Origin of the sequence: Kineococcus xinjiangensis (assembly GCF_002934625.1) — a bacterium.
Taxonomy (GTDB): domain Bacteria; phylum Actinomycetota; class Actinomycetes; order Actinomycetales; family Kineococcaceae; genus Kineococcus_A; species Kineococcus_A xinjiangensis.
In genome coordinates, this window is record NZ_PTJD01000011.1 from 1 (window position 1) to 57,671 (window position 57,671).

44 protein-coding genes, 1 tRNA gene and 1 pseudogene are annotated in these 57,671 nt (G+C 75.5%); 12 read left to right on the forward strand and 34 right to left on the reverse strand.

Going from position 1 to position 57,671, the window contains the following annotated elements:
- The coding region (locus CLV92_RS14750) for a diguanylate cyclase domain-containing protein (protein WP_146099561.1) at positions 1-245 on the forward strand (245 nt) is incomplete at its 5' end.
- Between the two features lie 27 nt (positions 246-272).
- Here CLV92_RS14750 and tsaD read toward each other — a convergent pair.
- From tsaD to CLV92_RS22915, 3 genes are all read right to left on the reverse strand, one after another.
- Entirely contained in the window at positions 273-1,319 is a 1,047-nt protein-coding gene (tsaD, locus tag CLV92_RS14755) for a tRNA (adenosine(37)-N6)-threonylcarbamoyltransferase complex transferase subunit TsaD (protein WP_104433910.1), read from the reverse strand.
- A complete protein-coding gene (gene def / locus CLV92_RS14760; protein ID WP_104433912.1) occupies positions 1,316-1,915 on the reverse strand; it encodes a peptide deformylase in 600 nt (199 codons plus the stop codon). The genes tsaD and def overlap by 4 nt, the downstream gene beginning before the upstream one ends.
- A 75-nt stretch (positions 1,916-1,990) precedes the next feature.
- A complete protein-coding gene (locus CLV92_RS22915) occupies positions 1,991-2,554 on the reverse strand; it encodes a CAP domain-containing protein (RefSeq protein ID WP_211291152.1) in 564 nt (187 codons plus the stop codon).
- Between the two features lie 248 nt (positions 2,555-2,802).
- On the opposite strand from CLV92_RS22915, the gene CLV92_RS14770 reads away from it, so the two are divergent.
- Complete coding sequence (locus CLV92_RS14770) at positions 2,803-3,480, forward strand: permease (RefSeq protein ID WP_104433914.1); 678 nt, start codon at positions 2,803-2,805, stop codon at positions 3,478-3,480.
- Between the two features lie 204 nt (positions 3,481-3,684).
- On the opposite strand, the gene CLV92_RS14775 is transcribed toward CLV92_RS14770, so the two are convergent.
- The 6 genes from CLV92_RS14775 to CLV92_RS14800 form a co-directional block, all read right to left on the reverse strand.
- On the reverse strand, positions 3,685-4,458 hold the full coding sequence (locus CLV92_RS14775; protein WP_146099562.1) for a hypothetical protein: 774 nt from the start codon (positions 4,456-4,458) through the stop codon (positions 3,685-3,687).
- A gap of 92 nt (positions 4,459-4,550) precedes the next feature.
- Positions 4,551-6,494 (reverse strand): VanW family protein, encoded by a 1,944-nt coding sequence (locus tag CLV92_RS14780; protein WP_104433918.1) that lies wholly within the window; start codon positions 6,492-6,494, stop codon positions 4,551-4,553.
- Between the two features lie 220 nt (positions 6,495-6,714).
- Complete coding sequence (locus CLV92_RS14785) at positions 6,715-8,949, reverse strand: ATP-binding SpoIIE family protein phosphatase (RefSeq protein ID WP_158257260.1); 2,235 nt, start codon at positions 8,947-8,949, stop codon at positions 6,715-6,717.
- 107 nt (positions 8,950-9,056) lie between these two features.
- The gene (locus CLV92_RS14790) at positions 9,057-9,848 is read right to left on the reverse strand and encodes a carbon-nitrogen hydrolase family protein (protein ID WP_104433922.1); all 792 of its coding nucleotides are present in this window, start codon (positions 9,846-9,848) and stop codon (positions 9,057-9,059) included.
- A gap of 58 nt (positions 9,849-9,906) precedes the next feature.
- The gene (locus CLV92_RS14795) at positions 9,907-14,841 is read right to left on the reverse strand and encodes an Ig-like domain-containing protein (protein WP_158257261.1); all 4,935 of its coding nucleotides are present in this window, start codon (positions 14,839-14,841) and stop codon (positions 9,907-9,909) included.
- A 138-nt stretch (positions 14,842-14,979) separates the two neighbouring features.
- Positions 14,980-17,820: a cell wall-binding repeat-containing protein gene (locus CLV92_RS14800; protein ID WP_104433926.1), complete on the reverse strand. Its 2,841-nt coding sequence runs from the start codon at positions 17,818-17,820 to the stop codon at positions 14,980-14,982.
- A 177-nt stretch (positions 17,821-17,997) separates the two neighbouring features.
- Between CLV92_RS14800 and CLV92_RS14805 the strand changes: the two genes are divergently transcribed.
- Positions 17,998-19,224 carry a hypothetical protein gene (locus tag CLV92_RS14805; protein ID WP_104433927.1) on the forward strand — a complete coding sequence of 409 codons (1,227 nt, stop codon included), beginning with the start codon at positions 17,998-18,000 and terminating at the stop codon, positions 19,222-19,224.
- 108 nt (positions 19,225-19,332) lie between these two features.
- Here the strand turns inward: CLV92_RS14805 and CLV92_RS14810 are convergent, their stop codons facing one another.
- Together CLV92_RS14810 and CLV92_RS14815 are read right to left on the reverse strand one after the other, a co-directional pair.
- Positions 19,333-21,867, reverse strand: coding sequence for a cell wall-binding repeat-containing protein (locus CLV92_RS14810; protein ID WP_104433929.1), 2,535 nt, complete (start codon positions 21,865-21,867; stop codon positions 19,333-19,335).
- A gap of 281 nt (positions 21,868-22,148) precedes the next feature.
- Positions 22,149-25,061 carry a cell wall-binding repeat-containing protein gene (locus CLV92_RS14815; RefSeq protein ID WP_158257262.1) on the reverse strand — a complete coding sequence of 971 codons (2,913 nt, stop codon included), beginning with the start codon at positions 25,059-25,061 and terminating at the stop codon, positions 22,149-22,151.
- A 428-nt stretch (positions 25,062-25,489) separates the two neighbouring features.
- Between CLV92_RS14815 and CLV92_RS14820 the strand changes: the two genes are divergently transcribed.
- On the forward strand, positions 25,490-27,739 hold the full coding sequence (locus tag CLV92_RS14820; RefSeq protein ID WP_104433933.1) for a putative bifunctional diguanylate cyclase/phosphodiesterase: 2,250 nt from the start codon (positions 25,490-25,492) through the stop codon (positions 27,737-27,739).
- A gap of 122 nt (positions 27,740-27,861) precedes the next feature.
- On the opposite strand, the gene CLV92_RS14825 is transcribed toward CLV92_RS14820, so the two are convergent.
- A complete protein-coding gene (locus tag CLV92_RS14825) occupies positions 27,862-29,376 on the reverse strand; it encodes a GGDEF domain-containing protein (RefSeq protein ID WP_104433935.1) in 1,515 nt (504 codons plus the stop codon).
- 179 nt (positions 29,377-29,555) lie between these two features.
- Between CLV92_RS14825 and CLV92_RS14830 the strand changes: the two genes are divergently transcribed.
- Complete coding sequence (locus CLV92_RS14830; protein ID WP_104433937.1) at positions 29,556-30,362, forward strand: MBL fold metallo-hydrolase; 807 nt, start codon at positions 29,556-29,558, stop codon at positions 30,360-30,362.
- Positions 30,363-30,527: 165 nt separating this feature from the next.
- On the opposite strand, the gene CLV92_RS14835 is transcribed toward CLV92_RS14830, so the two are convergent.
- From CLV92_RS14835 to CLV92_RS14850, 4 genes are all read right to left on the reverse strand, one after another.
- The gene (locus CLV92_RS14835; protein ID WP_104433939.1) at positions 30,528-30,962 is read right to left on the reverse strand and encodes an ATP-binding protein; all 435 of its coding nucleotides are present in this window, start codon (positions 30,960-30,962) and stop codon (positions 30,528-30,530) included.
- A gap of 59 nt (positions 30,963-31,021) precedes the next feature.
- Positions 31,022-31,432, reverse strand: a complete 411-nt coding sequence (locus tag CLV92_RS14840; protein WP_104433941.1) for a hypothetical protein — start codon at positions 31,430-31,432, stop codon at positions 31,022-31,024.
- Between the two features lie 64 nt (positions 31,433-31,496).
- Positions 31,497-31,589: transfer RNA gene (locus CLV92_RS14845), tRNA-Ser, on the reverse strand.
- 96 nt (positions 31,590-31,685) lie between these two features.
- Positions 31,686-33,266 (reverse strand): methyl-accepting chemotaxis protein, encoded by a 1,581-nt coding sequence (locus tag CLV92_RS14850; RefSeq protein WP_104433943.1) that lies wholly within the window; start codon positions 33,264-33,266, stop codon positions 31,686-31,688.
- Positions 33,267-33,414: 148 nt separating this feature from the next.
- On the opposite strand from CLV92_RS14850, the gene CLV92_RS14855 reads away from it, so the two are divergent.
- Positions 33,415-34,137: a polyprenol monophosphomannose synthase gene (locus tag CLV92_RS14855; RefSeq protein WP_245886846.1), complete on the forward strand. Its 723-nt coding sequence runs from the start codon at positions 33,415-33,417 to the stop codon at positions 34,135-34,137.
- A 162-nt stretch (positions 34,138-34,299) separates the two neighbouring features.
- Positions 34,300-35,163, forward strand: coding sequence for an EAL domain-containing protein (locus CLV92_RS14860; RefSeq protein WP_158257263.1), 864 nt, complete (start codon positions 34,300-34,302; stop codon positions 35,161-35,163).
- 552 nt (positions 35,164-35,715) lie between these two features.
- Here CLV92_RS14860 and CLV92_RS23080 read toward each other — a convergent pair.
- The 13 genes and pseudogenes from CLV92_RS23080 to CLV92_RS14925 form a co-directional block, all read right to left on the reverse strand.
- Positions 35,716-36,072: pseudogene (locus tag CLV92_RS23080) on the reverse strand (response regulator); the annotation flags it as partial.
- A gap of 55 nt (positions 36,073-36,127) precedes the next feature.
- Complete coding sequence (locus tag CLV92_RS14870; RefSeq protein WP_104433949.1) at positions 36,128-36,595, reverse strand: chemotaxis protein CheX; 468 nt, start codon at positions 36,593-36,595, stop codon at positions 36,128-36,130.
- Positions 36,592-36,975: a response regulator gene (locus tag CLV92_RS14875; RefSeq protein ID WP_104433951.1), complete on the reverse strand. Its 384-nt coding sequence runs from the start codon at positions 36,973-36,975 to the stop codon at positions 36,592-36,594. Before CLV92_RS14875 ends, CLV92_RS14870 begins: the two co-directional genes overlap by 4 nt.
- A 2-nt stretch (positions 36,976-36,977) precedes the next feature.
- Positions 36,978-37,802, reverse strand: coding sequence for a CheR family methyltransferase (locus tag CLV92_RS14880; RefSeq protein ID WP_104433953.1), 825 nt, complete (start codon positions 37,800-37,802; stop codon positions 36,978-36,980).
- A 4-nt stretch (positions 37,803-37,806) separates the two neighbouring features.
- Positions 37,807-39,039, reverse strand: coding sequence for a protein-glutamate methylesterase/protein-glutamine glutaminase (locus tag CLV92_RS14885; RefSeq protein WP_104433955.1), 1,233 nt, complete (start codon positions 39,037-39,039; stop codon positions 37,807-37,809).
- A 197-nt stretch (positions 39,040-39,236) separates the two neighbouring features.
- Positions 39,237-39,617: a VOC family protein gene (locus CLV92_RS14890; RefSeq protein ID WP_170112763.1), complete on the reverse strand. Its 381-nt coding sequence runs from the start codon at positions 39,615-39,617 to the stop codon at positions 39,237-39,239.
- Between the two features lie 179 nt (positions 39,618-39,796).
- Positions 39,797-40,204, reverse strand: coding sequence for a YchJ family protein (locus CLV92_RS14895; protein ID WP_245886848.1), 408 nt, complete (start codon positions 40,202-40,204; stop codon positions 39,797-39,799).
- Positions 40,201-40,575 carry an STAS domain-containing protein gene (locus CLV92_RS14900; protein ID WP_158257264.1) on the reverse strand — a complete coding sequence of 125 codons (375 nt, stop codon included), beginning with the start codon at positions 40,573-40,575 and terminating at the stop codon, positions 40,201-40,203. Before CLV92_RS14900 ends, CLV92_RS14895 begins: the two co-directional genes overlap by 4 nt.
- An 8-nt stretch (positions 40,576-40,583) precedes the next feature.
- Positions 40,584-42,203: a SpoIIE family protein phosphatase gene (locus CLV92_RS14905; protein WP_104433957.1), complete on the reverse strand. Its 1,620-nt coding sequence runs from the start codon at positions 42,201-42,203 to the stop codon at positions 40,584-40,586.
- Entirely contained in the window at positions 42,200-43,045 is an 846-nt protein-coding gene (locus tag CLV92_RS14910) for an alpha/beta fold hydrolase (RefSeq protein ID WP_170112764.1), read from the reverse strand. The genes CLV92_RS14905 and CLV92_RS14910 overlap by 4 nt, the downstream gene beginning before the upstream one ends.
- 118 nt (positions 43,046-43,163) lie before the next feature.
- A complete protein-coding gene (locus CLV92_RS14915) occupies positions 43,164-45,392 on the reverse strand; it encodes an MMPL family transporter (protein WP_104433959.1) in 2,229 nt (742 codons plus the stop codon).
- 147 nt (positions 45,393-45,539) lie between these two features.
- A complete protein-coding gene (locus tag CLV92_RS14920; RefSeq protein WP_104433961.1) occupies positions 45,540-46,445 on the reverse strand; it encodes a substrate-binding periplasmic protein in 906 nt (301 codons plus the stop codon).
- A 5-nt stretch (positions 46,446-46,450) separates the two neighbouring features.
- Complete coding sequence (locus tag CLV92_RS14925) at positions 46,451-47,692, reverse strand: GGDEF domain-containing protein (protein WP_104433963.1); 1,242 nt, start codon at positions 47,690-47,692, stop codon at positions 46,451-46,453.
- A 158-nt stretch (positions 47,693-47,850) separates the two neighbouring features.
- On the opposite strand from CLV92_RS14925, the gene CLV92_RS21995 reads away from it, so the two are divergent.
- From CLV92_RS21995 to CLV92_RS14940, 3 genes are read left to right on the forward strand one after another with little or no spacing between them, the layout of a single operon-like run.
- On the forward strand, positions 47,851-49,197 hold the full coding sequence (locus CLV92_RS21995) for a sensor histidine kinase (protein WP_104433965.1): 1,347 nt from the start codon (positions 47,851-47,853) through the stop codon (positions 49,195-49,197).
- Positions 49,198-49,229: 32 nt separating this feature from the next.
- Entirely contained in the window at positions 49,230-49,910 is a 681-nt protein-coding gene (locus tag CLV92_RS14935; protein ID WP_104434135.1) for a response regulator, read from the forward strand.
- The gene (locus tag CLV92_RS14940) at positions 49,907-50,743 is read left to right on the forward strand and encodes a DUF4097 family beta strand repeat-containing protein (RefSeq protein ID WP_104433967.1); all 837 of its coding nucleotides are present in this window, start codon (positions 49,907-49,909) and stop codon (positions 50,741-50,743) included. Before CLV92_RS14935 ends, CLV92_RS14940 begins: the two co-directional genes overlap by 4 nt.
- 107 nt (positions 50,744-50,850) lie before the next feature.
- Here the strand turns inward: CLV92_RS14940 and CLV92_RS14945 are convergent, their stop codons facing one another.
- From CLV92_RS14945 to CLV92_RS14965, 5 genes are all read right to left on the reverse strand, one after another.
- The gene (locus CLV92_RS14945; RefSeq protein ID WP_104433969.1) at positions 50,851-51,267 is read right to left on the reverse strand and encodes a hypothetical protein; all 417 of its coding nucleotides are present in this window, start codon (positions 51,265-51,267) and stop codon (positions 50,851-50,853) included.
- A 65-nt stretch (positions 51,268-51,332) separates the two neighbouring features.
- Entirely contained in the window at positions 51,333-52,115 is a 783-nt protein-coding gene (locus tag CLV92_RS14950; RefSeq protein ID WP_158257265.1) for a carbon-nitrogen hydrolase family protein, read from the reverse strand.
- Positions 52,116-52,159: 44 nt separating this feature from the next.
- A complete protein-coding gene (locus CLV92_RS14955) occupies positions 52,160-53,020 on the reverse strand; it encodes a 5-oxoprolinase subunit C family protein (protein WP_104433973.1) in 861 nt (286 codons plus the stop codon).
- Positions 53,017-53,676 (reverse strand): 5-oxoprolinase subunit B family protein, encoded by a 660-nt coding sequence (locus CLV92_RS14960; RefSeq protein WP_104433975.1) that lies wholly within the window; start codon positions 53,674-53,676, stop codon positions 53,017-53,019. The genes CLV92_RS14955 and CLV92_RS14960 overlap by 4 nt, the downstream gene beginning before the upstream one ends.
- A gap of 100 nt (positions 53,677-53,776) precedes the next feature.
- The gene (locus CLV92_RS14965; protein ID WP_146099564.1) at positions 53,777-54,712 is read right to left on the reverse strand and encodes a hypothetical protein; all 936 of its coding nucleotides are present in this window, start codon (positions 54,710-54,712) and stop codon (positions 53,777-53,779) included.
- 309 nt (positions 54,713-55,021) lie between these two features.
- Between CLV92_RS14965 and CLV92_RS14970 the strand changes: the two genes are divergently transcribed.
- Both CLV92_RS14970 and CLV92_RS14975 read left to right on the forward strand, forming a co-directional pair.
- Positions 55,022-56,701, forward strand: coding sequence for a putative bifunctional diguanylate cyclase/phosphodiesterase (locus tag CLV92_RS14970; RefSeq protein WP_158257266.1), 1,680 nt, complete (start codon positions 55,022-55,024; stop codon positions 56,699-56,701).
- Positions 56,702-56,779: 78 nt separating this feature from the next.
- Positions 56,780-57,649 (forward strand): phosphatase PAP2 family protein, encoded by an 870-nt coding sequence (locus tag CLV92_RS14975; RefSeq protein WP_104433981.1) that lies wholly within the window; start codon positions 56,780-56,782, stop codon positions 57,647-57,649.
- The last annotated feature ends 22 nt before the right edge of the window (positions 57,650-57,671 follow it).

A 57,671-nucleotide genomic window follows, 5' to 3' on the forward strand; every position in this document is an offset into this window, starting at 1 on the left:
AGTTCGTGGTGCTGGTGCCCACCGGGGCCTCACCGGCCGTGCTGGACCGGATGACCGGGCGGATCCGCAAGGCCCTGGTGCCGGAGTTCACCGTCTCCGGCCACCGGGTCCGGGTCGGCATCAGCGCGGGCACCGCCCTGGGCGGACGCGGCACCACCGCCGACGAGCTGATGGGCACCGCGGACGAGCGGATGTACGCAGCCAAGCGCGCCGCCAGGACCGGTCAGGCGCCCGCCCACCGCTGACGGCCCGGTGGCCCGCCCGCGCGGGGTTCAGCGCCAGGGACCGGCCAGCAGCGCCCCCGTCAGCGGCGCCGACGGGTCAGCGGGGATGCGCAGCTCGGAGGCCGGGGCCCCGGCGCGGACGAGCAGGTCCCCCACCGCGGCGATCATCGCGCCGTTGTCGGTGCACAGCCGCATGGGCGGCACCCGCAGCTCGATGCCCGCCGCGGCGCAGCGCTCCTCCGCCAGCGCCCGCACCCGCGAGTTGGCCGCCACCCCGCCCACGACGAGCAGGGTGTCCACGCCGTGGTCGAGGCAGGCGGCGACGGCCTTGCGCGTCACGGTGTCGGCCACGGCCTCCTGGAACGAGGCGGCGACGTCGGCGACGGGCAGGTCCCCGCCGGCGCCCTGGCGCGCCTCCACCCAGCGCGCCACCGCCGTCTTCAGCCCGGAGAAGCTGAAGCCGTAGCGGGGGTCGGAGGGCCGGGTCAGCGGCCGGGGGAAGGCGATGGCGCGCGGGTCGCCGTCCCGGGCGGCGCGGTCGACGGACGGGCCGCCCGGGTAGGGCAGGCCGAGGATGCGCGCGACCTTGTCGAAGGCCTCCCCGGCGGCGTCGTCGGCGGTGTCGCCGAGGTGGACGATCGGGTCGCGGGCGAGGTCGCCGAGGAGCAGCAGGGACGTGTGGCCGCCGGAGACGACGAGCGCCACGCAGCGCGGCGGCAGCGGCCCGTGCTCGAGGACGTCCACGGCGGCGTGCCCGGCGAGGTGGTGCACGCCGTAGAGGGGGACGTCGAGGGCGAAGGCGAAGGCCTTGGCGGAGGCCAGGCCGACCTGCACGGCGGTGGACAGGCCGGGGCCGGCGGTGACGGCGACGGCGCCGACGTCGGAGAGGTCGAGGCTCGCGCGGGTCAGGGCCTCCCGCACGACGGGGAGCATGGCCTCCAGGTGGGCGCGGGCGGCGATCTCCGGCACGACCCCGCCGAAGCGGGCGTGCTCGCTCATGCTGGAGGACAGGGCGTCGCCGAGGAGGCGCCCCTCCGCGACGAGCCCGGCGCCCGTCTCGTCGCAGGAGGTCTCGATGCCCAGGACGACGGTCACGACCGGCTCCCCGCGTCGCGGCCGGCCCCGAGGTGCTCCCCGAGCCCGGCGGCGGTCAGGACGTCGGCGCGGGTGCGCGCGTCGAGGCGGTCGACGTAGACGAGGCCGTCGAGGTGGTCCACCTCGTGCTGCAGGCAGCGGGCGAGCAGGCCGGTGCCGACGATGCGCACGGGCCTGCCGTCGACGTCGGTGCCGGTGACCTCGGCGCGGGCGGGGCGGGCCAGCTCGGCGTACTCCCCGGGCACCGAGAGGCAGCCCTCGTCGTCGCGGTCGAGAGTGCGGCGCAGGCCGCGGGGCAGCTTCAGGACGGGGTTCACGATGTGGGCGACGACGTGCTCGCCGGTCTCGTCGGGGCAGTCGACGACGAAGACGCGGGCGTCGACGCCGATCTGGTTGGCGGCCAGGCCCACGCCCTCGGCGGCGGCCATGCTGGCGAACATGTCCTCGACCAGGGTGCGCAGCTCCTCGTCGAAGCTGGTCACCTCGGCGCAGCGGCGGTGCAGCACGGGGGTGCCGTAGGTGACGATCGGGTGGGCGGTGCCCTTGCGGGGCTGCTCCTGGGGGGCGGCCGGGGCGTCGGCGGGGTCGTCGCTCACGCAGCAGATCGTAGGCGGGGACCCCGCGACGACGCGGAGTCCCCGGACCTGGGGTGCGGCTGCGGGGTGCGGGCCTCAGCCGCGGGCGGCGAGGGCGAGCGTCCAGTAGGGCGCGGCGGGGTCGCCCGCCAGGCCGACGCCCGCGGAGTCGAGGCGGCAGTCGAGGAGGTTGCGGCGGTGGCCGGGGCTGTCCAGCCAGGCGCGGACGACGTCGTCGGCGGTGGCGTAGCCGGCGGCCGCGTTCTCCGCGCTGCGCACGGCGTGGAAGCCGGCGCGGTGGATGCGCTGCAGGGGGGTGCTGCCGTCGACGCCGGTGTGGGTGAGCACGCGCCGGGCGGCCATGTCGGCGCTGTGCCCGGCGGCGGCCGCGGCGAGGAGGGGGTCGGGCGCCAGGGCGGGGCACCCGGCGGCGGCGCGCCCGGCGTTGGCGAGCTGCACGACGCGCTCGGCGGCGAGCACCACGGGGTCCACGGGCGCGGCGGCTGCTGCGGCGGGGGCTGCGGCGGTGAGCACCTCGGGGGAGACGGCGCGGGCGTCACGGGCGAGGGGGGCGGCCGCGGCGGGCGAGGCGGCGAGGGCGGTGGCCACGGCGGTGAGCGCGGTGGCGGTGAGCGCGATGGTGGCGCGGCGGTCTATCACGGCGCGCAGCAAAGCACGGGCGCGTCCCTTCAACGATGGAAAGTGATCTTCACCACAGGAGCACAGTTCCGACCCGCGGTCTGCGCTACGGCACCGCTTCGCCTCCATGACGTTCCCGTGAACGTTCCCGTCGCGGGGCGGTTCCAGGGAGCGGGTGATCGACGACTGGAGCACGGTGGATGCAGGTGGGAACGCCTCACGACACGACACCGCGCCCCGGGCGCAGAGATCGCACAGAGGAGGAACTCATGACCGCACACGACTTCGACCGTCAGGGCACCGTCAGGGAGACGGAGGTGGTCGAGCCCGCGGGCGCCACCGCTGCGCCCGGCCCCGTCACGACGGTCCGCAGCGAGGACCGCTCGGCCCGCCCGATGCAGCTGTCCATGGGCGCCGAGCGCCGCGACCGGGTGCGCTGGGGCCCGATCTGGGCCGGCCTCATCGTCACCCTGTCCACCTTCCTGCTGCTCGAGGTGGCCTTCCTCGCCCTCGGGTGGCTGACCGTCGGCGGCACCAACGACACGACCGCCGGCTGGGTGAGCGGGCTCATCGGCCTGTTCTCCTTCTTCCTCGGCGGCCTGACCGCCGGGGCCACGTCGATGTGGCGCGGCGCCAGCGACGGCCTGCTCCACGGGATCATGGTGTGGGGTCTCGGCGTCGTCGGGATCGTCTTCCTGACCCTCTTCGGCGGCGGCGCGCTCTTCGGCTCGGTCGCCAACGTCCTCTCCCAGGTCGGCGCCGTGCAGCAGGCCAACCTGCCCGACGTCCAGCTGGGCCAGGCCATGGACACCGTCCGCACCGGCGCTGCCTGGGCGGCCCTGAGCCTCGGCCTGGCGATCACCGCCTCGGCGATCGGCGGCCTCCTCGGCGCCAAGATGTGGCCGAGCAAGCGCGACACCGAGCCCACCACGGTCGACGTCCGCTGAGCCGGACCGCAGCACCGGGCTGAACGCGCGAACCCCCCAGGCCCTCGGGTCTTGGGGGGTTCCGCACGTCCGGGCCCTCTTCCCCTCCCCCATGGCCTCTCCCCCGGAAAGGACCCTTTCCGGGGTTCAGGTGGGGTCCTCCACCCCGGAAAGGGTCCTTTCCGGGGTGGAGGACGGGGGCCAGGACGGGGTTCGGGCGCCGGGTCAGCCGCGGTAGGGGGCGCAGGCGGTCTGGACCGCCTGCGCGAGGTCGCCGGGCGTGTGCGCCCCGACCTGCACCGCCCACCACACCGCCGGGGAGCTGCCCCAGCGCTGCCGCAGCTCCGGGCGCGCCGCCGGGTCGTCGCGGAGGTGGTCCGCGGCGGCCTGGACGGCGGCCTGGTCCAGGGCGGCGCAGCGGGCCGCGTCGTCCATGCCCTGGGGGCGCAGCGCGGGGTCGCTCTCCGTGGTGAGGGCCGTCAGCTGGTAGCCGCTCGCGGCGTCGCCGGTGACCTCGAAGGTGCCCGTGACGTTCACCAGCGGCTGGGCCAGCTCCCCCACGGCCTCCGGGGGCAGGTCCAGCCGGATCCCGCCTCCGCCGCGACCGGGGATGACGAGGTCGCCCGCGGTGGGGTCGCTCGCCGGGTCGACGGCGGTGACGACGTCCAGCAGGAGGGTGCGGTCCCCGGTGGCGGCGGCACTGAGCGCGCCGCTCAGCGGGTCGCTGCCGTCCTCGGTCACGACGACGGCGTCCACCAGGCTCAGCGGGCCCTCCTGCGGGGCGCTGGAGGGAGAGGCGGAGGTCGCGGTCGAGGTCGACGTGGAGGGCGACTCCGACGGGGACTGCGTCGGCGACTCCGTCGGCGTCTCCGAGGCGGACGGGCTCGTCGGGGTCGCGCCGGCGCTCTCGCCGCTGGGCGAGCCGGGGGCCTCCGACCCGCAGGCGGTGAGCACGGCGCTCAGCAGGAGCACGGGAACCGCACCACGGGCAGGGCGCACGCGGGACCTCCTCGACCAGGGGCTGCAGGGACGATCACTCCACGCTACAGGCACCGGACGCAGCGCAGTCCCCGTCGGGCCGACTGCCCGGATCAGCCACCCGGGGCGGGCGCGGGGACGGGTGCCGCCGGTTCGGGGGTGGGCGTGGGCTTCGGCTTGGCGGGGTCCGGCCCGCAGATGACGCGGTCGCCCGCCTTGTAGCGGTGGCTCCACGTCTCCCGCCGCACCTCGCCGGTGACGAGGTGGCGCGCGATGCGGGTGACGTCCACGTCGAAGCCGGTGTGCGGGTCCTGCGGCTCGCACTTCGGGGACTCGTCGTACTTGACCCCGGGCGTGCGGATGTTGCGGCGCGGCGACTTCTCGGCCTGCACGTCCCACTCCTTCGTGCCCCAGAACGTCACCGTCACCTGCCCGCCGGCGACCTCCGCCTTCACGAGCACGCCGTGGGCGGAGTCGTTGCGGAAGCGCAGGTCGATGCTGCGCCAGTCCACCGTGGCCTCGCGGCCCTCGGGGTAGCGGGAGATGTAGAAGGAGTGCGGCTTGTGCTCCAGCTCGTCCAGGCCGGCGAAGAACATCGCGTTGAAGGTGGTCGTCGCCAGCTGCGAGACGCCGCCGCCGTAGCCGTCGACGAGCAGGCCGTTGTTGATGACGGGCGCCTTGTTGAACCCGCGGGCGGCGGTGCGCTCCCCGACGACCTGGTTGAGGGAGAACTCCTCCCCCGGCTCCAGGAGGGTGCCGTCGACGGACTCCGCGGCGCGGCGGATGTTCTCGGTGCGGGCGGCGTTGGAGGTCAGCTTCGTGCTGAAGGTGGAGATGACCTCCCGGACGCCCAGGGCCTCCGCCTCCGCGGTGGTCAGCTCCGCGGGCCGCGGCACGAGCTCCACGACGGCGCGCCGCTCGGGGGAGGTGAGGGCGGGCAGGGCGGCCTCGGCGAGCCGGACGGGGTCGAGGTCGGCGCCGTCGACGGCGGGAACGACGACGGGCACACCGTCGCGGATCTCCACGGTCGCGTCGCGGGGCGGGACCTCCAGGTCCGGGGCGGCGGCCAGCACGGCGGCCTCCAGCGCGATCCCGTCGACGGTGAGCAGCAACTGACCCTCGCTCTTCCCGGCGGGCGTGGTGGCGGCGGCGGGCGCAGCCGCCGGCGTGGCGGGGGCCTCCGACGCGGGGACCTCCGACGCGGGGGCCTCGGACGCGGCAGGGCCCTCCGCACGCGGACCGGCCTGCATGGACAGCGCCGGGGTGAACGCCTCGGGCGGCAGGACGACCTCGCGCCCTCCCGTCACCACCACGAGCGGTCCGGACACGGCCGGCTCGGCGGCCTCGCGCATCGCGGTCGCGACCTCCTCGGCGTCCACGCGGGGGCGCAGGACGTCCGCCGGCAGCTCCACCGGCGTCGTGCCCGCGGGCAGGGGCCACCGCTGCGCGAGGAGGTCGGTGCCGGCGACCACGTCCAGCCGGCGCCCCTCCCGGGCCTCCCCGGCCACGGCGCGGCCCTCCACGAAGGTGATCGAGCCCTCGACGGGCGCGGCGTCGACGCGCTCGGCGAACCCGCGCAGGGCCTCGCGCAGGGCGGCGGCGTCGACGTCGGTGACGGGCTCGGCCTCCCAGCCGCCCGCGACGTGGCGCCACAGCACCCGGGGGTCCCAGCTGGAGCCGGTCAGCTCCTCCAGGGTCGCCTCGACGTCGAGGCGCAGGCCCGCGGCGGCCGGGTCGAGGGCGGCCTCCACCGGCTCACCGGCGACGCTCACGACCACGGGCACGGGCGTGGCGCCGAGGCTGCCCGCGGCGGTGCTCAGGCTCTGCTCCGCCTCGGCGCGGCTCAGTCCGCCGACGTCGACGCCGGCGACGGTGGTCCCGCGCGGCACCTCCCCGGCGGTGGCGAGCGCGGCTCCGCCGTAGGCGGCTCCGGTCAGCGCCAGGGCGCCACCGGTCCACCACAGCCACGGGCGCCCGGGCAGCCGGCGGCCCCGCGGGACCGGTCCCTGAGCTGCCCCCGAGGGCGCGCCGGAGGTCGCCAGGTGCTGCTGATCCACGGTGTCGCGTCGTCCCCTCGCTGCCTGCCGAGGACCGGTGCCGGTCCCCCGCCGCCCCCCGCGGCTCTCGCCACTGTACGTGCCGTGCGGCGTCGGCACGGGCGGTCTGCGAGGTCCGGGCACCCCGGTCCGCGTGCACGGCCCGGGGTCGTCGGGAGCTCCGGGAGGCGGGCGCCGGAGCAGCCGCACGACCGGTGAGCCGGCCCCCCGGCCGGGCGCCCTAGGAGGTGACGAGCCCGCCGGGGCGTGACGCCAGCAGCTCCGCCCACACCGTCTTGCCGTCGTCGTGGGAGGTGACGCCCCACGCGGTGGCCAGCGTGTCGACGATGAGCAGGCCGCGCCCGCCCTGCGCCTCGAGGTCGGGGCTGCGCTCCTCGGGCCCGCGGGCGGAGCGGTCGCGCACCGACAGCACCAGCTCGTCGCTGTCGGAGACGTAGCGCAGGGTCACGACGGGCGGGTCGTCGGTGTGGACGAGCGCGTTGGTGACGAGCTCCGACAGCACGAGCTCGGAGTCGTCGATGAGGTGCTCCAGCCGCCACTGCCCCAGCTCGGCGCGCAGGAAGCTGCGGGCCGCGGACACCGCGCGCCGGTCCGTGGGGAGGGTGACGGCCACCTCGTCGCCGTGGACCCGCGGTCCGGCGTAGTCCAGCAGCAGCACGGCGGCGTCGTCGGTGAGCCGGTGCGGGATTCCGGCGACGATCCTGTCGGCGAGCTGCTCGCAGGAGGCGGCGGGCTGCGTGAGGGAGGCGCGCAGGGCTTCCTCGCCGGTGCTGAGGGGTGCGCCGGCGGTCTCCACGACCCCGTCGGTGTAGAGGACGACGCGGGTGGGCAGCGGCAGCTTGTGCACGGCCACCTCGTAGTCCGCGTCGGCCTGGATGCCCAGCGGCAGCCCCGGGGCGACGGTGAGCTCCCGGACGCCGCGCTCGTCGGCGGCCATCGGCAGGGGGTGCCCGGCGCTGGCGACGACGGCCACGCCGGTGCGCTGGTCGAGCTGGACGAGGCAGCAGGTGGCGAACAGGTCGTGGTTGAGGTCGAGGAGCATGCGGTTGGTGCGCTGGAGCACGGCGGCGGGTCCGTGCCCCTCGCTGACGTAGGCCCGCACGGCGGTGCGCAGCTGGCCCATCAGGCCGGCGGCGGTGGTGCTGTGGCCCTGGACGTCGCCGATGACGAAGACGACGTGGTCGCTGGTGCGGATCGCGTCGTACCAGTCGCCGCCGACCTCCGCGCCGGCCACGGCGGGCAGGTAGCGCACGGCGACGGAGGTGCGGTCGAGGTCGGGCAGCTCCCTCGGCAGCAGCCCCTGCTGCAGTGCGCGGGCGAGGTCGGTGAGGGCGGTGACGGAGGCGGCGAGCTGCTCGCGGGCGGCGCGCTCGGCGTCGTAGAGGCGGGCGCGCTCCAGGGCCTGCGCGACCTGCGCGGCGACGCTGCGCAGGAGGTCGACGTCGTCGGGGTGGGGCTCGCGCTCGTCCTCGTCGTTGACGATGAGGACGCCCACGGCGCGGCTGTCGCGGTCGAGGACGGGCACGGCCACGGACGTGCCGATCGACCCGGTGTCGAGCCCGTCGTAGGTGCTGTACCGGGCGCGCTGCCCCGTCAGCAGCCACCGCGGCTCGCGGCCGTGGAAGGCGGCGGTGACGTGGCTGTCCACGTCGAGGGGCAGGTGCGTCAGGCGGGCGGCGATGTCGGGCGGCAGGTTGGAGGTGCCGCGGCCGACGAGGCCGGGGCGCCCCGACGGGTCGATCATGTAGACGGCGGAGGAGTGGCAGCCGAGGACCTCGCTGACGGCCTCGGGGACGACGGCGATGACGTCGGTGGCGCTGGCGGTGCGCGAGAGCAGGGCGGTGATGCGCTGCAGCTGCTGCATGCGCAGGGTCGCCGCGCGCGCCGCGGCCCGCTCGCGCTCGGCGGTCTCGCGGGCCTCGCGCTCGGCGGCGAAGAGGCGGGCGTTGTCGATGGCGACGGCGGCCTGGGCGGCGACGGCCTCGGCGGCCTCCTGCTCGGCCTCGCCGAAGCGGTCGGGGTCGCGGTGCCCGTAGAGGACGGCGCCGAAGACGCGGCCGTCGGTTCCCCGCACGGGGGTGGCGAGGTAGCTGCGGACGGGGACGTGCGGGGCGGGCAGGCCGCCGTGGGCGTTGTGCCCGAAGCGGGGCTCGCGGGCGACGTCGCCGACGCGCACGCTGCCCTCGCCGCTGAACGTGGGCGCGAACAGCGGGGTGCTGCGGACGGGCGTGGTGGCAGGCATCTCGTGGCGCTCGGCCCCGACGAGGCTGAAGACGTCGAGGCGGGAGCCGCCCTCGTCCTCGGAGTGGTAGAAGAACGCGCCGTACTGCGCGCCGGTGGCCTCGACGCCCGCGGCGGTCACCTCGTCGAGGATCGCCCGCAGGTCGTGGCCCTCGCGCAGGGACAGCGTCGCGACCTCGAGGACGGTGCGCGACGCGGGGCGGTGCGGATCCACGGGCATACGTTACTCACTGTCTGACTTGCGCTGCGCCGCGTGATGGGAGTGGTTCGGTCCGGGGCTCACTCGTTCAGCGCACGGCCCCGCTCCGGCCCCGTTCCGGCTCAGAACCGGCGGTTCGCGAGCACGGGCACCACGGCGCGCGCCGAGGTCACCTCGTCGAGGTCCACGTCCACCACGAGCAGGTCCGGCCCCTCCCCCAGCCGGGCCCGCACCTCGCCCAGCGGCGACACGACGAGGCTGTTCCCGACGCCGGTCGGCGCCCCGCCCCGCTCGGGAGCGCCCGTGGTGGCCGGGTCCGCCTGCCCGCACGCGACGACGAACGTCGTGGAGTCCAGGGCCCGGGCCCGGGCGAGGACCTCCCACTGCTCCACCTTGCCCGGCCCCGCCCCCCAGGAGGCCGCGACGACGCTGATGAGCGCCCCCCGGTCGGCCAGCGCCTGGAACAGCCCGGGGAAGCGGACGTCGTAGCAGGTGGTGAGCCCGACGGGCACCCCGTCGACCTCCACGAGGACGGGGTCGAAACCGGGTGCGACGGTGCGCGACTCCTGGAACCCGAACGCGTCGAAGAGGTGGACCTTGTCGTAGTGGGCCTCCACACCGCCGCCGGTGACGAGGAGGGTGTTGCGCACGCGGTCGGCGTCGGCGGGGGTGAACATCCCGGCGACCACGGTGACGCCGTGCTCGGTGGCGATGTCGCGCACCGCCTGCGCCCAGGGGCCGTCGAGGGGCTCGGCGACCGGGCGCAGCGGCACGCCGAAGCAGCACATGGTGGCCTCGGGGAGCACGACGAGGCGGGCTCCGCGGGCGGCGGCCGCCGTGACGGCGTCGCGGAGGAGTTCCAGGTTGGCGGCGGGGTCGGGCGTGGACGCGATCTGGGCGAGGGCGATGCGCACGCCGCCAGCGTGCCACCGCGGGTGGCGGGGCGCGTGGGGTGGGTGGCGTGTTCTCGGCTCAGTCCCGCAGCAGCCCGGCGACGTCGTCCAGGACGCGCTCGCTGACGCGGCCCTCCCCGCCGAAGACGAAACCCTTCCGCACGCGGGCCGGGCCGGTGTTCAGCGCGGTGATCGCCTCGCGGGCGGTCGTCTCGAGCTCGTCGCGCGGGGTCAGCAGCAGCGGCCCGCCGTAGCTGCCCATGGCCGCGGCGCCGACGAGGGCGTCGGGCCAGTCGACCCCGGTGGCCACCCCGACGGAGCGCACGGGCGTGGTGGCGCCGAACCGGGCCGCGACCCGGCGGGCGGTGTCGTAGCGGTCGCGGCCGACGATGGCGCGGGCGGCGGCCGCGGGCACGGCGCGGGCGGCGGGGCCGCCGACGGGGATGACGCGGTTGTGCTGCGGGTCGTGCGCGTCGAGGTAGGCGCGGGTGGCGGGGCCGAGGTCCTCGCCCTGGGTGAGGAGGACGATCCCGCCGGAGTGCGCGGCGAGCGCGGAGACGGCCATCCCGTCGGGGAAGTCGAGGCCGGTGGCGAGGTAGATGGGGCCGTCGTCGCCGCGGCCGCGCACCGAGTCTGCGATCCGCACGGCGGTCTCGAACCGGTCGGCCCCGCCGAGCCGCACGAGGTTGTAGGTGCCGTCGAGGCTCTGGAGCCGGGCCTGGACGTCCTGGGAGAGGGCGCCGTGGAGGCCGAGGAGGTAGACGGTGCCGCCGGGGGCGACGATGCGCCGGATCTCCGCGGCGACGTCGGCGTCGAGCTGCTCACCGGGGGTGAGGAGCAGGGGGCCGCGGACCTGCCCGGCGAGGCGGGCACCGGCGATGGCGTCGGCGAAGCGCGCCGAGGTGGCGACGACGGCCGCGGCGGCGCGGCGGTCCTCGGGGAAGGCGTCGCGGGAGACGGCGACGGCGGTGCCGACCCGGTTCAGGCCGCCGATGCGTTCCACGGGCCCGGGGGCGGGCGTCGGGGCGGGGGTCGGGGTCAGCACCACCACGGGCGGGTTCACCACCACCACGGGCGGGTTCACCACCACGGGCGGGTTCACCACGACCGGCGGGTTCACCACGACCGGCGGGTTCACCACCATGGGCGGGTTCACCACGACGGTGGGGTCGACGACGACGTCGACCCAGGAGTCGGCGGTGAGGCCGGCGGCGTCGGTGACCCGGTAGGGGAAGGAGAAGGTGCCGGTGGAGTTCAACGCCGGCATGTAGGTGAAGGTGCCGTCCGGGGCGACCACGACAGTGCCGCTCACGGGGTCGGCCAGCTTGACGGCCGTGAGCTGGAACCCGGCGTCACCGAGCAGCACGTTCCCGGACACGGGCGTTCCCCCGGAAGTGGTGACGGTGTCGCGGGCGGCGGTCGGGGTGACGACGACGTCGACGCGGGCGGTGGTGGTGCGGCCGGCGGAGTCGAGGATCTGGTAGGTGAAGGAGTCACGGCCGGACCAGCCCGGAGCGGGCAGGTAGCTGAACGCCCCGTCGGCGCCGAAGGTGAGGGTTCCGCTGGTGGGACCGGTGAGCCTCGCGGCAGTGGGCCCCGTCCCGGTGTCGTTGGTCAGCACGTTGCCCGAGACGGCGACCCCCACGGTCGTGGTGGCCGTGTCGTCGACCGCCACCGGCGGAGGCCCCATGACGACGGGGTTGACGACGGGGTCGACGACGATGACGACCTGGGAGTCGGCGGTGAGGTTGGCGTGGTCGGTGACCCGGTAGGAGATGAAGTCCGTGCCGGTGAAGTTCGCCGCCGGGGTGTAGGTGAAGGTGCCGTCCGCGGCGAACACGACGGTGCCGTTGCCGGGGCCGGCCAGCGTCGCAGCCCGGAGCCGGTCGCCGACGTCGTTGGCCAGCACGTTCCCGGAGATGGCGGTTCCCACGGGAGTGGTCACGGTGTCGCGGGCCGCGACCGGGTCGACCACCACGTCGACGCGGGCGCTGGCCGTGTGCCCTGCGGCGTCCGTGATCTGGTAGGTGAAGGAGTCCCGCCCGGACCAGCCCGGACCGGGCAGGTAGTGGAACACCCCGTCGGTACCCAGGGTGAGGGTTCCGGAGGTGGGGCGGTCGCGCCCCGTGACGGAGAGCCCCGTCCCGCCGTCGTTGGTCAGCACGTTGCCCGAGACCGCGGCCCCGGCGATCGTGGTGGCCGTGTCGTTGATCGCCACCGGCGGGGACACCACCACGACGGGCGGGGGGACCACGACGGGGGCGACGACGGGGTCGACGAAGACGTCGACCTGGGAGTCGGCGGTCAGGCCTGCGGCATCGGTGACCCGGTAGGAGAAGGAGTCCGTGCCGGTGAAGTTCGCCGCCGGGGTGTAGGTGAAGGTGCCGTCCGCGGCGAACGTGACGGCGCCGTTGCCGGGGCCGGCCAGCGTCGCAGCCCGGAGCCGGTCGCCGGCGTCGTTGGCCAGCACGTTCCCGGAGACAGCCGTGCCCACCGTGGTGGTGAGGGTGTCGCGGGCGGCTTCAGGCGTGACCACCACGTCGACGCGGGCGGTGGTAGTGCGGCCGGCGGAGTCGAGGACCTGGTACGTGAACGAGTCCCGCCCGGACCAGCCCGGACCGGGCAGGTAGCTGAACGCCCCGTCGGCACCGAGGGTGAGGGTTCCGGAGGTCGGGCGGTCGCGCCCCGTGACGGAGAGCCCCGTCCCGGTGTCGTTGGTCAGCACGTTGCCCGAGACCGCGGCCCCGGCGATCGTGGTGACCGTGTCGTCGACCGCCACCGGCAGGGGCACCACCACGACGACGTCGACCTGAGAATCGGCGGTCAGGCCGGCGGCGTCGGTGACCCGGTAGGGGAAGGAGTCGGCACCGGTGAAGTTGGCCGCCGGGGTGTAGGTGAAGGTACCGTCCGGGGCGAACACGACGGTGCCGTGCACGGGGTCGGCGAGCTTCGTGGCCGTGAGCTGGGATCCGGCGTCGTTGGCCAGCACGTCCCCGGAGACGGGGGTTCCCTCGGAAGTGGTGAGGGCGTCGCGCATGGCGGCGGGATCGACCACCACGTCGACGCGGGCGGTGGCGGTGCGGCCGGCGGAGTCGAGGATCTGATAGCTGAAGGAGTCACGGCCTGACCGGCCGGGGGCAGGCACGTAGTCGAACGTCCCGTCGGCGCGCAGGGTGAGGATTCCGTAGGCGGGGCTGGTGAGCGTCGCGACGGAGAGCCCCGCCCCGGCGTCGTTGCCCAGCACGGTGCCTGAGGCGGTGGCCCCCGCGGTCGTGGTGACCGCATCGTCGACCGCCACCGGCCTGACCGCGACGTGGACCGTGCCGACGGCGGAGAGGCCGCTGGCGTCGGTGGCGCGGTAGGTGAAGGAGTCGTCGCCCGACCAGCCGGGGGCCGGGACGTAGGTGAACGCCCCGCCCGCACCGAGGGTGAGGGTGCCGTGGGCCGGGTCGGCGAGCCGCGTCGCGGACAGGTTCGTGGTGGGGTCGTTGGCGAGGACGTTCCCGCTCACCGGGGCACCGGCGTTCGTGCTGGCGGTGTCCGCGGTGACGACGGGGCCGACGCGGATCCGGACGGTTCCGGGGGTGGGCGCGTCCCCGCCGATGTTGGAGGCGGTGTAGGTGAAGGAGTCGGTCCCGGAGAAGCCCGGGTCGGGTGTGTAGGTGTAGGAGCCGTCGCCGTTCCAGACGAGAGTTCCCCGGCCGGGCCCCGAGACGAGGGTGGCGGTGGTGGGGAGGCCGCTGTCGTTGGCGAGCACCCCCGGGGCCGTGACCACGACGGCGTTCCCCGTGCTCGTGGTCGCCATGTCGTCGACCAGGTTCGGCGGGGCCGGCGTGAGCCGCAGGGTGATGGTGACGATGCCGCCCGTGGAGGTGAGGTTGTCCCGGTCGCGCACCGTGTAGGTGAAGGTGTCCGCGTCCGTGGGGCTGGTGTTGGTGTAGACGTAGGAACCATCCGGGTTCACGGTGACGGTGCCGTGGCCGGGCTGGCTGTAGCTCTCGATGACGAGGTTGCGCCCGAGGTCGTTGGCGAGCAGTCCCGGAGCCGCGACGGTGAGGGTCCCGCCGAGCTGGATGGTGACGGTGTTGACGACCGGGGCGGGGCTGACGGTGACGGTGACCGTGGCAGTGGCGGTGACGCCCGTGGGGTCCGTCGCGGTGTACGTGAAGGAGTCGACGCCGGAGAACCCGGCGGTCGGGGTGTAGGCGATGCGCCCGTTCGACTGGACGGCGGCGATGCCGTGGGCGGGGGCGCTGCGGACGGTCGCGGTCAGGGTCGTGCCCAGGTCGTTGCCGAGGACGTCGACGGTGACGGGGGTGCCCGCGGTGGTGGTGGCGATGTCGTCGGCCGCGCGCGGGTTGATGGTGAGGCTCACGACGGCGTCGGCGGTGAGCTGCGCGGCGTCGGTGACGCGGTAGGTGAAGGAGAACCGCCCGGACGCGCCGGGGGCGGGGACGTACGAGAACGAGCCGTTGGGGGCGAGGACCACGGTGCCGCGCGCGGGCTGCGTGAGCAGGGTGGCGACGAGCCCGACGCCGCGGTCGTTGGCGAGGACGCCGTCGGCCACGTCGGTGGCGATGTTCGGTGCGATGCCGTCGGAGCCGAGGGCGGTGGTGTAGGTGTCGTCCACCGCGGAGGGCCCGACGACGATCGTCACGGTGGCGTCGCTCTTCTGACCGAAGCCGTTGTTGCGGACCGAGTAGCCGAAGGAGTCGGCTCCGGAGAACCCGGGCCTCGGGGTGTAGGTGAAGGAGCCGTCCCCGTTGACGACGACTGTGCCGTTCGACGGGTTGGTCCTCGGCTCCGCCACGAGGTTCGTGCCGGTGTCGTTGACGAGGACGCCGCGCGCGGGCACGACCAGCGGGGTGCCGGCGCGGGTGGAGTAGGAGTCCGGTGCCGCGACGGGCGCGGCTGCGGCGGCGGCGCTGGTGGCCCACGGCACCGTCGTGGCGGCGAGCAGGAACGTGGTGGTCGCGGTGGTGGCGGCCACGACGCGGCGGGTGCGGTGCGGCACGGGCCCTCCCCCTCTCACGGTTCCAGTCGCTTCGCAGGTCGTCGGATCCGGCCGGGCGGCTCTTGAGCCGCGAGGGAACCGGTTGCGGCAGACGGGTGACGGACGCCCTCCGTTCGCCGCGCCCGTCCGCCCGGCGCGTCAGCGCGGCAGGAGCCCGCGCACCTCGTCGATCACCCGCGGGTCGATGGCGTCCTCACCGCCGAACACGAGGGCGCGGCGCACCCCGTCTCCCGCCGTGAGGCCGGCCATCGCCCGGCGCGTCGAGGGGTCGAGCGTCCCTGCGGGGGTCAGCAGCAGCGGGCCTCCGTAGGCGCTCATGGCCGCGGCCCCGACGAGCGCGTCGGGCCAGGTGGCCCCGGTGGCGATGCCGACGACGCGGGGCGCGGGTGCTGCACGGGCTCCGGTGACGGCCGATGCGGGCGCGGTGAACCGGAGGGCGAGGAGCCGGGCGGTGTCGTAGCGGTCGGCACCGACGACGGCGCGCCCGGCGGCGGCGGGGAACGCCCGGGCGGCGACCCCACCGACGGGCACGACCCGGTCGCCGGTGGGGTCGTGCACCGCGAGGTGGGCGCGGGTGGTCTCGGGCATCCGCTCGCCGTCGGTCAGCAGCACCACGCCCCCGGAGTGCGCGGCGAGCGCGGCCACCGTCAGCCCGTCGGGGAAGTCGGTGCCGGAGGCCAGGTAGGCCGGGCCGCGGTCGCCGTGCGCGCGCAGGCGCTCGGCGATGGCGGTGGCGGTCTCGTAGCGGTCGGCCCCGCCGACGCGGACGATGCGGTAGCCGCCGTCCAGCCGCTCGACGGCGGCGTGGACCTGCGCGGAGAGGGCGCTCTCCCCGCCGAGGAGGTAGACCGTGCCGCCGGGGGTGACGACGCGGCGCAGCTCCTCGGCGACGGCGGGGTGGAGCTCCTCGGCGGGGTTGAGGAGCAGGGGGGCGCGCAGGTGCCCGGCGAGGCGCGCGCCGCCGATGGAGTCGGCGAAGCGGGCGGAGGTGGCGAGGACGGCCGCGGTGGCGGCGCGGGGTGCGGGGAAGGCGTCGCGGGTGACGGTGACGCCGGTGGTGACCCGGTCGGGGCCGCCGAGGCGCCCCACGGGTGCGGGAGTGGGCGTGGGCGCCGCGGTGACGTGGACGTCGACGAAGCCGGTGTCGTCGCCCGGGTCCGGGTCGGCGGTGTCGCTGGAGAGGATCCCGGCGACCGCGGTGAGCGTGCCCGGCGCGGAGGGGGTGAGCGTCACGTCGAGGGTGGCGGTGGCGCCGGCGGCGAGCACGGGGATCTGCCAGGTGCCGTTCCCGCTGTCGTAGCTGCCGGTGGTGGGCACCGCGGAGCCGAGGGTCGTGCCGGCGGGAGCGAGGTGGCGCACCTGGACGGTGCGCGCGTCGGACGGGCCGGCGTTGGTGACGGCGACGCTCAGTCGCAGCGACTGCCCGGGCCGCACGTGCGGGGTGGCCGTGCCGACGCTCACGGCGAGGCCGGCGGAGGCCGTCACGGCGGCGGTCGTCGAGGCGGTGCCGTCGCCGGGGCCGGGGTCGTGCGTGGCGCTCGTGACCGCGGCCGAGGCGGTGTGCGCGGATCCCGGCACGGCGTCGGCGGGGACGGTGCCCGTGACGGTGGCCGTCCGGGTGCCCCCGGAGGCCACGGTGGGGTAGTCGCAGGTGGCGGTGGTGCCCGCGACGGCGCACGTCCCGCCGGGGGAGGCCGCCGTGACGGAGGTGACGCCGACGGGGAGCTGGGTGGTCAGCCGCGCGGCGGTGGCGGTGCTGGGACCGGCGTTGGTGAGGGTGGCGCTGTACTCGACGGGGCGGCCGGCGACGACGTCGGTGCTGGTCCGGGTGATGCCCGCGGCGAGGTCGGCCATCGCCTCGATCGCGGTGGACGCCTCGTTCGAGGTGGACGTGGAGGTGTTGCCGGAGAGGCTGTCCCGGAACTGCGTGGTGGCGTCGTTGACGAGGGTGGTCTCGAGGGCGGCGGCGTCCACGCGCACCTGGTACGAGAAGCCGCGGCTCTCCCCCGCCGGGAGGGAACCGCCCGCCGAGGCCGTGGCGCCCTGCCCGACGCGGACGCGGACCGTGCGGGTGCCGGCGTCGTACTCGCCGGTGTCGTCGCCCGCGCCGTCGGTGAGGACGGCCGGGGTGCCGCCCGCCAGCGACCGCAGGGAGCCGGGCACGAACGTGGTGTGCGCCGGCAGCGCGTCGGTCAGGACGCTGAGCTGGGCGGGGTTGCCGCCGTCGTTGCGGGCGGTGACGGTGTAGGTGAGGACGTCACCCACCCTGGCCGTGGAGGTGGCGGTGGGCGTGGCGACGGCCGTCTCGGTGACGACGCAGGCGCCGGTGCCGAAGGAGATGCTGTCGAGGAAGTTGCCCTGGATGGGGTCGTTGTACGCCGCCGACACGGCCTCGAAGGCGAACCGGGTGACGGTCTGCCCCGGTGGGACCGTGTAGAGCCCGGAGTGGGTGCCCCAGGCGCTCGTCCCGTCGCTGGAGGTCCCCTGGCTGGCGAGGGTGCCGCCCGGGGCGCCGATCAGCACCCTCATGACGTCCTGCACGTTCAGCTGGTAGAGGCGTCCGCGGTGCTGGAGCTCCCAGCGCAGCGACTGCCCCGGGGTGGTGGCGACGTCCTGGTAGAGCGTCGACGGCATGTTCGCGTTCAGCTCGGCCCACTGGTTCCCGGACCCGGCCGCGAAGACCGTCCCGCGCCAGTCCGTGAACGAGCCGCGCCAGATCTCGATCTCGCCGTCGGAGGCCGTCGTGCTCCAGCCGGGCACGTCGGCCTGGGGCAGGAGCTTGTAGGTGTTGTTGTTCCCGATCGGGTCCTCGAAGCCGCCGTTGACGAGGGCGACGGTGGAGCTGCACGCGACGGGGCTCTGCGCGGCGGTGGCGGGGACGGCGGGCACGGCGAGCAGGGCGGCGCCGAGCGCGGCGGTGAGTGCGGCGGCGACCCCGGGGCGCGTGGTTGGGGTGCACCGCGCCTTCCTGCTCGCCACGTCGATCTCCCCCTGCTCAGCGCTCTTCCCTGCCTCCCTTCGTGCGTCGACCAGTCGAGCGCCGGACCACAGGGGGTCTCATGCGGATGGCGGACCGCCGGGGCGGGTGATGTGGGCCACAGCCCACGGTGGACGCCCGCACGCGGAACCACCGGCCCCGCCCGGCGTCCGATCCCCGTGCGCCCCCGCTCCCGTGCCGCTGCCGCCGCGGTGCTCCTCGTCGCCCTGCCCGCGTGCTCCGTCGGCCAGGGCCCGCCGGGCTGGGTCGCATGGCCGGAGCCCGAGCCGGTGTGGGACCTGCCGCTCGTGCCCGGGGAGTGGGTGGAGCTGCCGCCGTCGCCGCTGGAGGCGCGCGGGCACGCCGGGACGGCCTGGACCGGCCGGGAGCTCGTCATCGGCGGCGGGCACACGTACGACCCGCAGACACTGGGCCAGACCTGCGGGGACGGCGCGCAGTGCGCCGGTCCCATGCCCGTCCCCCACGACGACGCCGCCGCCTACGACCCGGCGGCGGACTCGTGGCGGGCCCTGCCGGAGCTCTTCCCCGTCCCGCAGTCGATCTACGGCGACCCGTCGCTGGACGTCCTGCTCGATGCGGAGGCGATGACGTGGCGCCCCGAGGTGGGCACCCCGCCGATCCGCACCCTGGAGCCGGGCCGCTGGATCGGGGAGCAGTTCGTCACCGCCGGGTGGATCGAGGGCCCGAACGGGGAGCAGGACCCCCGCAAGCCCGTCGCGGTCGCCGTCTACGACGCCGGCACGGGCACGTGGCGGACCGACCCGTGGCCGTTCGCCGACCCCCACCAGCAGGAGCTCATCAGCGTCTGGACGGGCACGGAGCTGCTGCTGGTCGTGCGGGCGATCGGCTCGGGCTGCACCGGTGGCGGGGTGTGCCGGCACCTGGCGGCGTGGTCACCGGACGGCACCTGGCGCGACGTGGCGGAGTGGCGGATCGCGGAGCCGCCCCCGCCGGGCTCCGTCGAGCGGCCCGCCGAGGACCAGGCACCGGGTGTGGCGAGCCAGTTCCACCAGCTGCTGTGGGACGGGCAGCGCGTCGTCGGCGTGGACGCCAGCTCCTCCTGGCACGAGGGCCTGGAGTTCGTGGTCCTCGACCCCCGCGACGGCAGCACCAGCCCGCTGACGACGCTCGGCGAGCAGCTGGGCGGCTACCCGCGGGTGCTGCTGCACGGGCAGGACCTGCTGGTGGTGGACGGCCCCCGGGTGGCGGTGTTCGGCTCCGACGACGGGCGGTGGCGGGCGCTGCCGCCGCTGCCCGCGCAGCGACCCAGCAACGGGCGGGCCGTCGGGCTCGCCGGCGACGTCCTCGTGGTGTGGGGAGGGATGGCCGACGACCACCCCCCGGGCAGCGTGGACGAGGCCCGCGGGTGGCGGTTCGGGTTGTGAGTGGCTCTACCGCAGGGGTTTGCGCCTCGGCGGGCTCTCCACGCAGCAGGGCGGGCCCCCACGCTGTGCGTGGAGGCCCGCCCTGTGGTGCGGTGGTGCGTCAGCCGGTCAGGACTGGATGTTCACCGTGACGTCGCTGCCCGTGAGGGTGAGCGCGTTGGTCGCCGCGTCGGCGATGCCGGCCTGGCTGACGATGGTGGCCGGCAGGTCGAGCCCGGTGGCCGTCCCGACGGTGACGGTGACGACCCGGCCGGCCGCGTAGGCGGTCCCGCCGATGGTGGTGCTCCCCGTGCTGAGCACGAACGTGGTGCCGCCCACGCCGTTGACGAGGTCCACGGCGGTGCCGTCCGCGTCCCGCAGGCGCAGCGTGGCGTTGCCCGCGACGGTGACGACCTCGCTGGCGGCGACGGTGAACGTGTCACCGGCGTCCAGCAGCAGGGCGTTGCCGACGTTGCTCGCGACCCGCACGTCCGCCGCGGTGGGGGCGGTCGTGTCGTTGACGGGCGTGGTGGTCGTGGCGTTGGTCGCCGCGGCGGTCGCCCGGCCGATCTGGCCGTCGTTCACGAACGACACCCGGTAGTTGTAGGTGCCGGCCGCCACGTCGTTGTCGACGTACTGGAAGCCGGGGGCCGCCGCGTCGGCGTCGGCCGTCGGGGTGGCGATGACGGCGTAGGCGCCGACGGTGCTGCCCGTCACGGTGGCCCGCTCGACCTGCACCGCGTCGACGTCGCCGCTGAGGACGGTCGTCAGGGTGACGTCGTTGGAGTTCGCGCCGGTGCCGACGGTGAACGTCGGCGCGGCCGGGGTGGCGGGGTTGTCGTCGGCGAGGACGAAGTCGCTGCTCCCGTCGGGGTCGACCGCGAACGTGCCCGTGATGCCGTCACCGGAGGTCAGCGCCGCCTCGAAGGTGCCGAGCCCGACCGAGACGCCACCCAGGGTGAACTTGTCGGTGCTGTCGTAGGTGTAGCGCACCGTGGCGCCGGAGGTCGCCGTGGTGAAGGAGTTCGCGGCCCTGTCCACCGAGACGACCGTTCCGCCGGTGACGGACCCGGCGGCGGCGAGCGGGGCGGTGACCGTCGTCGCCCCACCGAGGCCGTAGAGCTCGGTGGCCGCTGCGAAGGTCCCCGCGGCGGTGCCGGAGGTCTCCAGGCGGATGCTGGTGCCACCGGTGGTGGCGGTGCCGCCGGGGCCGCCGTTGACGTAGACGACCGGGACCACGGTGCCGGGCGCGGTGGCGTCGATCGTGAACGTGAGGTTCCCCGCGACGGGCTGGGCGGTGGTGGTGCGCTTCTCGGTGTCGCCCTCGGCGAAGGTCGCCGCGGCGTTGTTCACCGAGGTGATGTCGGCGATGTCCGCACCGGTGGCGACGGAGAACCCGCTGGCAGCGTTGGCGTCCGCGCCGGTGAGGAACGTGACCGCACCGTCCGCACCGGTCTGGATGCTGGCCCCGTTGACCAGGGTGATGCGGTAGGTGGTGCCCGCAGTGAGGCCGGTGACCGTGTAGGTGCGGTCGTCGGCGGCGTCGTTCGGGCCCGCGGTGTCGTTGACGAGCGTGGTCGTCACGGCGGTGTTCGGCGCCACGGCGATGGTGCCGAGCTGGCCCGCTCCACCGGCCGCCTCGGCGGCCTCGACGACGGCGACGGGCAGGACCGCGACACCGCCGATGGCGACACCGGAGGTGAGGGTGGCGGCGTTGGCCTTGAGGTAGGTCTCCGCGTCGTTGCCCAGGACCGCACCCTCGGTGAGGATGATCGGGAAGTTGTTCTTCGCCGCGTACACCGACGCCGGGAGCGCGTCGACGGGCGCGAAGCCGTTGACCAGCGCGACACCGGCCTTGCTGAACCCGAAGGCCGCGGTCTGGGCCACGTTCAGAGCCGTCTCGGCGCGGTCGGCGCCGGCGATGCGGGTGACGGTGATGCCCTGCGCGGCGAGCGCGTCGCGGACGGCGACGGACACCGCCGCCTCGCCACCGAGGATGGTGACGTTCTTGATGCCCTGGGCCTTCAGCCCGGCCAGCGCGAAGCTGTTCAGGGAGCCCGTCTGGGTCAGGTAGATCGGGGTGCCGGTCTTGGCCGCCACCGGGGCGATGGCCAGGGCGTCGGCGAAGACGTCACCACGGGCCAGGAACGCCGAGGTCGGGGCGGTACCGCCGCGGACGGCCTGCGCCTGCGCCGCGATCTTGGCGGCGGTCTCGTAGCGGTCGCCGCCCTGGATGCGGTTCTTCGTGGTCACCGAGGCGGGCAGCGCGTTCAGGACTGCCTCGGAGATGGCGTTCGTGCCGCCGACGGCCCAGACCGTGGTCGGCTTGAGGGCGTTCAGCGCGGCGAGCGTCTCGGCCGGGATGCTGCCGGACTGCACGTAGAGGATCGGTGCGGTGGTGCCCGCGAGGGCGGCGGCGCCGAGGGCGTCGACGGCGTTGTCACCGTTGGCGATGACCACGTTGGTGGCACCGGTGGGGAAGGTCGCCGTCGCCACGCTCGCGGCGGTGGCGAAGCGGTTCTCCACGTTCGCGGGACGGGTGAGGTCGAAGGTGGGCGTCGCCTCAGCGGCCACGGCGGTGAAGCCCACGCCGGTCAGACCCACGAGGGCGGCGACGCCGGCCCCGATACCACTCCGGCGCAACCTCGAGGTTGCAGCAGACACGATGCCTCCATGGCGGTGTGCGGTGCGGTCCCCCCCATGGGGACCAGCTCAGTCGTGCGACGACCGCCCCACTTCCCTTGACAGGGGCCCCCGGGGCGGTCATGCGCAACGTACACCGCTGTCACACCGGCCACAGGCGAACCGGGGAAGTGGGTGGGTGGAGGAGCGATGGTGGGGTGGGGCTGACGGGACCGACGCCCGAGCCGCGAAAGGCCAGAGGCCCCGATCTCCGGAGAGATCGGGGCCTCTGGGGTCCACTCAGCAGCGAGCAGGATCAATCATCAGGGAGCGATGACCGTGTCGGCGTTGCTCTGGTTCGTGCCACCGGTGAAGGCCGTCGGACCGGCCACAGCCACTGCGGTGGCAGCGTTGGCCGACGCCGCGGTGACACCCAGCGTGGAGGTGGCGGCGTCGATCGCTGCCTCCACCTGCCCCTGGGTCGCCGCGACCGCAACACCCGCACTGTCGGTCGGGAGGGTCACGGTGATGACGTCGCCTGCTCGCGCGGCCGACAGGGCCACGCTGTTGCCACTTCCCTGCACGAACTGGATGCTCAGGGAGTTGCCAGCCGTACCGGCAGCGTTGGCCGTGGCCGTCACGCCCTGGATGAGAGCGCTGGCAGGCGTTGCCGCAACGACGGGCGTCTGTCCGGCGTTCCAGGCGTTGCCCGCCGTGTCGGCGATGCCCGCGGCTGCCCTCACGGTGAGCGGGTAGGTCGCCGGGAGCGCAGTGGCCAAGGTGGCCCCGATGGGAGTGGGGTTTCCGGTCAAGGTGATCGTCAGAACCCGGTTGGCCGTGTACGTCCCGGCGTCGCTGCCCTCGGCGATGGTGACCGACGCAGCGTTGAGCGCGAAGGTGGCGTTGGTTCCATTGGTGAGCTGGTAAGTATCGCCCGCACTGTCGGTGAAGCGGATGGCGGCGGTGCCGGTGGCCGTGACGTCCTCGTTGAAGATGAGGCGGATCACGTCATTGGTGTCGGCGTCGGACGTGAAGCCCGCGTTCGTCACGAGCCGGTCGGAGATCGTCAGCGGGGCCGTCGTGTCCGCGGTGGGAGCGGTGGTGACGACATTGCCAGTGGTAGCCGGAGCGCCCTGGTCGCCGTCGTTGACCCCGGTGATCCGGTACCGGTAGGTGCCGGCTGCGACGTCCATGTCGGTGATGGTGGCGGTTCCGTTCGCGATCTGCGCCGCCGTCAGCGTGCCCGCCCCGGCGACGGCGGTGAAGGCACCCACGACGTCGCCGCTCACCGCAGCGCGCTCCACGATCAGCGAGTCCACGGCGTTGGCACCGAAGTTCACCGCGATGCTCACGTCGTTGCCGCCGTTGACCGTCGGCGTCAGGGTCGGCAGCCCCGGGTTGCTGTCGGTCAGGTTGAAGACGCTGCCGCCCTCGGGGTCGACGGCGAAGGTACCCGCGATCCCGTCACCGGCGGAGAGGGCCGCCTCGAAGGCGGTCAGCCCGACGGACGCACCGTCCACGGTGAAGGTGTCCCCGACGGTGTCGTAGGTGTAGCGCGACGTGACACCACCGGTCGTGATGGTGAACGAGTTGTTCGCCTTGTCCACGGCAGCCACGACGCTGCTGGCGGGGAGGCCGCCGCCGGTGGCGAGCGGGGCGACGTAGGTCATCGGTCCACCGAGGCCGAACGTCTCCGTGGCCGCCGCGAAGGTCCCCACAGCCGTAGCGGAGGTCTCCAGACGGATGCTCGTGCCACCCGTCGTGGCCGTGCCACCGGTCCCGCCGTTGATGTAGACCACCGGCACGACCGTGCCGGGGGCGGTGCCGTCGATCGTGAAGGTGATGTTGCCGGCGACCGGCTGCGTGGTGGTCGTGATGAAAGCGGTGTCAGTATCAGCGAAGGTGGGCCTCGCGTTGTTCACCGAGGTGATGTTCGCGATGTCGGCACCGACGTCGGCGGAGAACCCGCTGGCAGAGCCGGCGTCGGCGCTGCTGAGGAAGCTCACCTGACCGTTTGCGCCGACCTGGATGCTAGCTGCGTTCACCAGGGTGATGCGGTAGGTCGTGCCCGCGGTGAGGCCGGTGACCGTGTAGGTGCGGTCGTCCGTGGCGTCGTTGGCGCCCCCCGTGTCGTTGACGACCGTGGCCGTCGCGGCCGTGTTCGGCGTGACGGCGATGCTGCCGACCGCGTCGCCCGCCCCACCAGCCTCCTCGGCGGCGGTGACGACCGTCTCCGGCAGGACCGCGGTACCACCGACGGCTAGACCGGTGGTGAGGGTCGCGGCGTTGGCGGTGAAGTAGGCCTCCGCGTCGTTGCCCAGGACCGCACCCTCGGTGAGGATGATCGGGAAGTTGTTCTTCGCCGCGTACACGGACGCCGGGAGGGCGTCGACCGGGGCGAAGCCGTTGACGAGGGCCACACCGGTCTTGCTGAACCCGAAGGCGGCGGTGTTGGCGATGTTCAGGGCCGTCTCCGCGCGGTCGGCACCGGCGATGCGGGTGACGGTGATGCCCTGCGCCGCGAGGGCGTCGCGCACCGAGGTCGACACGGCGGCCTCGCCACCGAGGATGGTGACGTTCCTGATGCCCTGGGCCCTCAGCCCGGCCAGGGTGGTCGGGTTGATGGTGGCGGTCTCCGTCAGGAAGATCGGAGTGCCGGTCTTGGCCGCCACCGGGGCGATGGCCAGGGCGTCGGCGAAGACGTCACCACGGGCGAGGAACGCCGTGGTGGGGGCAGCCCCGCCACGCACGGTCGCCGCACGAGCCGCGATGTTCACGGCGGTCTCGTAGCGGTCGGCGCCCGAGACGCGGTTCTTCGTCGTCACCGAGGCGGGCAGCGCGTTGACCACGGCCTCGGACACGGCGGTGGTGCCACCGACGATCCAGGCGGTGGTCGGGTTCAGCGCCCTGAGAGCCGCCATCGTCTCGGCGGGGATGTCACCGGAGCGGACGTAGAGGATCGGCGTGTTCACGCCGGCCAGGGCGGCAGCACCCAGGGCGTCGACGGCGTTGTCACCGTTGGCGATGACCACGTTGGGGGCACCGGTGGGGAAGGTCGCCGTCGCCACGCTCGCCGCGGTGGCGAAGCGGTTCTCCGTCTGGGCGGGGCGGGTGATGTCGAAGTTAGGGGCCGCCTGAGCGGCCACAGCGGTGAACCCGACGCTGGTCAGACCCACGAGGGCGGCAACGCCGGCCCCGATACCACGCCGGCGCAACCTCGAGGTTGCTGCGGTCACGATGCCTCCAAAGGCGATGTGAAGTGTGATCCCCCCCACGGGGGCCGGCTCAGTCGAGCCCTGTGTACCGCCCTGCTCCCCCACTTGCCGGGGTCCCCTGGCGACGTCTCAAAACGTACACGAGAGTCACACCAGCAACACGGAGAGCAACCAAGATCTCTTGGCCGGGACGCACCGTAAGGATGCCTGAACGGGCTGTGACCTGCACGTTTGCCCCACACGGGCTAACATAACGATTCGGTCACGGGCCCCTCGTTGCGCCCCAGGAGCCTCATCTTCACCCATTTGCAGCAGCAGGAGAAGACTCCCGACGCACCAGTCACAACCGTCCCAGCACCCGGCACAGGGTGCCGCGCCATCCGGGTGACGGCACGCCCGGCCGCTGTCTCGACGTCAAGGAGCCCTCCCGCCGTGACGACACACACGTCATGACGGCTCCCTCCGCAGCCCCGCCGCGCCCGCGCGGCCGCTGGAGCCTCCCCCTCCTCGTGGCCGCCGCCCTCACCGCGCCCGGCCTCGCCGCCGTCCTCGACCCGGCGTTCCTCGCCACGCCCTTCCCGTGGATCCCCTTCCTCGCCTTCAGCGGCGCGACCACCCTCCTCCTCACCACCCAGGACCCCGCCGACCCGCGCCGCCGCTACGGCCGCGTCTCCCTGACGTGGGGCGCCGGCCACCTCGTGGCCGCCCTGCTCCTCCTCAGCGGCGTCGGGGGGCCCCAGGCGAGCATCGCCGTCCTCGCCGCGACCTTCGCCGGCGTGATCGTCCTCATGCAGTCCGGCCTGCGCCGCATCGCCGCCCCCGGCAGCATCCCCACCCTGCTCATCGACGCGAGCATGCTCGGCGCCGCCCTCTCCGTCGTCACCTGGCACGTCCTGTCCGCCGTCGGCGCCGTCGACGGCGGCACCGGCCTCCGGCTCGCCGTCCTGGCCCTCCTGCTCGGCGCCACCCACGTCACCGCCCGCGGCATCCACGCCGCCATCGACGACCCCCGCATGCGCGCCCCCGGGATCGCGCTGGCCGCCTGCGCCCTCGGCGAGCTCCCCGCCCTCTACGCGATCCTCACCGGCGACCTCCGGATCGGCTGGGTCGGCGCCCTCCTCGTCCTCGCCGGCACCGCCGTCGCAGGCGTCTTCTCCCCCCACCGCAGGACCGGCCTGCGCAGCGTCGCCGACGGCGCCCTCGCCGAGCACCGCCGCGAGATCGCCTCCCTCATCCCCGGCCCGCTCCTGCTCGCCGACCTCGCCTGGCTCATCGCCGACCCCGGCTCCACCACCCGCGCGCTCCTCCTCCTCTACGCCCTCACCCTCGTCCTCTACGCCGTCCGCCACTACGAGGCAGCCCGTGCCTACCTCGCCGTCGCCGGCGACCTGCGCACCCAGGCCCTGCTCGACCGCGGCACCGGCCTCGGCAACCGCCTCGCCCTCACCGAGACCCTCCGCCAGGTCAGCACCTCCGAGCGCTCCGTCCTCCTCGTGGCCGTCGAGGGCCTCGACAACGTCCGCGACGTCCTCGGCCTCTCCGCCGGCGACGCCGTCCTCGCCGCCGTCGGCCGCCGCCTCGAGGCCGCCGCACCCTGCGGCGGCGCCTACCGCAGCGGCGACGAGGAGTTCGCCGTCCTCCTCACCGGCGGCACCGACGAAGCCCGCGCCCTCGCCCCCGCGCTGCTCGACGCCGTCCGCAGCGCCCCCGCGCAGGTGCCCGCCGCCGCCCGCTTCGACCTCGACGCCACCATCGGCCTCGCCTCCACCAGCGGGCGCCGCTCCCCCGACGCCCCCGACAGCGAGCGCCTCGCCGTCCTCACCGACGCCGCCCTCGCCCTGCGCGGAGCCCGCAGCGGCGGCAGCGGCACCGTCGCCGCCTTCGACGGGGCCATCGCCGACGCCAACCGGCGCCGCCTCCTCGTCCGCGAGCGCCTCGCCCTGGCGCTGGCCGCCGGCACCCTCGACGTGCACTTCCAGCCGGTCGTCGACCTCGACACCGGCGGCGTCGCCAGCTTCGAGGCACTCGCCCGCTGGACCGACGACGTCCTCGGCCGCGTCAACCCCGTCGAGTTCATCACCGTCGCCGAGGAGGCCAACCTCGTCGTCGCCCTCGGCCAGCACGTCCTCGCCGCCGCCGTGCGGACCGCCGCCGACGCCGGGGTCTTCGCCGCCGGCGCGAGCCTCGCCGTCAACGTCTCCGTCGTGCAGCTCCACGCGCCCGGCTTCGCCGACGCCGTCCGCGCCGTCCTCACCGACGTCGGCGTGCCCGCGTCCCAGCTCACGCTGGAGGTCACCGAGTCGGTGTTCCTCGACACCGGCAGCCCCGCCGAGCGCGTCCTGCGCGAGCTCGCCGACACGGGCGTGCGCATCGCCATCGACGACTTCGGCGCCGGCCACGCCTCCTTCGGCTACCTCGGCCGCTTCCCCGCCCACGTGCTGAAGATCGACCGCTCCCTCACCAACACCCTGACGGTGGACTCCGACGGGCAGGTGATCGTCTCCTGCATCGTGGAGCTGGCCACGCAGCTCGGGATGGTCGTCGTCGTCGAGGGCATCGAGACCGCCGAGCAGGCCGTCATCTGCTCCGCCCTGGGGGCGCAGCGCGGGCAGGGCTGGCTCTTCGAGGCCGCCGTCCCCACCGAGCGCCTCGCAGAGCAGCTCGACCGGAACTTCGCCTCGGGCGGCGTCCCCGCCTGAGGGGCGCCCGGGGCCGTCCTCTCTTCCTCCGGAAAGGACCCTTTCCGGGGTCGAGAGGGCCCGTCCAGGCACGGAAAGGACCCTTTCCGGGGTTGATCGGGGCTGGGCGCCCGGGGGCCCCGTCAGTCCAGGGCGGCGCTGCGGGCCGCGGCGCGCTTCGCGTCGTACATGCGGGTGTCGGCCAGCGCCAGGAGCAGGTCCACGGTCTGCTCGTCCGCGATCCCCACCACCTCCGACACCGCCCCCACGCTCGCCGTCAGCGGCAGCACCGCCGCGCCCACCGCGAACGGCTCCGCCAGCGACCCGAGGATGCAGCCCACCAGCAGGTCCCGGTCCACCGCCGGGTCCGTCACCACCACGGCGAACTCGTCCCCGCCCAGCCGAGCCGCCGTGCCCCCCGACGGCAGGCACCGCGACAGCCGGGTCCCGACCTCCCGCAGCAGCGCGTCCCCCACCGCGTGCCCCAGCGTGTCGTTGACGCCCTTGAAGTCGTCCAGGTCCACGAACGCCACCGTCACCGGCACCCCCGACGCCACGGACTCGTCGACGGCCCGCCGCATCCGGTCCGCGAACAACCCCCGGTTGGCCAGGCCCGTCAGCCCGTCGTAGTGCGCCAGGCGCTGCAGCTCCGCCCGCTGCCGCTGCGTCACCTCCAGCAGCGTGTGGTTCTCCGCGAGGATCAGCCACTGCCGCCCCAGCACCAGGCACACCAGCACGGCGCTGGCCACCACGACCACCCGGTCCACCGTCGTCCACAGCTGCCAGACCACCATCGGCGCCGCCAGCAGCAGCGGCACGTACGGCAGCAGCACCGACAGGCGCGAGCGCCCCTCGGGCACCGGATCACCGCGCGGGTCGTCGTGGCGGGCGGCGGCGGCCAGCCCGAACAGCGCGAACGCCCCCAGCCACGCGTAGTCGGACGCCCCGCCCGTGGCGTACCCGTCCAGGGAGAAGTCGTAGGTGAAGCCGGCGTCCCCCGCCAGCATCAGCGCTCCCCCCGCCACCAGCAGCCGGGCGGGCACCGAACGCGGGTTGCGCAGCAGCGACAGCAGCAGCACCGTCAGCAGCACGATGTCGGTGACCGGGTAGGCCAGGGAGAAGAGGAGCGGGACCACCTCCTCCGCGGTGGCCACCATCGCGTCGAGGGAGAGCACCCACGCGGTGCAGAACAGGGCGCAGGCCATGACGAGGCCGTCGGCGAGGGTCCGCAGCCGCAGCCGCCACGTGCCGTAGCCGCGGTGCACGTACAGCGCCGACACCACGGACAGCACGGCGAAGCCCATGAAGCCGGCGTCGGCGACCGACGGGAAGGGCGCCGCGTCGCCGCGCACCACCTCCCGCCACGCCCAGACGACCTGCCCGGCGGTCCAGCACAGGCACGCCGCCCCCATCAGCACCCACGACTGACGGCGGGCGGACAGCGCGCCGAGATCGTCGAGCTGCCGCCCCACGCGCAGGCAGGCGAGGCCCGCGACGAGCGCGACGGCGGCCTCCGTGACACCGAAGAGGGCCTGCTCGGCCACGGGCACGCCGACGAGGAGGGCGTCCCCCACCACGACGAGGACGAGGAGCAGCGCCACGAGGCCGGCCCGCAGCCGCGCCCGGGCGCCGCGCCCGTCCCAGGAGGGTGCCCGCACGGCTCCTGCTCGCACTCCCCACCCCCTGCACCCACCTGCACCCGCCTGCGCCAAGCCAACAGCATGACGCGCCCGAGCGTCACGCGGGGTAGATATAGGCACAACTGTGCGTCGCCAAAGGTGGGCGTCTGCCCATCCCGCGCCCGGTTGGGCCGCCACCACCGGGGTACTGCCGCCGCATGCCCGCCCCCCGCGCCCTGGAGCTGACGTTCATCGGCACCGCCACGGTGCTGCTGCGCTACGGCGACCTCACCCTCCTCACCGACCCCAACTTCCTCCACCGCGGCCAGTACGCCTGGCTCGGCAAGGGCCTCGTCGCCCGGCGCCTCACCGACCCCGCCCTGCGCGTGGAGGAGCTCCCGCCCCTCGACGGCCTGCTCCTGTCCCACCTGCACGGCGACCACTTCGACCGCGTCGCCCGCCGCGGCCTGCGCAGCGACCTGCCCGTGCTCACCACCCCGCACGCGGCCCGCCGCCTCGCCGCCTGGCACGGGATGACCGACGTGCGGGGGCTGCGCACCTGGGAGAGCGCGGAACTGGTGTCCGGCGGGACGCGGGTGCGGGCCACCGCCGCCCCGGGACGGCACGCCCGCGGGGCGCTGCAGGGGGTGCTGCCGCCGGTGATGGGCTCCCTGCTGGAGTTCGGGCCCGCCGGCGGGGGCACCGAGTTCACCCTCTACCTCACCGGCGACACCCTGCTGGTGGAGGAGATCCGCGAGATCCCCCGCCGCTACCCGGGCATCGACGCCGCCGTCGTCCACCTCGGCGGCACCACCCTGCCGGGCGGCCTCGTGGTGACCATGGACGGGGCGGAGGGTGCCGACCTCGTCGACCTGGTGCGCCCGCGGCAGACCGTGCCGGTCCACTACGACGACTACGGGGTGTTCCGCTCCCCGCTGAGCGACTTCCGGGCCGAGGCGGAGCGGCGCGGCTGGGCCGACGACGTGCGGTGGGTGGCGCGCGGGGAGACCGTGACCCTGACCTGAGGCGCGGGCGCGGGGACGTTGCGCAGGCGACGCGCCGGCGTGTCACGGCCGAACGTCCCCGCCTCAGCCCTGCCCGCCCGACATGGGGACGTTGCGCAGGCGGCGCGCCGGCGTGTCACGGCCGAACGTCCCCGCCCAGCCCCGGCGCGGCCGGGCGCGGGAGGGTCAGGTGCCGTCGGGGAAGACCGGGCACTCGCCGCGGTCGAACGCAGCGGCGTCCTCGGGGTCGATCTCCACCCACACCAGCTTCCCGTGCGGGGTGCTCTCCACCCCCCAGCGCGAGCTCAGCGTCTGCACCAGCAGCATCCCCCGCCCCCCGGTGTCCGAGGGCCCCGCCGTCGCCAGCTGCGGCGGGCGGGGGCTGGAGTCCGTCACCTCCAGCCGCAGCGCCGACTGCCGCACGGTGCACGTCAGCGTGGCGGGCGGGGTGGCGTGCAGCACCGCGTTGCCCACGAGCTCGCTCACCAGCAGCGAGGCGAGCTCCTCCATGCCCGGCGGCGGCGCGTCGTCGAGCACCACCTCCCGCACCCGGCGGCGCGCCATCGAGGGGGCGCGACCGTCCGCGGGCAGCTGGATGATGCGACGGGGCTCTGGCTCCACGCCGACCTGTTACCCAGCGCGCCCGGCATCTCACACCTGCGGAACGCCGCCGGGCGGGCTCAGGCCTGCGCCGCGCCGCCCCCGGCGGGCCGGTCGCCGTCCTCCACCGGGCGCATCCCCAGCGCCAGCAGCGGCTCGGACATCGCGCGCTGCCACCACGCCACGCCCCCGGCGAGCACCAGCAGCAGCGCCACCAGCGCCAGCGGCCAGGAGTCCCACCAGAAGGCCAGCACGACGAGGACGATGCCCGCCGCGGGCAGCACCACCGGCGGCACCTTGTTCCACCAGGTCGGCTGCAGCGTCGCCGCCGCGTACCACCACGCGACCACGGCGACCCGCTCGTCCGGGTGGCGGCGTCCCCGCCGGGCCAGCGCCAGGGCCTCGCGGCGGTCCTCCGGCGCCAGGGCGTGGAACGCCCGCGCGGCGTTGATGCGGCGCTCCCTGTCCATCGCTGGGCCCACCAGGGCCATGCCGTTCCTCCTGCCACCGTCGTCGGCCGCTGCGTCGTCCGCCCCGGCGGTGCGGCCGGGGACGCGGAGGGCGAGGGATTCGAACCCCCGAGGACGGGTTGGGTACCGCCCTAGCGGTTTTCAAGACCGCCGCCTTCAACCACTCGGCCAGCCCTCCCTGCGGGCGGGCCCGCAGGGCCCCAGTCTGCCACCGGAGCACGTCCGCCCCGCCCGCGGGAGACGCGGACGGGGCGGACCGAGCGGGACGGGCGGGTCAGGAGGAGAAGACCCGCACCGCCTCCTGCAGCTTCGAGGACGTCTCCGCCAGGTCCCGGGCCGCGGAGCGGATCGCGGTCAGGTCGTCGGAGGTGCGCCGCGCGGCGTCCACCACGCCGTCCAGCGTCACGACGATCTCCCGGCCGTTGTCCGCGGCCCTCGCGACGTCGCGCACCATCTCCTGGGTGGACAGGTTCTGCGTGTGCACGGCCTCGGTGATCGTGCCCTGGTACTGGTCGATGCGGCTGACGATCCCGGAGATGTCCGCGATGAGGGCGGTGGCCTGGGAGACCGCGCCCTGGATGGCGATGACCCGCCCGGAGATCTGCTCGGTGGCCTGCGCGGTCCCCTGCGCCAGGTCCTTCACCTCACCGGCGACCACGGCGAAGCCCTTGCCCGCGTCACCGGCACGGGCCGCCTCGATGGTGGCGTTCAGGGCGAGCAGGTTCGTCTGCTCCGCGATGGAGGTGATGACCTTCACGACGTCGCCGATCTCCGCGGAGGAGCGGCCCAGGTCGGCGACCGCGCGGCTGGTCGTCGCCGCCACGTCCACGGCCTCCTGCGCGATGCCGGCCACGGCGCGGGCGTTGTGGCCGATCTCCACGATGGAGTCCCCGACGCGCTCGGCGCCCTCGGAGACGGCGCAGATGGTGGCGCTGATGTCCTGGGCGCTGCCCGCCACGGCGACCGCCCGGCCGCTGGTCCGCTCGGCGTGCTCGGCGATCTGGTCGCTGCTGCGCACGAGCTGGGAGGCGGCGGAGTCCAGGTCGGCGGCGGCGGCGGTCACGTCGCGGACCACGCCGTCGGCCCGGTCGAGGGTGGCGTTGAGGGCGACGGCGAGCTGCTCCAGCTCGGTCTCGCCCCGGCCCGTGTCCAGGCGCACGCTGAGGTCGCCGGCGGCGAGGACGTCGGTGGCGCGGCGGATCGGCCGCACGATGCTGCGGCCCACCGCCAGGCAGACGAGCACGCAGACCACGAGCAGGCCCAGGGCCCCGAGCGCGAGGCGCTTGGCGTCCTCGAGGGCGGCGGCGGAGACGGTGTCGACGTAGACGCCGGAGCCGACGACCCAGCCCCACGGCGCGTAGCCCGCGACGTAGGAGATCTTCGGCTGCGGCTCCTCGGCGTCCGGCTTGGGCCACTGGTAGCCCACGAAGCCGGCCCCGTCCTTGCGGACGACCTCGGCCATCTCCACGAACAGCTTCTTGCCGTCGGGGTCGGCGTTGCCGGACAGGTCCTTGCCGTCGAGCTCCGGCTTGATGGGGTGCATGACCATCGTCGGGCCCATGTCGTTGACCCAGAAGTACTCCTTGCCGCTGTAGCGCAGCGTCTTGAGCACGGCGATGGCGGCGGCCTTGGCCTCCTCCTCGCTCAGGCGGCCGGCCTCGGCCTCGGCCCCGTAGTGGCTGACGACCCCGAGGGCGGTCTCCACGACGTTGCGGGTGGCGGCCTCGCGCTCGGCCATGATCCGGTCGCGGATCTGGAAGCCGGCGATGGCTGCGACACCGGCCATCCCGATGGCGGCGACGAGGACGATGACGAGCAGACGTGCGGCGATCGACCGCACTCCCGAGTGCTTCATGAGCCACTTCCCAGACCGGGCGCCCCAGCAGCGCCACCTCTCCCGACACTGTCGGCGCACGCGCGGACCGCCTTGAGGACGGCGCCCGTCCAGGGGGAGGCGTCCTGGGATAGCGTCGCGCGACCGACCCCGAGAAGCCGGAGCCCGAGTGCGCACGATCGTCGTCCTGCCGACGTACCAGGAAGCGGAGAACATCGCCGGCATCATCGCCGCCGTGCTGGCGTCGCCGGTCGCGCCGGACGTCCTCGTGGTCGACGACTCCTCCCCGGACGGCACGGGCGACGTGGTGCGCGGCGTCGCCGCCGGTCTGCCCGAGGGCCGGGTGCGGCTGCTCACCCGCCCCGTCAAGGAGGGCCTGGGGGCCGCCTACCGGTCGGGCTTCGCGCAGGCCGTCGCCCTCGGCTACGACGCCGTGGTGCAGATGGACGCCGACGGCTCCCACCCCGTCAGCGCGCTCGTGCCGATGGCCGCGGCCCTCGCCGGCGGTGCGGACCTGGTGCTGGGCTCGCGCTACGTGCCGGGCGGCGCGGTCGACGACGCCTGGCCCTGGTACCGGCGGCTGCTGTCGCGGGGCGGCAACGTCTACGCCCGGGTGCTGCTGCGCTCGGACATCACCGACCTGACCGGCGGGTTCAAGATGTGGCGGGCGTCGCTGCTGGCCCGCCTCGACCTGGACTCGCTGACCGCCGCCGGCTACGCCTTCCAGATCCAGACGACCCTGGCCGCGCTGGAGCTCGGCGCCCGCACGGCGCAGGTGCCGATCCTCTTCACCGAGCGCACCCGCGGCTCGTCGAAGATGTCCCGCTCGATCGTCGCCGAGGCGATGGTGGCGGTGGTGCGGATGCGCCGGCACGGGGCGAAGCTGCGCTGACGGCGCCGCCCGCGGTCCCCACCTGCGGGGACGCTCCGCTCCGGTCGCGGGCCGGGAACCGCGGTGGGACCCTGTGCGCCACCACCGGGCAGCGCAGATGCCGTCCGGCGATCGTCGAACGGGGCGGCGGTCCGCCGCCCCGTGCGCGGAGGGGGGCCCGTCGTGGACCACGCCGGAGCCGTCCCCCTGCCGGTGGTCACCGGCACCCCCGCCGCCCCCCTGCTCCACACCGCGGCGGCCGTGCGGCGGGCCACGGCGCTGCAGCCCATCGTCGAGCTGTCCACCGGGCGGGTCGTCGGCCTGGAGGCGCTCAGCCGGTTCAGCACCGCCGGCGGGGAGCCGCTGCGGCCCGAGCGGGTCTTCGCCGAGGCGCACCGGCGCGGGGGCGGCGCGGAGCTGGAGCACCTGGCGCTCACGGCGGCGCTGGCCCTGCTGCCCTGCGTGCCGGCGGGCCGCTACCTGTCCGTCAACGCCTCCCCCACCGTGCTGCTGCACCCGCGCACCGTCCCCCTGCTGCTGGCGGCGGAACCGCAGCGCCTCGTGGTGGAGGTCACCGAGCACGAGCCGGTGCAGGACTACCGGGCGCTGCGCGCGGCCCTGGACGTGCTGCGCGGGCACGGGGCGCGGATCGCGGTGGACGACGCGGGCTCCGGCTACGCCAGCCTCCAGCACGTCCTGCACCTGGCCCCGGAGGTCGTGAAGCTCGACATCGCCTTCGTCGCGGGCATCGACACCGACCCGGCACGCCGCGCGGTGACGCGGGCGCTGGTGGGCCTGGCCGCCGAGGTCGGCGCGACGCTCGTCGCCGAGGGGGTGGAGCGCGCCGCGGAACTCGCCGTGCTCCTCGACCTCGGCGTGGCCTGCGGGCAGGGGCACCACCTCGGCCGGCCGCTGGTGGCGGCGCCTCCGGCGCGCAGCGACGGGGGAACGGCGGCGGCGCCCGCGGACGACGACGGCCCGGCACCCCTGTGGGGGTGCCGGGCCGTCGGGGACCTGCCCGTCGAGGACCCGGTCCTCGGCAGGTGACGCTCGTCAGAACGTGACGATCGACAGGCCGCCCTTGCCGTAGCGGGACACGCTGACCGTCAGGTCCACCCGGCTGCCCTTGCGGGTCGCCCAGTCGACCACGTCCGGGCGCAGCTGCTCGCCCGGGCGGTAGTACGCGTGCAGCTTCAGGTGCGGGGCACCCTCCAGGTTGAACAGCGAGGCCATGATGTTGAGGACCTCGCCGGCGTTCTGGTGGAGGTTGTCGGGCATCTCGCGGTCCTCGATGGCCGCCTCGCTGGCGCCCGGCGGGAGCAGGCCGATCGCCGCGCCGCAGTGGGCGGCGAGGTCGAACGACATGACGGCCACGGCGGCCGACTTCAGCCGGTCGTCCACGTAGAGCGCCACCGTCGTGCCCGGCTTGCCCCCCGGGGGGACCTCCGGGCCGGGGGCCACGTCGACGTCGCGGTTGAGCAGGTCGGACAGCAGGTTGCGGACGGCCAGGTTGGTGGGCAGGGGGCTGGGCATGCCCTCCTGCCACTTGACCGCCGGGCCGGTGCTCTGGGAGACCTGCTGCTGGGCGTTGGACTTGCCCAGCACCGGCTCCAGGGCGTCGGCGAACTGCTCGGGGGTGAAGGGCTTGGCGATGAGGAAGAGCGCCCCGGCCGCGGCGGCCTTGTCGCGCATCTCCTGCGAACCCTCCGAGGTGACGAACCCGAAGGGCACCGTGTCCCCGCCGGCCCGCAACGCCTGGAGCATCTCGATGCCCGTGCGCTCCGGCATGTTCCAGTCGGACAGCACGATGTCGGGGTTCTCGTTGCGAACCACCTCGAGACCCTCCTGGCCGTTCTCCGCCTGGACGACCTCCACCCAGTCGTAGCCGGCCTGCCGCAGCGTGCGGATCACGATCTGCCGCATCACCCGGCTGTCGTCGACCACCAGCGCTTTCATGGCGCCTACTCCCGTTCCGCCTCGTTCTCCGTGCCCGCCCCGACCAGCGGAATGCTCAACTCAACCACACGATGACGCTCAGCCACCCGTCGCGCCACACGGCGTCCATGCGGCCCACCTCGGCCGCCCCGTTGCCCAGCCGGGGAGTGGCGGTGGAGAGCACCGGCAGACCCAGCGAGCCTGCGTCCGGGACCAGCGCCTTGACGTTGCCCGCGACGATGTTGGCGACCTCGCCGAGGGCGTCGTGCACCTCGTCCTCGGGCAGCGCCTCCTCCTGCAGCATCACCGCGGCCAGCGCCGAGGCCGTCGCCTGCGGCACCGTGACGGTGACGAGACCGGGGCGCGCCCCGGAGATCGACACGCTGGCGCAGAGGACGGGCCCCTCCGCCCCGATCGGCTCGAACGCCGGGTACGGCGGCTCGACCGTCGAGAAGAAGGAGTCCCACATCTGCATCACGATCTGCAGGAGCGCCTCGTCCTCGACGTAGTGCCCCAGCTCCTCGAGCTCGAAACCGGCGGTCATGCGCCCGCCACCTCGGGCAGGAGGCCGAGGAGTGCGAGCTTCTCCTCGAGCGCATCCGGAGTGAACGGCTTGATGAGGTACTCGTGGGCCCCGGCGGCCAGGGCGCGGACGATCTGCCCGTGCTCGGCCTCGGTGGTGACCATCATCATGGTCATGGTCCGGTACGCGCGGTTGGCGCGGATCTGCGTGACCAGGGTGAGACCGTCCATGACCGGCATGTTCCAGTCGATGGTGGCCAGGTCGGGCAGCGGTCCGCTCTTGAGGACCTCCAGGGCCTCGGCCCCGTCAGCAGCTTCCACCGTCTCGTAGCCCAGCTTGCGCAGGGCTCCGCCGATGATCTTCCGCATGGCCCGCGAGTCGTCGACGACAAGCGCCCTCATGCTCAGCCTCCGTTCTTCGGTCGGTGGACCGAAACTCGTCCGATGAGAGTTCGCTCCCATCCGTCGTCGACCCCCAGCGTCGTCTCCGCGCCGCCGAGGAACAGGTACCCGCCCGGGCGGAGGACCGCCCGCACGCGCTGGAGGATGTCCCGCTTGGTGGAGACATCGAAGTAGATGAGCACGTTCCTCAGGAACACCACGTCGAACTGCCCGACACCGCGGAACGGCAGCGCGAGGTTCATGTGCTGGAACGTGACCATCCGCTTGAGGTCGTCGTTGACCTGCCACTGGGTGCCCACGCGGGTGAAGTGCCGCACGAGCAGGTTGGCGGGCAGGCCCCGGTTCATCTCGAGCTGGGAGAAACGGCCGCTGCGGCCCTTCTCCAGGACCTCGTTGGAGATGTCGGTGGCGAGGATCTCCGCGCGCCAGCCCTCGGCGACGACGGAGTCCTTCAGCAGCATCGCGAGGCTGTACGCCTCCTGCCCCGTGGAGCAGGCTGCCGACCAGATCCGCAGCTGCCGGGTGGCGCCGCGGGTCTGCTTCAGGTCGGGGAGCACGGCGGTCGAGAACGCGGTGAACGGCGCACCGTCGCGGAACCACGAGGTCTCGTTCGTGGTCAGCGCCTCCACGATGTCCATCTGCTTCCGCCGGTCGAGGCCGACGCGCACACCCTCGATGTAGGCCGAGACGTCGGGTGCGCCGGCCGCCCTCGCGAGGGGGACGAGCCTGGACTCGACGAGGTACTCCTTGCCCTTCTCGAGGACGATCGCGCTCTCGCGTCGGACGAGGGTGCAGACCCAGTCGAAGGCCTGGTTCGTCAGCGGCACGTGATCACCTCCTTCCTGCGGAGAACCGGCCCGGGGCGGTGGCCGGTGGGAACGGGGTGGACGACGGGGTGGTGCGGGGGGTCACCGGCGGCGGCGGGGCCCCCGCCGGTGAGGTGGTCGATGTGCCCGCCGCCGAGCGCGGGGCCGGGGGTGCCATGGAGGCCGCACCACCGAGCCGTCGCACGATCGCGTCGGCGATGCCGTGCAGCGGGAGGATCTCGTCGGCGACGCCCTCGCGGGCGACCGCGCCGGGCATGCCCCAGACCACCGAGGTGGCCTCGTCCTGCACGAGGACGTGACCGCCGGCGCTCGCGATGCCCTTGCAGCCGTTGCGGCCGTCGGAGCCCATCCCCGTGAGGATCACGGCCAGCAGCTCGCCGCCGTAGAGGGTGAGCGCCGAGCGGAACATGACGTCCACGGCGGGGCGGCAGAAGTTCTCCGGCGGTCCCTGGTGCAGCTTCGTCACCACGTTCGTGCCCTGCCGCACGACCTCCATGTGGAAGTCGCCGGGCGCGATGTAGACGGTGCCGGGGACGACGGGCTGGCCGTTCTCGGCCTCCACGACCCGCAGCGCGCTGGCCTTGTCGAGGCGCTGCGCGTAGAGGCGCGTGAAGACCGGGGGCATGTGCTGGGTGATGAGGACGGGCACCCCGAGGTTCGGGGGGAGCTTGGAGATCACCGCGGTGAGGGCCTCGGGCCCGCCCGTGGAGGAGCCGATGACCAGGGCGCGCGCCTTCGCGCCGGGCGCGGCGGGACGCGGCCGCGGCGGCGGCGCGAACGCCGGTGCCGGCGGGCCGGAGGGGCCGGAGGGGCCGCGCTCCCGGAACCTGGGCACGAGGGCCTTGATCTTGGGGATGAGCTGCGAGCGGACGCTCTCCATGGACTCCGACACGCTGCCGACGTTGGCCGGCTTCGTGACGTAGTCGCTGGCGCCCTTGGACAGCGCCTCCAGCGCGGCGGCGGCGCCGCGCTCGGTGAGGGTGCTGAACATGACGATCGGCACGCGGCGGTCGATCTTGCGGATCTCCACCAGCGCCTGCAGGCCGTCCATCACCGGCATCTCGACGTCGAGGGTGATGGCGTCCGGCCGCAGTTGCTCGACCTTGCCGACGGCGATCTGGCCGTTGGCCGCCGTCGCGACGACCTCGATGGCGGGGTCGGTGGCGAGCACGTCGGTGATCAGGCGACGGACGACGACCGAGTCGTCCACCACCAGCACCCTGATGCGGTCCCCCACGCTGAACCCCGTCCTCAGCGGTGCACGCACCGCAGTCTCGAAAACCGCCGATCGCAGCGGACTCCCACTCCATCGGCTGCGGGCGGCGAACCCTGAAGCGCAGATGCGGACGGCTGCGTCCGGCCCGGTCCCCCGCGAGGCCCCCGCGCGCACGGAAAGGACCCTTTCCGGGGTCGAACGGGCTGGGGTCCGGCGGGTCAGTCCGGCAGGTACAGGCAGAACGGGTGCCCGGCCGGATCCAGGCAGACGCGGACGTGCTCCTGCGGCTGGAAGTCCGCGACGCTCGCCCCGGCGGCGCGGGCGTGCTCCACCGCGGCGGCCAGGTCGTCGACGGCGATGTCCAGGTGGGCCGTCATCCGCTGCTCCCCCGCCCGGGCGGGCCAGACCGGCGGCACGTGGTCGGGCTCGGTCTGGAAGGACAGGCCGGCGCCGCCGCCGGGTGCGGCCAGGACCACCCACTCCGGGGAGTCCTCGCTCACCTCCCAGCCGAGCAGGCGCCGGTAGAAGGCGGCCAGCTCCCGGGCGTCGGGGGCGCCGAGCGTGGTCGCGGTCAGGCGCAGGCGGGGCGCGTCGGGCACGGTGCCTCCTCGGGACGGACCCCGCCCCGCCCGGAAAGGACCCTTTCCGTGGCCCGGGAGGGGATCTCGACCCCGGAAAGGGTCCTTTCCGGGGAGTAGGGGGGGATCGGGGAGTCGGGGAGGGGAGTCGGGGGGAAGTGGACGGGACGGGGGTGGAGCGGGGCGGGACGAGGGCGGGATCACCGGGGCAGCGCCGCCACGTACAGCCAGCGCCCGCCCTCCTTCACGAACCGGCTCCGCTCGTGCAGCACCCCCCGGCCCTCCGCGGAGCGGTACGACGCCCGGAACTCCACCACGCCCTCCGCGTCGAGGAAACCCCCGCCGCTGCCGCCCAGCACGTCGAGGCGCACCCACGACACGTCCGGGTCCGGATCCAGCTCCGCCGGGCGCGTCGACGGGTGCCACGTCCGCAGCAGGTACGGCCCGTCCCCCACGGCGAAGGCGCTGAAGCGGGAACGCATCAGCAGCTCCGCCGTCGCCGCCTGCGCCTCCCCGGCGTGCAGGCGACCGCAGCACACGGCGTAGGGATCCCCCAGCCCGCACGGGCAGGACCGCCCACCCCCGGGCGGCACCTCCACGCCGCTCACGGCCCCACCGCCGCCACCGCGGCCGGCAGGTCGTCCAGCGCCAGCCCGTCGGACATGCCCACCAGGTCCAGGATCAGCCGCGCCGCGCTCCCCGGCGGCGCCACCACCCGGAAGGCCGCCCCGCAGCGGGCGCACTCGCGGGCCAGGCGGTCCACCAGCCGCACCCCCGAGCTGTCGCAGAACGTCACCTCGGTCAGGTCCAGCACCACCCCCGACGCCCCCGCCACCCACTCCGGCAGCCTCTCCAGCACCGGCAGCACGACGCCCACGTCCAGCTCCCCGCGGGCACGCAGGACCTCCACCCCACCCGCCCGACCGTCCGGCCCCGGCAGCACCTCCACGCCCACGGCACCTCCCCCGGTGGTCCCCACCCCAGGGATCATGCCCCAGCGTGCGCCGCACCGGCAGCGGGCGCGTGCGGCGCGCCCACGCCCGGCCCCCGCCACGTCAGCAGCAGCACGCACACGTCGTCGTGCCCGCGCTCGTCGCGCAGCAGCTCGTCCGTCAGCGCGCGCACCGACGCGGCCTCCGTGCCGCGCCCCAGCCGGGCGGCGGCCGCCTCGAGCAGCTCCAGACCCACGTCGATGCCGCGCTCGCGCCGCTCCACGAGCCCGTCGGTGCACAGCAGCACCCGGTCGCCCGGCTCCAGCCGCACCTGCGCCTCGACCCGCTCCCCGTGCCGGGCGAACGCCCCCAGCGGCGTGGAGCGCCCCTCCCACAGCAGCCGCACCGGCCCCCGCGCGGGCAGCAGCAGCGGGGGCAGGTGGCCCGCGCAGGCGTAGCGCAGCAGCCCCGTCGCCAGGTCCAGCTCGGCGTAGGCGACCGTGGACATCGCCGCCGCCTCCACCTGCTCCACGAACCGGTCCAGCCGCGCCAGCAGCCGTCCCGGTCCCGTCCCGCCCCCCGCCACCGCCCGCACCGCGCTGCGCAGCTGCCCCATCGCCGCGGCCGCACCCAGCCCGCGCCCCACGACGTCCCCGACGACCACCGCCAGCACGCCCGGCTCGCCGCCGGGGAGGAAGACGTCGTAGAAGTCGCCCCCCACCTCCAGCGCCTCCACGCCCGGCCGGTACGCCGTGGCGACGGCGTAGCGCGGGTCGTCGGGCGGGTCGACCCGCAGCAGGGAGCGCTGCAGCTCGTGGGCGACGAGGGCGCTGTGCTCGTGCAGGCGCGCCCGCTCCAGGGCGAGACCCCCCTGCCCGCCGGCGGCCGCGAGGACCTCCGCGTCGAGGGGCTCCGCCGCCGGACCGGACCTCGGGAGCAGCGAGAGGACCCCCTCCAGGGCGGTGTGCCCCCGCAGCGGCACGACGATCCGGCCCCCGCCCGAGCGGACCGCCCCGCCGCCACCGGGCAGCAGCTCCCCGCCCGGTCCACGGCCGAGCAGCTCCGCGGCCGGCTCCGGACAGTCGCCGGGCGCCTCCCCGGTGCTGCCGCGGGCGCGCAGACCGCCGTGGCCGTCCGCGACCCACACCGTGCCGGCGGCGGCTCCCGCAGCGGCCACGGCGGTGCCCAGCAGCGCCCCGGCGACGCCGTCCACCCCCACCGCGACCGACAGGGCCGCGCTCACCCGCTGCAGGGCCCGCACCCGCGCCGCGGAGCGCTCGGCCGCGGACCGGGCGGCGAGCAGCTCCCGCTCGTAGCGGACCCGCTCGCGGGCGCTGACGAGGGCGGCGTGCACGACCTCCAGCGGCGCGCCCGGCGCGGGCGCGGCCACGGCCGTGAGCAGCACCGGCAGCCGCCCGCCCGGGACCCGCAGCTCCAGCGCCACCTCCTCCACCCGCCGCTCCACGTGCAGCAGGGGCGACAGGTGCGTCTCCCAGTAGATGCGCCCGCCCGCCGTGAGCAGGTCGCTGAGGGCGGCGCGGCCCACCAGGTCCGCCGGGGCCCGCCCCAGCCAGCGCAGGGCGGTGGCGTTGGCGGCGACGACGGTCCCGTCCGCGCTCAGCGTCAGCAGCGCGCAGGGCGCCGCGTCCCAGCTCCCCCGCGCCGCGGCGGTCATGTCCGGGCGGGATCGCCGGCGGGCAGCGCGAGCACCGGGGAGGCGAGGTAGCGGCGGATCACCTCGACCAGCTCTCCCGGGGCGGACAGGACGGGGACGTGGCCCACGGCGTCCAGCACCACCAGCTCACTGCCGGGGAGGTGCTCGTGCACATAGCGGCCCACGGCCGGGGGTGCGACGGCGTCGACCCTGCTCTGCACCACCAGCGCGGGCGTCCGCACCCGCCGCAGGTCCGCGCGGTTGTCCCCGAGGAAGGTGGCCCGGGCGAAGCAGCGGGCCACGTCGGGGTCGGTGCGGCAGAAGCTGCCCGTCAGCTCGTCGCCCAGCTCGGGCCGGTCGGGGGTGCCCATGATGAACGGCGCGGTGCTGCGGGCCCAGCCGAGGTAGTTGCCGTCCATGGTCTCCAGCAGCTCCTCGACCTCCTCCCGGCTGAACCCGCCCGTGTAGCCGCGCTCGTCGACGTAGCGGGGGCTGGGGCCGACGAGGACGAGGCGCTGCACGAGGTCGGGGCGCTGCGCGGCGACGAGCACGGCGATCATCGCGCTGACGGAGTGGCCGACGAGCACGGCGGCGCCGAGGTCGAGGGCGTCCAGCACCTCGACGAGGTCCTCGGCGTAGCCCTCGACGCGGCTGTGGCGGACGGGGTCGTGGGCGGCGAGGTCGGAGCCGCCGGAGCCGACGTGGTCGAGCAGGACGACGCGGTGGGTGCTCTCGAAGGCGGGGGCGACGTGGCGCCAGACCCCCTGGTCGCAGCCGAAGCCGTGGAGCAGCGCCATCGGCGGCGCCCCCGGGGTCCCCCGCAGCGCGACGTTGTTCCGGCGCAGCACCCGCTCCCGGTCCATGGAGCCACCGTAAGTGCACGATCGATCACTGCCAACGGGCCCCCTCCTCCGGCTTCGCCCCCGGAGAGGACCTCTTCCGGGGGCGAAAGCGGGGAAAGGCGGGGAAAGCCGGGCGGCTTCAGCCGTGCAGGGCGGGCACCCAGCGCGGGCCGGTGTGCGCGGAGCGCCCCAGCAGCGCCAGCGCCGCCGGCAGCAGCAGCCCCCGCACCACCGTCGCGTCCAGCAGCACCGCGGCCGCCAGCCCCACCCCCAGCTGCTTCATGCCGAGGTCCGACATCGTGCCGAACACCGCGAACACCGCCACCATGACGACCGCGGCGCTCGTGACCACCCCGGCGGTGCGGGCCACCCCCGCGGCCACCGCCTCGCGGGCCGTGCGCCCGGCGGCGAACTCCTCGCGGACCCGGGCGACGACGAGGACGTGGTAGTCCATCGACAGCCCGAACAGCACCACCAGCATCAGCACCGGCAGCCAGCTCACCACCGCACCCGTCGACGTGAACCCGAGCAGGCCCTCCGCCCACTCCCCGCCGAAGACGACGGTGACGATGCCGAACGCCGCCAGGCAGCTGCCCGCGTTGAGGACGAGCGTCGCCAGCGCCAGCGCCGGGGACCCGAAGGACAGCAGCACCACCGCGAACGTCAGCACCAGGACGAACGCCGCCACCCACGGCAGCCGCTCCGACATCCACGCGGACAGGTCGGTGCCCTCCGCAACGCCCCCGACGGCCACCGTCGCCCCCGCGGGCAGCTCCCCGCGCAGCCGCGGGACGAGCCGCTCGCGCACCTCGGCGACCGCCTCGGCCGCCTCCTCGCCGCCCGGTGCCCCCGCCAGCGGCAGGGCCAGGACGTGGACCCGCCCGTCGACGGCCGAGCGCAGGCTGGGCGGCGTGCCCTCCGCGAAGCGCAGGCCGAGGCCGGCGGCGCCGGCGCGGGCCTCGGCGTCGGCCCGCTCCAGGGCCGCCACGGCCCGGTCCGCCCCCGCGGCGGTGGACGTCACGACGACGTCGACGGTGGCGCCGGAGTCGGGGAAGGCCGCGGTGAGCCGATCCAGCGCCTGCACGCTCTCGAAGTGCTCCGGCAGGGCCTCCGCCCCGGGCAGCGCCGTCTGCATCCCGAACGCCGGCACCGCCAGGCCCACGACCAGCGCCCCGCCGCCGAGCAGCGCCACGACCGGGCGGCGGGCGGCGACACCGGCGACGCGGCCCCACGCCGAGCGCTCCGGGTCCGCGCCGCGCGCACCCCGGCGCAGGCGGGGCAGGCGCAGCGCCTCCACCCGGTCGCCGAGGACCGCCATCAGCGCCGGCAACAGCGTCGCCGAGGCCAGCACAGCGACCGCCACGACGAGCACCGCGCCGAGCGCCAGGGACGTGTAGAGGCCGCCCGCGACGAGCATCCCCGCCATGGACACGACGACGGTGGCGCCGGAGACGACGACCGCCCGGCCCGACGTGCGGGCGGCCAGCAGGATCCCGTCGCGCACGGAGGCGCCCTCGGCACGCGCGGCGCGGGCCCGGCGCAGCACGAACAGTGCGTAGTCGACACCGACGGCGAGGCCGATGAGCAGCGTCAGGCTCGCCGCCTCGGGCGCCACGGGGCGCACGCCCGACACCAGCGCGGTCAGGCCGAGGGCGACGACGACGGAGACGAGGCCGAGGACGACGGGGACCAGTGCGGAGACGAACGATCGGAACGCCAGCAGCAGCACGAGCAGCGTCAGCGGGATGCTCAGCAGCTCCGCGCGGTGCAGCTCGGCGGTGACCTGCTCACCCACCTCGCGGTCGATGGAGCCGGGGCCGACCTGGCCGACCTCCAGCTCGGGGTGGGCCGCGGCGAGGTCCGCGGTCCGCTCCAGCGCGCCGGCCACGTCCTCCTGCGCGGACTCCCCGACGGGGGTGTCCAGCAGCAGCGGCACGGCGTAGGTGCGCCCGTCCGCGGACAGCGTCCCCTCCCCGACGCCCGTGACGTGCGGGGCGCCGCGGTAGGCGTCCACGGCCTCCGCGTGCAGCCGCTCCAGCGTCGCGGGGTCCATCGCGTGCTGCGCGGTCAGCACCAGCGTCTCCTGCTGCGGCCGGCCGAAGTCGGCCCCCTCGAGGGCGGCGGCGGCCGCGCGGGAGTCGCCGACCAGCTCGTCCACGGGATCAGTGGTCGTGGTCCCCCGGCCGATGAGGAGCACGGCGGCGGCGACCAGCAGCACCCAGCCGAGCAGCACCCACCAGCGGCGCTCGATGCTGAACCGGGCCGCTCCACCGCCCCGGGGCGGGACCGGGGGCAGCGGTGGGCCGGCGGCGGGGCGCGCGCGGGGAACGGTCGGGGCGGGGCGCTGGGGCGCGGACTGCGAGGGCACGGGAACCTCCGGCTGGGCGGGCGTCGCGGGGACGCCTGGAACCCTCCCGCCCGTGGTGGTGCCGGGTCGCTGGTGCGCGCACCCGTCCCGGGGTGGGGCCAGCCCCACCCTCCCGCCCGGGAAGGGACCTCCCGGCGGGGTCGAGGGCTACCCCTCGTCGGCCAGCACGGCCTCGGACAGGTGCCAGCGGCGCAGCAGCCGGTCGTACGTGCCCCGCTCGTCGAGCTCGGCGAGCGCGTCGGTCAGCAGATCCCTGAACCGGAAGTCGGAGGGCGGCACGGCGACGCCGAAGACGACGGGCAGCTCCGGTGCGGTGTCCATGACGCGGTAGTGGCTGCGGGTGCGGGGGTTGGTCATCAGGTGCGCCGCCTGCGCGTGGTCGGTGACCAGCGCGTCGGCCTGGCGGGTGCGCAGCTGCAGCAGGGCGTCGGCGTTGGAGGGGAACTCCTCGACGCGGATCCCCTGCTCGCCGCAGTCCAGCGCCGCCTCGCGCAGGACGTCCACCTGCGCGGTGTCCCGCTCCACGGCGACGACGAAGCCGCACAGGTCGTCGAGGTCGGTGACGCCCACGATGGTGTGCCGCTGGACCAGCAGCGACGTGGGCGTGGCGAGGAACGGGACCACGTCGGCGTGCAGGCCGGCCGCCGCCGGGGCGCCGGCGGTGGTGAGCGCGACGTCGAAGCGGGGGATCCCCGTGCCCCCGGAGTCCCCCTCCCCCATCCGCTCCGGCAGCCCGGCCAGGACCTGCCGGGGCGGGACCACGACGAGCTCGAAGCGCACCCCCATCAGGCGCCCGAGCTCGGCGAGCAGGTCGGGCGCGAAGCCGACGACCCGGCGCCCGTCGGCGTCGAAGGAGCTCAGGGGCCGGTGCGAGGCGTCCGTGGCGACGCGCACGACGCCGCGCTCCAGCACGTCCGGGGGCAGCCGCTCGTGGAGGGCGGGGTCCACGGCGGTCGCGGGGGGCGCACTCTGCACCGCCCCGCACGCCGGCACGAGCACCGCCAGCGCCGCGGCGAGCGCCAGGGCCGCGCCGGCGCGCCGTGTCGCACGCACCTTCCTCACACCCTCGCCGGGCGCGGGGCGGGCACGGGACCGCCGCCGGGCGCGCCACCCGCCTCGGGCGGGTTGCCCGGGATGGCTCCGTAGATCACGACACCGCCGTTGGCGCCGTGCTTGCCCTTGTACATCGCGGCGTCCGCGTGGCGCAGCAGCTCCTCCATGGAGTCGCCGTGGTCCGGGTGCAGCGCGCCGCCGAACGTGGTCTGCACGGGCAGGACGTGCTCGTCGATCGAGGTGTCCTCGTTCACCGCGCACCGGACGGAGGTGAGCAGCTCGTGCGCCTCGGCGATGGTGGCGACCCCGGGCAGCAGCACGGCGAACTCGTCACCGCCGAGACGGGCGACGGTGTCGTCGGTGCGCACCGCGCCGGACAGGCGCTGGGCGATGACCTGCAGCAGCACGTCGCCGGCGTGGTGGCCGAGGGTGTCGTTGACGGACTTGAAGTGGTCGACGTCGATCAGGGTGACGAGGCCGGGCTGGCCCTTGCGCAGGTCGCGCTCCACGGCGGCGCGGAAGGCGGCGCGGTTGGGCAGGCCGGTGAGGCTGTCGTGCAGGGCCTGGTGCTCCTGCCGGCGGGCGAAGCGGCGCAGCTGCCGGGTGGAGGACCAGGAGATCAGCGCCAGCACGAGGTAGAGGACGCCGAGCGCCGCACCCAGGCCCCAGTACAGCCGCCGGGTGTCCTCGCGCAGCTGCGCCTCGATGCTCTCGTAGGGCAGGAAGACCTCCAGCACCCCGACGGCCTGGTTGTCGGCGTCGGGGGTGATGGGCTGCAGGACCCGGATGACGTTCACCTCGGGGGCGTAGGGGTCGGGCACGATGGCGGCGCCGACCGTGCCGCCGGCCGCCGCCTCCACGTCGGCGTCGCGATTGACGAGCTTCCCGTCCGTGTTGCTGATCCCGTCGTCGGCGAAGACCACCCGCCCGCCGAAGGTGCGCAGCCGCAGGTGCAGGACGGAGTCGTGGAAGACCGCGAGGTCGGTGGCGGCGCGCAGCCGCTGCTGGGCGGCCGGGGAGATGCCGCTGGCGATGCTGGCCCCCTCGCCCCGCAGGGCCGGCGCGACCGCCACCTCCTCGATGACGGCCGCCTGGGCGCGCCCGAGCTGCAGGCCCTGCTGCACGGCCTGCTGCTGGTACGTGTGCACCTGGACCGCACCGAGGCCGAGGATCGGCACCAGGCTCGCCGCTGCGTAGATCGCGAACAGGCGGGCCCCGGCACCTCCGCTGCGGCGCGACGGTCTCATGCACAGGTCATCGGGTGCCGCCGCTTCGGGCTTGAACGGTCTGCTCGAACGGTTCAGCACCGCCGGCCGCGCCCGCGCGGGGGTGGGGACAACCCCACCCGGGGGACGGGTGCCCGCACTGCTCCGCCGGCGGCTCCCGCGGACCTACTGTCGGTGGCGTGAGCACCCCCGCACTCCTCCCCGGCCCCTGGCGGCCCCTGCCGGCCCGGCTGTGGCTCGACGGCTGGTGGGCCGTCTGCCACCTGGCCCTGACGGTGCTGCTGCTGGGCTGGTACGTGACGCTCTTCGTCCTGCTGGTGCTGGGCACCGCCCTGACGCCGGTGTTCCTGACGGGGGTGCCGCTGCTGCTGCTGGCGCGGGTGGGCATCCGGGCGTCGCAGTGGGTGGAGCGCTGGCGGCAGGAGGCGCTGCTCGGCGAGGCGATGCCCGCCCAGCCGGTGCGGGTGTCGCCGGATGCGAGGCCGTGGTGGCGGCGGTGGCTGCTGGACGCTCAGCCGTGGCGCACCGGGCTGCACCTGCTGCTCGTGTCGACGTACGGGGCGGTGGCGGCGGGGGTGGTCGTCGGCCTGACCGGCGCCGCGCTGGGCGCCCTGGCCGCGCCGCTGGCGGCGGGCGGGGACCTGGCCTGGCCGTTCGTGCAGCCGGCGCTGCCGATGCCCGTGCCCGTGCCGGTCGTCGTGGTGGCCGCGGTGCTCCTGCTGCTCCTGGTGCCGCTGCTGGCCCGCGCGCTCGTCGTGCCGGAGACCGCCGCGGCGCGGGCGCTGCTGGGCCCGACCCGCAGCGCGCGGGAGGCCGTCCTGGAGCGGCGGGTGGAGTCGCTGACGGTGACGCGGGAGCGGGCCGTGGACTCGGTGGAGGCGGAGCGCCGCCGCATCGAGCGGGACCTGCACGACGGCCCGCAGCAGCGGCTGGTGGCGCTGGCGATGCAGCTGGGGATGGCGCAGCGGGCGCTGGAGCGCGACCCGGCCGCCGCGCAGCGACTGCTCGACAAGGCCCACGGCACCGCCAAGGAGGCGATCTCGGACATGCGGTTCGTGGCCCGCGGGATCCATCCGCCCGTCCTCACCGACCGGGGCCTCGACGCGGCGCTGTCGGCACTGGCGGCGAGTTCGGCGGTGCCGGTGCGGGTGGACGTCGACCTGGACCCGGCGCGCGACGGGCGGCCCTCGGCGACGTCGGAGGCCATCGCCTACTTCTGCGTCTCCGAGGCGCTGACGAACGTCGCCAAGCATGCCGGCGCGACCCGCGCCCACGTGGAGGTCCGCCGCGACGGGGACCTCCTGGTGCTGCGGGTCAGCGACGACGGCGTGGGCGGGGCGTGCCCGTCGGAGGTGCCCGTGCCGGCCGGAGTGTCGGGCTCGGGCCTGCGGGGGCTGGCGGACCGGGTGGCCTCCGTCGACGGCTGGATCCACCTGGACAGCCCGGTGGGCGGCCCGACGGTCCTCACGGCGGGCCTGCCGTGGGACCGGCGGGACGGATCCGGGTCGAGGGGCGGTGCGCGGTGAGCGGTTCCGGGAGCGCGGCGGGTGCCGCGCCGCTGCGGGTGGTGCTGGCGGAGGACTCCGTCCTGCTGCGGGAGGGGCTGGTGAGCCTGCTCACCGCGGAGGGCGTCGAGGTCGTGGCGGCCGTGGACCGTGCGGAGGACGTGCTGCGCGCGGTCGCGGAGCACTCCCCCGACCTGGCGGTGCTGGACGTGCGGATGCCACCGACGTTCACCGACGAGGGGATCCGCGCGGCCCTGGTGGTGCGGGAGCAGCACCCGGGCACGGCGGTCCTCGTGCTCTCGCAGTACGTGGAGGAGCGCTACGCCACGGACCTCGTCGCGGGACGCGCGACGGGCGTGGGCTACCTGCTGAAGGACCGCGTCGCCGACGTCGACCAGTTCGTCCGCACCCTGCACCACGTCGCGGCCGGCGGGACGGCCGTGGACCCGGAGGTCGTGGCGCAGCTGCTGTCGCGGGTGCGCCGCGACGACCCCCTGGGCCGGTTGACCCCGCGGGAGCTGGAGGTCCTGCAGCTCATGGCGGAGGGTCGCTCGAACTCCGCGGTGGCGGCGCACCTGTTCGTGACGGACAAGGCCGTGGAGAAGCACGTCTCCAGCATCTTCGCGAAGCTCGACCTGCCCCCCGCGGGCGAGGACCACCGCCGCGTCCTCGCCGTCCTGCGCTACCTCGGCACCGCCGCGCACGGCGGGGCGAACCCCTGGAGGAACCCGTGAGCACGGACACCGGCCGGATCGGCACGCAGGGCGCGTTCGCCGTGCCCGTGGAGGAGCTGCCCCCGCCGCGGCCGCGACGGGGCGGCCGGGCCGTCGCGGCGGTGCTCGGCGCGGTGGTGGTGGGCGGGGTGGCGCTGTCCGCCTTCGGGACCATGGCGAGCACGAGCAGCACGACGACGCGGGAGTTCCCCGGCGCGGTGACGTCCCTGGTGGTCGTCACGGACACGGGGGAGGTGCGGGTGCGCGAGGTGCCCGGGCGCTCGGGGGCGCAGGTCGTGACGACGCTGAGCGGGTACCGCTCGGGTCCGTCGGCGGACGCCGGGCTGACGTCGGGGACGCTGTCCCTGACGGGGGGCTGCGAGGGCTCCGCGTGGCCGTTCCCGTGCTCGGTGTCGTTCGACGTGGAGGTCCCGCCGGGGACGGACGTGGACGTGGCGTCGCACACCGGGGACGTGGACCTGGCGGGGACGTTCCCCGAGGTGCGGGCGGCCCTGAGGACGGGGGACCTGGTGTGGCGCGACGCCGCCGGGGAGTCCGTGGAGGGCCGGACCTCCACGGGCGACGTGGAGGTCCACGGCGCGGTGGGTGAGGTGCTGCTGGCGACGTCCACGGGGGCCGTGCGGGCGGAGCTGACGGAGGCGCCGCGCTCGGTGGCGGTGGAGTCGAGCACCGGGGACGTGACGGTCGTCGTGCCCCGGGACGGCGCGCGGTACGACGCGAGCACGACGACGAGCACCGGGGACTCCACCGTGCAGGTGCCCGTCGACTCCACCTCGGACCGGCGGCTGCGGGCCGAGACGAGCACGGGCGACGTCGTCCTCCGGCACCCCTGACCCCGCCCCGCCCGAACTCCCCCGGAAAGGACCCTTTCCGGGGTCCAGCCCACCCCGGCGACCCCGGAAAGGGTCCTTTCCGGAGACGGGACAGGCCGGGCCGGGCGTCAGGCGTCCGGGGCGGGCGCCTCGTGCAGGTACGCCAGGTTCGGGTGGGCGCTGGCGCGGTCCGGCGGCGGCAGGTACGGCGCCGAGGTGGTGTCGACCGCCCGGCGCAGCTCCTCCCGGGTGCACTCCACAGGTCCGGCCGCCCACACGTGCTTCAGCCAGAACGGCGTGAGGGCGAACAGCGGCATCCCCAGCAGCAGGGCCGCGCCGAGGCCGGACCAGGCCGAGGCCCACGCGAGGAACACCACGTGCGGCAGCACGCTGAGGACGAGCTTGCCGCGCCAGCCGAACGTCGTGACGGTGGGCCGGGTGCGGCTGGTGCGGCGCACGGCGGACCACTCCACGGAGTCGCTGACGTAGTGCCGGCTCCGGCTCGGCTCGACGTACGGGCGCTCCGCGGCCCCGGCGCTGTCCACGGGAGGGGCTTCGACCGCCGGCGCGTGCGGGTGGACCCCGACCCACCCGCACGGCGCAACGGGGCTCAACCGCCCGGGTGCAGCTCCGCCGGGTGCAGCTCCGCCACGACCACGCCCTCGTCCCGGCCCGCCCGCACCACCGGGCGCCCCCGCGGGTCCCACACACCGCTGCCCCCGCACCCCGTCCACTCCCCCGCCGGCCCGGCGTGGTTCGACAGCAGCGCGTAGACGCCGTTGTCGCGGGCGCGGGCGGGGAACCGGTCGCGGACCTCCCGCTCGCCGCCGCCGACGCCGAACAGCCCGCCGACGAGGTAGGCGTGCGCACCCCGCACCGCGGCGGCGCGGGCGTGTGCGGCGACGCCGGAGTCGGCGCAGATGCCGAGGCCGAGGCGCCAGCCGTCCAGCTCGAAGGTCCCCGGGGCGGTCCCGGGGGTGAACACCGCCTCCTCGCCGGGGTGCAGGTGCTGCTTGTCGTAGCGGGTGAGGAGCTCCCCGCCCGCCGAGACGACCAGCGCGGACAGGAGCACGGTGGCCCCCTCCCGCACGGCGGCGCCCACGACGGCGGTGGTGGCGGTGGCGGCGCAGGCCCGCACGAGCGGTTCCAGCCGGGGGTCGGCCAGCGGCGCGGCCGCGTCCAGGGCGAGGTGCTGCGGGTCGGCGGCGACGAGGGCGGGCTCGTACCCGGGCAGGAACAGCTCGGGCAGGACCACCAGGCGCGCGCCTGCGGCGGCGGCCTCCCGCACGAGCCGGGCCGCAGCGGCGGCGTTGGCGGCGAGGTCCCCGGGCACCGAGCAGCCCTGCGCGGCGGCGACCCGCAGCGTCGGGACCGGACGGGCGCTCTGCTGCACGAGGCACCCTCCCACGGCCGCGGCCCGCCCGGCAGCGGGTGGGGTCAGCGCTTCCGCGCGAACCGCAGGACCTGCCCGGGGCGGGCCTGCGCCGCGCGGTCGACGTCGGCGTCGAGCACGACCGCGATCACGGGGTAGCCGCCGGTCAGCGGGTGGTCGGCGAGGAACAGCGCCGGGGATCCGTCGGCCGCCACCTGCAGCGCTCCCCGCACGACGCCCTCGCTGGGCAGCTCCTCGGTGCGGCTGCGGCGCAGGACGGGACCGGCCAGCCGCATCCCCACGCGGTCGCTGCGCGCGGTCACCGTCCACGCCGCGGTCAGCAGCTCCCGCAGCGCCGCGGGGACGAACCAGTCGTCGCGGGGGCCGGGCAGCACCCGCAGGCGCACCTCGCCCGCGGCGGGGGCGACGGCGACCGCGTCCACCTGCGGCCAGTGCGCGGGGGCCGTGCCCACCGGGAGCACCTGCCCGGCGGCGATCGGGGGCGGCCCCAGCCCGGAGAGGACGTCGGTGGAGCGGCTGCCGAGCACGGGCCGCACGTCCACGCCGCCGCGCACGCCGACGTAGCTGCGCAGCCCGGCCTCGGGGAGGCCGACCTCCAGCTCCTCGCCGTCGCGCAGGTGCAGCACCTCCCCCGCCCAGGCGTCGCGCCCGGCGCAGCGCAGCGGGCCCGCCGCGCCGGTGACGGCCACGGCCACCGCCCCCCGGGCCCGCAGGCGCAGCCCGCCGAGGGTCGCCTCCAGCGCCGCGGCGCGCGGGTCGTTGCCGAGGAGCCGGTTGACCAGCAGCAGCGCACCCCGGTCGGCGGCGCCCGAGGGACCCACCCCCATGTCGGCCAGCCCGGGCCGGCCGGTGTCCTGGACGCTGGTGAACGGGCCGGCCGCCAGCACCTCCAGCGCCCTCGTCACGGGGCCGCCGTCCCGGCGTCGGTGAAGCGCACCCGCGTCCCCGGCCGCAGCAGGGCGGGCGGGTCGCGGTCGGGGTCGAAGAGGACGGCGTCGCAGGTGCCGATGAGCTGCCAGCCGCCGGGGGAGGTCCGGGGGTAGACGCCGCTGAACTCCCCGGCCAGCGCGACGGAGCCCGCCGGGACGCGGGTGCGCGGGGAGGACCGGCGGGGCACGTGGAGGCGGGGGTCGCCCCCGGTGAGGTAGCCGAAGCCGGGCGCGAAGCCCGTGAAGGCGGTGGTCCAGGTGGAGGCGGTGTGGGCGGCCACCACCCCCGCGGCGCCGAGGCCGGTCAGCTCCCCGACCTCCGCGAGGTCCTCGCCGTCGTAGACCACGCGCAGCTCCACCGCCGGGGCGGGGGCGGGAGCGGCGGCGGCGCCGGTGGGAGCGGCCCGCCCCGCCAGCAGGCCGGCGAGCGCGGCGAGGTCGGCGCCGGGTGCCGTGCGCACGAGCACGGTCCGGGCGGCGGGGACGACGTCGACGACGCCCGGGGGTGGCGCGGCGGCCAGGTCGGCGTGCAGGGCGAGGGCGGCGGGCAGGGAGCCGAGCTCCACGAGCAGGGCGGCGTCCCCGCAGGGCAGCACCCGCGGCGCGTCCGGAGGGCACCGGGGGGACGTCACCCGCCGAGCCTGCCATCGCGCCCCCCGAATGCGAAGGACCCCCTGCGCCGTCCCCGGGACGGGGGCGGCGCAGGGGGTCCTCGGCGTGGAGGGGCCGGGCTCAGCCCAGCTGGGGCGGGGCGGGCGGCACGGGCGGGAAGGCCGCCTCCCAGGGGCGCATGAGGCGCTCCCGCGACTCCCCGCCGAGCAGGTCCGCGACCACCTCCGCGTGCAGGGCGCCGCTGACGACGTTCCAGACCCCGCTGGCCCCGTCGCCGGCGTCGAGCCCACCGGCGCGGAAGGCCCGCACGGCGAGCATCTGCGCCTCGGCGGCGGTGCGGACCCGGTCCGAGAGGTGCACCGCCCAGGAGGCGTCGTGGACCGCGGAGGCCCACTCGCCACCGCTGGCGCGCACCGCCTGCGCGGCCGCCCGCAGGCAGGCGCGGTCCTCCGCGTCCATCGCCGCGAGGCGCTCCAGCAGCTCCACGGCACCCGCCTGGGCGTGGCCGAGGGCGGAGGGCCGGCGCGAGAGGGGCGGGAGGTCCTTGACTGCGGTGAGGTACGGCGCGACGAGGGTGCGCCGCAGGTCCGCGGGCAGCCACTGGCCGAGGTAGGCCGAGACCGCGGCGTCGGCCAGCACCTCGCCGGCGTGGGAGGCCACCTCGGTGCGCAGCCCCACGCCACCGTCGTGCTGGGTCCAGGTCCAGTCGAGGATGTCGTGGTGGACGAGGCGCACCAGCGCGTCGGCGTCGGCGACGGTGCTCGCCTGCAGCACCCGCACGACGCCGGACTCCACCCGCGGGCCCGTCACCGCGTCGTCGAAGTCCCCCTCGACGAGGCCGTTGGCGACCTGGGAGAGGACCTCGTCCATGCGCGGCACCGTCTCGGTGATCTCCCGGACCCGGTCCCAGGCGCGCTCGCGGGCGGGCCCGTCGTGCCGGGCGGCGAGGACCTCGAGGTCCCGCGGGGAGCAGGCGAGCGCGTGGAGCAGGACCCCGGCCACGGCGTCCCCGCAGGGCAGCCGGACCAGGTCGAAGCCCAGGACGGGGGAACTCACCAACGAGTAGTGCATGACAGTGCCTCCAGGATCGGCCGTGGCTCCACGATGGCACTGCGTGAGTGTGATGCCTACGCGCGGTCACGCGAACGGGCGCAGGACGTCCGGCGGACGGACCTGCCGCCCGCCCTCCCGGGAGGCGGGGGATCGCGCGGGCGACAGCCCTCACCTGCAGTGACACACTCTGAGCACACGGCGTGGGTGTGGTCACCGTCTCCCCCCGGGAGCCCGGCGACCCCGTGTCAGCAGCGCGCACCCGTAGCGGTCCGTCCGTCCAGGGGACCGCCACTCGGGCTGGGGGGGGCGTCGGTGCACGAGGACTGCGGCAGGGACGACGGCGACGCAGCCTCCACGCACGCGATCCTCACGGGTGCCCTCGACGGCGTCGCGGCGTGCAGCGCCGACGGGCGCATCACGGAGTTCAACCCCGTCGCGCAGAGCATGTACGGCTGGGGGCGGGAGGAGGCCCTCGGCCGCGACCTGGTCGAGCTGCTGATGCCCGCCGCCGACCGCGACGCCAAGCGGCGGGCCATCGGCGCCCACCTCGCGGGCGAGGACAGCGGGCTGGTCGGCCACCGCGTCGACGTGCTGGGCCTGCGCCGCAGCGGGGAGCTGTTCCCCCTGGAGCTGTCGGTGATCGACCTGGGCCGGGACCCCGGCCGCTTCGTGATCTTCATGCGGGACGTCTCGGAGCGCCACCGCGCGGAGCAGCGCCTGCGGGAGCTCGCGGAGCTGGACGGGCTCACCGGGCTGGCCAACCGGGCGACGTTCACCGGGGCGCTGGCCGTGGCCTGCTCCGCGGAGGAGCGCGGCAGCGTGATGCTGCTGGACCTGGACTCCTTCAAGCTCGTCAACGACACCCTCGGGCACCGCGCCGGCGACGAGTGCCTGCACCACGTCGCGGACGTGCTGCGGTCGCGGACCCGGCAGGGCGACCTGGTGGCGCGCGTGGGTGGCGACGAGTTCGCGGTCCTGCTGCCCACCATCCCCCCGGCGGCCGCCCGCAGGATCGGGCAGGACCTGCTGAGGCTGCTGCGGGAGCGCCCCCTCGTCCTCGGCTCCCGGCCGGTGCGGGTCTCGGCGAGCATCGGCATCGCGGCGCTCTCGCCCGGCGAGCCCCCCGAGGAGGTCCTGCACCGCGCCGACGCCGCCATGTACCAGGCGAAGCAGGCGGGGCGGGACCGGGTGGCGGTCTTCAGCGACGTGGCCGGTGCCGCGCGGATCACCTCCGCCCACGCCGGGCAGGCGCAACGGCTGCGCAACGTCCTGGCCGACGACGGCCTCGTCCTGTGGGCGCAGCCCATCGTCGAGGCCCGCACGGGGGCGGTGCGCTGCGTGGAGCTGCTGGCCCGCCTGGCCGACGGCGGGGGCGGGGTGCTGATGCCGGCCGCCTTCCTGCCCGCCGCGGAGCGCTTCGACCTGGTGCAGCGCCTCGACGCGCAGGTCGTGACCGCGGCGGCCGCCCTGCTGCGCCGCGCCGACGCCGCGGGGGTCGCCGCTCCCCTGCTGCACGTGAACCTCTCCGGCCGCTCCCTGTCCGACGACGGGGTGCTGGAGACCATCGAGGAGCAGCTCGGGAACGTGGACGCAGCGCACTTCGTCTTCGAGGTGACGGAGACGGCGGCGGTGACGCAGCTGGACACGGCGGTCCGCTTCGCCCGCCGGCTGGCCGCGATGGGCTGCGGGCTGGCGCTGGACGACTTCGGCGCCGGCTACGCCTCCTTCACCTACCTCAAGCACCTGCCCGTGCAGCTGGTGAAGATCGACGGGGAGTTCGTGCGGGGGATCCTCACCGACCGCCTCGACCGGGCGGTGGTGCGGGCGGCGGTCTCCGTGGCGATGGACATGGGCTACCTGACCGTGGCGGAGTACGTGGAGAACGCGGAACTGCTGGCGGAGGTGCGCGGCTTCGAGGTCGACCTCGTGCAGGGCTTCCACCTCGGCCGCCCGCAGCGCGCGGAGGTGGTGCTGGGGTTGGAGCCGGCGTAGGCGGCCGGGCCCCGCGGGCCCGCGGTGGTGGGTGGCCCTCCCCGTGCCCCGGAGGTGCACACCCCCCACGATGGGGCGATGCGCCGTGAGGACTCTCCCCGTGGAAGGCCGACGTCCACGCCCGACGGGCCGTCGCGGCACCCGTTCGACGAGTCGCTGGACGACGGGCGCGGACACGACTTCATCGGGCCGTGGGACCTGACCCACTGGCCGACCGCCGCCGGTCGCCGGCTCGCCGACCTGGCGGTCCGCGCCGGGCGCAGGTTCGCGCCCCACCAGGTGCTGGCGATCACGGTGGTCCTCGGCCTCCTGCTGACCGCGGCCCTGACGGCGCTGGCCAGCGAGGTCTACGAGGCCGTGGTGGAGGCCGAGGGCGTCGCCCTGCTGGACCGGCCGGTGCTGAACCTGGCGATCGCCCTGCGCTCCCCGGAGCTGAACTCCGCCGTCACCGCGTTCACCGACGTGGGCGGCACGGTCGGCATGCCGATCCTGGCCGCCACCGCTGCCGTCGGCCTGTCACTGCTGTGGCGGCGCTGGAGCCCGCTGGTCCTGGTGGTCGTCACGATGCTCGGCTCCCTCCTGCTGACGGTCGTCGGCAAGGCCGCGGTCGGCCGGATCCGCCCACCGCTGTCCCTGGCCGTGCCGCCGCTGGAGCAGAGCGCGTCCTTCCCCAGCGGGCACACCCTGAACGCCGTCGCCTTCGCCGGCATCGTCACCTACCTGGTGCTGCGCAGGGCGCGCCGGGAGTGGGGCCGGGTCCTCGTCGTCCTCCTCGCGGCTGCCTTCGCCGTCGCGATGGGGCTCAGCCGCGTCTACCTGGGCCACCACTGGCTCACCGACGTGCTGGTCGCGTGGGCCCTGGGCCTGGGCTGGCTCAGCGTCGTCATCACCGCCCACCGGCTCTTCCTCACCGTGCACCGGAGGCGCCGGGCCGCGGCGGGGGGATGAGCGGTGGTGCGGTGCGCCGCGG

Bases quoted from the DNA above. Each gene is read 5' to 3' on its own strand.
- CLV92_RS14770 (WP_104433914.1), top strand. From the start codon at position 2,803: ATGACCGCACACGACTTCGACCGTCAGGGCACCGTCAGGGAGACGGAG.
- CLV92_RS14820 (WP_104433933.1), top strand. From the start codon at position 25,490: ATGACGGCTCCCTCCGCAGCCCCGCCGCGCCCGCGCGGCCGCTGGAGC.
- CLV92_RS14830 (WP_104433937.1), top strand. From the start codon at position 29,556: ATGCCCGCCCCCCGCGCCCTGGAGCTGACGTTCATCGGCACCGCCACG.
- CLV92_RS14840 (WP_104433941.1), bottom strand. From the start codon at position 31,432: ATGGCCCTGGTGGGCCCAGCGATGGACAGGGAGCGCCGCATCAACGCC.
- CLV92_RS14850 (WP_104433943.1), bottom strand. From the start codon at position 33,266: ATGAAGCACTCGGGAGTGCGGTCGATCGCCGCACGTCTGCTCGTCATC.
- CLV92_RS14870 (WP_104433949.1), bottom strand. From the start codon at position 36,595: ATGACCGCCGGTTTCGAGCTCGAGGAGCTGGGGCACTACGTCGAGGAC.
- CLV92_RS14875 (WP_104433951.1), bottom strand. From the start codon at position 36,975: ATGAGGGCGCTTGTCGTCGACGACTCGCGGGCCATGCGGAAGATCATC.
- CLV92_RS14905 (WP_104433957.1), bottom strand. From the start codon at position 42,203: ATGACCGCCGCGGCGCGGGGGAGCTGGGACGCGGCGCCCTGCGCGCTG.
- CLV92_RS14910 (WP_170112764.1), bottom strand. From the start codon at position 43,045: ATGGACCGGGAGCGGGTGCTGCGCCGGAACAACGTCGCGCTGCGGGGG.
- CLV92_RS14925 (WP_104433963.1), bottom strand. From the start codon at position 47,692: ATGAGACCGTCGCGCCGCAGCGGAGGTGCCGGGGCCCGCCTGTTCGCG.
- CLV92_RS14975 (WP_104433981.1), top strand. From the start codon at position 56,780: ATGCGCCGTGAGGACTCTCCCCGTGGAAGGCCGACGTCCACGCCCGAC.